The organism is Vibrio sp. E150_018 (assembly GCF_053544035.1).
Genome location: NZ_JBHGNY010000007.1, coordinates 115343 through 168979, shown reverse-complemented (window position 1 = coordinate 168979; position 53637 = coordinate 115343). Strand labels below are relative to the sequence as shown.

Annotated in this window: 37 protein-coding genes, 1 tRNA gene and 1 pseudogene (1 of these 39 running past the window's edge); 22 read left to right on the top strand and 17 right to left on the bottom strand. The window is 39.2% G+C overall.

Annotated features, from left to right (window positions below):
* The coding region (locus tag ACE3G9_RS09440) for a retention module-containing protein (RefSeq protein ID WP_449218994.1) at positions 1–2790 on the bottom strand (2790 nt) is incomplete at its 3' end.
* Between the two features lie 467 nt (positions 2791–3257).
* Here ACE3G9_RS09440 and ACE3G9_RS09435 point away from each other — a divergent pair.
* The 7 genes from ACE3G9_RS09435 to ACE3G9_RS09405 all read left to right on the top strand — a co-directional run bounded on the left by ACE3G9_RS09435 (position 3258) and on the right by ACE3G9_RS09405 (position 13789).
* On the top strand, positions 3258–4655 hold the full coding sequence (locus ACE3G9_RS09435) for an HlyD family type I secretion periplasmic adaptor subunit (RefSeq protein ID WP_089139924.1): 1398 nt from the start codon (positions 3258–3260) through the stop codon (positions 4653–4655).
* Between the two features lie 103 nt (positions 4656–4758).
* Complete coding sequence (locus ACE3G9_RS09430) at positions 4759–6699, top strand: bifunctional diguanylate cyclase/phosphodiesterase (protein WP_417880881.1); 1941 nt, start codon at positions 4759–4761, stop codon at positions 6697–6699.
* Positions 6700–6707: 8 nt separating this feature from the next.
* Entirely contained in the window at positions 6708–9020 is a 2313-nt protein-coding gene (locus ACE3G9_RS09425; RefSeq protein ID WP_089139929.1) for a type I secretion system permease/ATPase, read from the top strand.
* 222 nt (positions 9021–9242) lie between these two features.
* Entirely contained in the window at positions 9243–10556 is a 1314-nt protein-coding gene (locus tag ACE3G9_RS09420) for a TolC family outer membrane protein (RefSeq protein WP_417880882.1), read from the top strand.
* A 9-nt stretch (positions 10557–10565) separates the two neighbouring features.
* Entirely contained in the window at positions 10566–11159 is a 594-nt protein-coding gene (locus ACE3G9_RS09415) for an OmpA family protein (protein WP_417880883.1), read from the top strand.
* Positions 11140–11850, top strand: coding sequence for a transglutaminase-like cysteine peptidase (locus tag ACE3G9_RS09410; protein WP_417880884.1), 711 nt, complete (start codon positions 11140–11142; stop codon positions 11848–11850). Before ACE3G9_RS09415 ends, ACE3G9_RS09410 begins: the two co-directional genes overlap by 20 nt.
* A gap of 4 nt (positions 11851–11854) precedes the next feature.
* On the top strand, positions 11855–13789 hold the full coding sequence (locus tag ACE3G9_RS09405) for a bifunctional diguanylate cyclase/phosphodiesterase (RefSeq protein ID WP_417880885.1): 1935 nt from the start codon (positions 11855–11857) through the stop codon (positions 13787–13789).
* 85 nt (positions 13790–13874) lie between these two features.
* Here the strand turns inward: ACE3G9_RS09405 and ACE3G9_RS09400 are convergent, their stop codons facing one another.
* The gene (locus tag ACE3G9_RS09400) at positions 13875–14540 is read right to left on the bottom strand and encodes a hypothetical protein (protein WP_417880886.1); all 666 of its coding nucleotides are present in this window, start codon (positions 14538–14540) and stop codon (positions 13875–13877) included.
* A gap of 261 nt (positions 14541–14801) precedes the next feature.
* Between ACE3G9_RS09400 and kduD the strand changes: the two genes are divergently transcribed.
* Positions 14802–15563, top strand: coding sequence for a 2-dehydro-3-deoxy-D-gluconate 5-dehydrogenase KduD (kduD, locus tag ACE3G9_RS09395; RefSeq protein WP_449218993.1), 762 nt, complete (start codon positions 14802–14804; stop codon positions 15561–15563).
* 230 nt (positions 15564–15793) lie between these two features.
* On the opposite strand, the gene ACE3G9_RS09390 is transcribed toward kduD, so the two are convergent.
* Positions 15794–16549: an SDR family NAD(P)-dependent oxidoreductase gene (locus ACE3G9_RS09390; protein WP_417880888.1), complete on the bottom strand. Its 756-nt coding sequence runs from the start codon at positions 16547–16549 to the stop codon at positions 15794–15796.
* A gap of 429 nt (positions 16550–16978) precedes the next feature.
* Between ACE3G9_RS09390 and ACE3G9_RS09385 the strand changes: the two genes are divergently transcribed.
* Positions 16979–17860 (top strand): NAD(P)-dependent oxidoreductase, encoded by an 882-nt coding sequence (locus ACE3G9_RS09385; RefSeq protein ID WP_417880889.1) that lies wholly within the window; start codon positions 16979–16981, stop codon positions 17858–17860.
* Between the two features lie 68 nt (positions 17861–17928).
* Here ACE3G9_RS09385 and ACE3G9_RS09380 read toward each other — a convergent pair.
* The 4 genes and pseudogenes from ACE3G9_RS09380 to ACE3G9_RS09365 all read right to left on the bottom strand — a co-directional run bounded on the left by ACE3G9_RS09380 (position 17929) and on the right by ACE3G9_RS09365 (position 23389).
* Positions 17929–18332 (bottom strand): annotated as a pseudogene (locus ACE3G9_RS09380) (DUF1801 domain-containing protein).
* Positions 18333–18639: 307 nt separating this feature from the next.
* Positions 18640–20220 (bottom strand): polysaccharide lyase family 7 protein, encoded by a 1581-nt coding sequence (locus ACE3G9_RS09375; protein ID WP_449218992.1) that lies wholly within the window; start codon positions 20218–20220, stop codon positions 18640–18642.
* 346 nt (positions 20221–20566) lie between these two features.
* Positions 20567–21322, bottom strand: a complete 756-nt coding sequence (locus ACE3G9_RS09370) for an exonuclease domain-containing protein (RefSeq protein ID WP_417880891.1) — start codon at positions 21320–21322, stop codon at positions 20567–20569.
* 288 nt (positions 21323–21610) lie between these two features.
* Positions 21611–23389 carry a sodium:solute symporter family transporter gene (locus ACE3G9_RS09365; RefSeq protein ID WP_417880892.1) on the bottom strand — a complete coding sequence of 593 codons (1779 nt, stop codon included), beginning with the start codon at positions 23387–23389 and terminating at the stop codon, positions 21611–21613.
* 457 nt (positions 23390–23846) lie between these two features.
* On the opposite strand from ACE3G9_RS09365, the gene ACE3G9_RS09360 reads away from it, so the two are divergent.
* On the top strand, positions 23847–24512 hold the full coding sequence (locus tag ACE3G9_RS09360) for a hypothetical protein (protein WP_417880893.1): 666 nt from the start codon (positions 23847–23849) through the stop codon (positions 24510–24512).
* Positions 24513–24839: 327 nt separating this feature from the next.
* Positions 24840–25559 carry an oligogalacturonate-specific porin KdgM family protein gene (locus ACE3G9_RS09355; RefSeq protein WP_417880894.1) on the top strand — a complete coding sequence of 240 codons (720 nt, stop codon included), beginning with the start codon at positions 24840–24842 and terminating at the stop codon, positions 25557–25559.
* 301 nt (positions 25560–25860) lie between these two features.
* Here the strand turns inward: ACE3G9_RS09355 and ACE3G9_RS09350 are convergent, their stop codons facing one another.
* Entirely contained in the window at positions 25861–26886 is a 1026-nt protein-coding gene (locus ACE3G9_RS09350; RefSeq protein ID WP_449218991.1) for a polysaccharide lyase family 7 protein, read from the bottom strand.
* 513 nt (positions 26887–27399) lie between these two features.
* Between ACE3G9_RS09350 and ACE3G9_RS09345 the strand changes: the two genes are divergently transcribed.
* Positions 27400–28524 carry a hypothetical protein gene (locus ACE3G9_RS09345; RefSeq protein WP_449218990.1) on the top strand — a complete coding sequence of 375 codons (1125 nt, stop codon included), beginning with the start codon at positions 27400–27402 and terminating at the stop codon, positions 28522–28524.
* Between the two features lie 136 nt (positions 28525–28660).
* On the opposite strand, the gene ACE3G9_RS09340 is transcribed toward ACE3G9_RS09345, so the two are convergent.
* Both ACE3G9_RS09340 and ACE3G9_RS09335 read right to left on the bottom strand, forming a co-directional pair.
* A complete protein-coding gene (locus ACE3G9_RS09340) occupies positions 28661–30532 on the bottom strand; it encodes a DUF294 nucleotidyltransferase-like domain-containing protein (protein ID WP_449218989.1) in 1872 nt (623 codons plus the stop codon).
* A gap of 151 nt (positions 30533–30683) precedes the next feature.
* Positions 30684–31412 carry a FadR/GntR family transcriptional regulator gene (locus tag ACE3G9_RS09335; RefSeq protein WP_417880896.1) on the bottom strand — a complete coding sequence of 243 codons (729 nt, stop codon included), beginning with the start codon at positions 31410–31412 and terminating at the stop codon, positions 30684–30686.
* 425 nt (positions 31413–31837) lie between these two features.
* Here ACE3G9_RS09335 and ACE3G9_RS09330 point away from each other — a divergent pair, with 425 nt between their 5' ends.
* Positions 31838–32554 (top strand): FadR/GntR family transcriptional regulator, encoded by a 717-nt coding sequence (locus ACE3G9_RS09330; RefSeq protein WP_417880897.1) that lies wholly within the window; start codon positions 31838–31840, stop codon positions 32552–32554.
* Between the two features lie 248 nt (positions 32555–32802).
* Here ACE3G9_RS09330 and ACE3G9_RS09325 read toward each other — a convergent pair whose 3' ends face one another.
* The 3 genes from ACE3G9_RS09325 to ACE3G9_RS09315 form a co-directional block, all read right to left on the bottom strand.
* Complete coding sequence (locus tag ACE3G9_RS09325) at positions 32803–34572, bottom strand: sodium:solute symporter family transporter (protein WP_417880898.1); 1770 nt, start codon at positions 34570–34572, stop codon at positions 32803–32805.
* Between the two features lie 139 nt (positions 34573–34711).
* Entirely contained in the window at positions 34712–36856 is a 2145-nt protein-coding gene (locus ACE3G9_RS09320) for a heparinase II/III domain-containing protein (protein WP_449218988.1), read from the bottom strand.
* 46 nt (positions 36857–36902) lie between these two features.
* Positions 36903–39101 (bottom strand): heparinase II/III domain-containing protein, encoded by a 2199-nt coding sequence (locus ACE3G9_RS09315; protein ID WP_449218987.1) that lies wholly within the window; start codon positions 39099–39101, stop codon positions 36903–36905.
* A gap of 314 nt (positions 39102–39415) precedes the next feature.
* Between ACE3G9_RS09315 and ACE3G9_RS09310 the strand changes: the two genes are divergently transcribed.
* The 5 genes from ACE3G9_RS09310 (at position 39416) to ACE3G9_RS09290 (ending at position 43931) form a co-directional block, all read left to right on the top strand.
* Positions 39416–39763, top strand: coding sequence for a cupin domain-containing protein (locus ACE3G9_RS09310; RefSeq protein ID WP_237293514.1), 348 nt, complete (start codon positions 39416–39418; stop codon positions 39761–39763).
* Between the two features lie 21 nt (positions 39764–39784).
* A complete protein-coding gene (gene kdgK / locus ACE3G9_RS09305) occupies positions 39785–40717 on the top strand; it encodes a 2-dehydro-3-deoxygluconokinase (RefSeq protein ID WP_449218986.1) in 933 nt (310 codons plus the stop codon).
* 60 nt (positions 40718–40777) lie between these two features.
* Positions 40778–41401, top strand: coding sequence for a bifunctional 4-hydroxy-2-oxoglutarate aldolase/2-dehydro-3-deoxy-phosphogluconate aldolase (locus ACE3G9_RS09300; RefSeq protein ID WP_449218985.1), 624 nt, complete (start codon positions 40778–40780; stop codon positions 41399–41401).
* 146 nt (positions 41402–41547) lie between these two features.
* A complete protein-coding gene (gene manD, locus ACE3G9_RS09295) occupies positions 41548–42765 on the top strand; it encodes a D-mannonate dehydratase ManD (RefSeq protein WP_449218984.1) in 1218 nt (405 codons plus the stop codon).
* Between the two features lie 32 nt (positions 42766–42797).
* The gene (locus tag ACE3G9_RS09290; RefSeq protein ID WP_449218983.1) at positions 42798–43931 is read left to right on the top strand and encodes a Gfo/Idh/MocA family protein; all 1134 of its coding nucleotides are present in this window, start codon (positions 42798–42800) and stop codon (positions 43929–43931) included.
* Between the two features lie 107 nt (positions 43932–44038).
* Here the strand turns inward: ACE3G9_RS09290 and ACE3G9_RS09285 are convergent, their stop codons facing one another.
* Positions 44039–45076 (bottom strand): polysaccharide lyase family 7 protein, encoded by a 1038-nt coding sequence (locus ACE3G9_RS09285; RefSeq protein WP_449218982.1) that lies wholly within the window; start codon positions 45074–45076, stop codon positions 44039–44041.
* A 778-nt stretch (positions 45077–45854) separates the two neighbouring features.
* Between ACE3G9_RS09285 and ACE3G9_RS09280 the strand changes: the two genes are divergently transcribed.
* The 4 genes from ACE3G9_RS09280 to ACE3G9_RS09265 all read left to right on the top strand — a co-directional run bounded on the left by ACE3G9_RS09280 (position 45855) and on the right by ACE3G9_RS09265 (position 50082).
* Positions 45855–46817 (top strand): TRAP transporter substrate-binding protein, encoded by a 963-nt coding sequence (locus tag ACE3G9_RS09280; RefSeq protein WP_417879942.1) that lies wholly within the window; start codon positions 45855–45857, stop codon positions 46815–46817.
* A 179-nt stretch (positions 46818–46996) separates the two neighbouring features.
* Entirely contained in the window at positions 46997–47473 is a 477-nt protein-coding gene (locus tag ACE3G9_RS09275; RefSeq protein WP_417879955.1) for a TRAP transporter small permease, read from the top strand.
* Between the two features lie 12 nt (positions 47474–47485).
* Positions 47486–48793, top strand: a complete 1308-nt coding sequence (locus ACE3G9_RS09270; protein ID WP_417879941.1) for a TRAP transporter large permease — start codon at positions 47486–47488, stop codon at positions 48791–48793.
* Between the two features lie 260 nt (positions 48794–49053).
* Positions 49054–50082, top strand: coding sequence for a polysaccharide lyase family 7 protein (locus tag ACE3G9_RS09265; RefSeq protein ID WP_449218996.1), 1029 nt, complete (start codon positions 49054–49056; stop codon positions 50080–50082).
* A 228-nt stretch (positions 50083–50310) separates the two neighbouring features.
* Here the strand turns inward: ACE3G9_RS09265 and ACE3G9_RS09260 are convergent.
* The 3 genes from ACE3G9_RS09260 to ACE3G9_RS09250 form a co-directional block, all read right to left on the bottom strand.
* Positions 50311–50385: transfer RNA gene (locus ACE3G9_RS09260), tRNA-Gly, on the bottom strand.
* Positions 50386–50622: 237 nt separating this feature from the next.
* A complete protein-coding gene (locus tag ACE3G9_RS09255; RefSeq protein WP_417879933.1) occupies positions 50623–53106 on the bottom strand; it encodes a molybdopterin guanine dinucleotide-containing S/N-oxide reductase in 2484 nt (827 codons plus the stop codon).
* Between the two features lie 9 nt (positions 53107–53115).
* On the bottom strand, positions 53116–53637 hold the final stretch of the coding sequence (locus ACE3G9_RS09250) for a NapC/NirT family cytochrome c (RefSeq protein ID WP_417879932.1). The gene runs 576 nt beyond the window's last position; 522 of the gene's 1098 nt are visible here — the last part of the coding sequence; the start codon falls outside the window, past its right edge — the gene reads right to left on this strand; the stop codon is at positions 53116–53118.

Here is a 53637-nt window from a genome sequence, read left to right as displayed (position 1 = left end):
CACATCACCATTTTCAGACATGGTCGGGGTCATGGTGATGTCAAGAACTGGGTTGCCCTCGCCATCCACACCGGTGATGGTGATCACACCATTGTCATCGGTCGTCATGCTGAACTCGACTGGATCGCCACCGTTGATGGTGACTTCTGACATCTCATTTTGTAGAGCGGCTTTACCCGCTTCGCTTAAACGCAGTGAGCCTGCGACCAAGTTATCACTTGGCGATGCGATCGTGATTGAGCCATGGCCTTCTACAGGGTATGTCTGGACAGGGTTGCCATCCGCATCCACAGCTCCAGTATCAACATCACCTTCGATGACATCGACCGTATCACTCACATCCGGAGCATTCGCGCCGTCATTAATCACGATATTGATGGTACCGTTAGCGGTATCACCATCGTTATCCGTACCAGAAACATTCAACGCAATGTTGGTGATGTCACTGTCATCTTGATCAATCGGTTGGTATTGCGTCACCGTGTAATTACCATCCGCATCGATGGTCACGCTCATCACAGGGTTATTATCAACATCCAACAAGGTTAACGTGCTTGGATCCTTTGCCAGTGCCGCAGTATCAATGTGAGTCGCTTCACCATTACTGGTGATGCCAGTGAGAGACGGTTGACTTGGGTCAAAGACAATTTGGTCAACGTAATCACTGCCCTGGTCAAATTCAATGCTGCCATTGGCCGTTTGTTCACCGTCATTTTCAGTGATCTCAGCAATCTCGGTATTGTCACCAAAACTTGGATCTTCACCATCAACAAAATTCACCGTGATATCAACATTTGAAGTATCACCATCGGTGTCATCAATTTCTAGCGGTAAGTCAACCGAAATAGTGTCATCATTATTGGTGATAAGACCGGTTGTATCTCCAGTACCCTCTTTTTCATCAAGCGGTTGATATTGATTGACATCGGTGACAACCGTCACATCACCATTTTCAGACATGGTCGGGGTCATGGTGATGTCAAGAACTGGATTTCCATCACCATCGACTGCAGAAATGGTTACCACACCGTTTTCATCGGTGGTCATGGTAAATTCAATTGGCTGACCATTATGGATCGTAATTTTACCCATTCCAGAAACTAGCTGGGCTTTGCCTTCTTCACTTAAACGTAATGTAGAAGGATTTAAGTTATCATCTATTGCAGTAATGGTAACGCTACTCGTGCCATGTACAGGATATGCGTTACCTGCTGCTGGGTTTTCCAGATCGCCCTCAGCTATTGTGACAACGTCACTAACATCAGCAGCATTCTCACCATCTTCAATATTGATAACAATTGTACCGTTAGCAGTATCACCATCATCATCTGTTGCAGTAATACCTAAATTTAGATTTATTATATCGTCTGCATCCTGGTCAAGTGGACCAGTGGCTTGAACGGTATAAGATCCATCGGTCTGAACCTCAACAGTTAAAACTGGTTCGCCATTAATATCTGTTACAATTACTACATTACCATCAACGGTATATTCTGTAGGTTCACCATTGCTCGTTAACCCTTCTAATGAGGGTTGGTTTGGATCAAACGTAATAGTGGCAATTTCATCACTACCAAGATCCAATGGTACTTGGCCATCTACAATTAAATCACGGTCATCAGTTTCATTGATCGTGGTGCCTGAGTCGGTACCAAATTGTTCATTGGCACCATCATTAACATCAATTTCGATATTAATCGGTTCTTTGATTTCATTACCATTGATATCCATCCCCGATACTGGGAACTCAATATGAATATCATCCCCTTGATTACTCACTATACCTGTGGTGTCACCTGAAATATGATCGATAGGTTGATTAACCGTTGTGGTAATAGAAACGGTTACATCACCGTTGGGTAGGGCAACGAAATCAACATCAAATGAAACGACTGGTTCACCATCTTGCATACCCGTGAAAGTATTGGTTTCCGCATCGTAAGTAAATACAACAGGTTCACCACCTGATGTGATCTCAGAATTTAATTCACCAAGTAAAGAATCTACGCTTTCTTCCGGGATATAAAACGAATTTGGATCAAGAGCATAGGTACCTTTTTCAACTACAACCGAAGCTATACTTTCAGTTGGGTAACCATCACCACTGTCTAAATCACCTTCTGTAACTTCAACGGCAAGGTTTTCACCACCGTCAGCAATAAGAACGCCTCGTTCATCTTCTTCATCACGGTATTCACGTTCAAAACCTTTAGTATCGTATCCCGCGTGAGTTAAAACAGCGTCATAATTGTAGTCAATCGATACAAAAGAGTTATTAGCGGTGTCGCCCGCGCCCTCACCTGCTGCTGGTGCTTCTGCTTCTTGAGTTGGATCTTGTCCTGCCAAAATACTTTGCTGAATAGCGGCAATATCATCAGTTTGATTTGATTGAGAACCTTGTTCATCCGAATTTACAGGGTTCATAATATCTTGACTAGGATCTTGCAGGTTCATTACCGAGCGTTGGATATTCGCAATATCCGATTCAGTAAAATTCGCATTTTGTGCATTTTCAGCGTTAATTTGAACTTGTGGTCCCAATGTAGTCGCCACAGGCCCAGTTGCATTTGGTACAATAGATACGGTCGATTGAGTATTATGGATGTGTACTTGTTGTCCTTGTCCAGAGACAGTTACGTTTGCCTCTGGAGTCACCAATAAAACCTCATCAGACTTCAACTGATAATTTCCTGTAACCAACACAGCTCCCTGACCAGCTTTAATGACAAAAACTGAACCACTTTCAACGTTAACATTGGTGACATTTGAAGAAGGGATATTATTTTCCATAGATAACTCAATCTGTTAGTTGATTGTTTCCTTAAAAAACCAGGATAAGCCAATCTTATATTTATAGGAATTTAATCTTAAAGCAGCAATAAACAAGCTTAAGCAAAAGTAAGAACACCTCTATATTTATATCACAATAGAGGTTAAACAATAGTTCTGCTAGATAGAAATAAAACGATTGTAATTATACCACTAACAATCGTTTCATTCAATTTATTCACTGTTTTAACCAATCCAAACATCATGTAGGTAATGTAGGACATAACAGTCTATAATCATTAATATATTCGCAACTGTGAATATAGGTGACTTAAAGCATTATTTCTATATAATATAAATTAAAAGATGTCATCATTTATCGCAGTGATTATTCTTACAAAGTTGATGATAAAATAGTTCATCACTAACGCATGACTAACACAACACTATCTATTGGGTAATAAGCTTCGCTTGCTCTTGGTAATTCAATGAAAAAAAAACTCACCACCGAACAACTAGACTTCGTCGATGATAAGTCATCAGCATTAATGCTAAGCACCACTTATACGACCAAAATCATGCTCTGGACAATCGTGGCTTTTTTTATTATCGCGATCATTTGGGCATCTCTGACTAAGCTTGATAAAGTAACGACAGGAACGGCTAAAGTTATTCCATCCACTCAGATGCAAGTGATACAAAACCTTGAGGGTGGTATTGTTAAACAAGTGCTTGTTCGTGAAGGCCAACCGGTTAAAAAAGGCCAACGTCTACTTTTAATTGATGACACACAAGCGCGCTCTGACTTTCAAGGCAAAGCTTCTGATATTGCCAATATGCAAGCCGACCAATTTCGTCTAAAAGCACAAATTTCTGCCGTAAAAATTGATACGAAAAAAGCGAAGCAAACCAGTAATTGGGAAGATAGCGTTATTGTAGATGAGTCAATTCTTCCTATGTTCGATGAAGATTTTGCAAAAAAGCACCCAATATTGGTTACTCGTCAGTTAAGTGAATATCAAGGTAACGTGTCTAACCTTGAGAACCAATTGTCAGTTGCAAGACAACAGGTCACACAAAAACAACGTGAACTAGATGAAAACCGCTCACGTTATAGAAGCCTACAAAGTAGTTATAATGTGGCAAGTCACGAATTTAATATAACAGAGCCATTAGCAAAAGATGGCGTGGTCCCCGAAATTGAATTGTTAAAATTACGTCGTCAGTTGATTGATACTCGTCGTGATTTGACTTCAACCAAAATGCAGATCCCGGTTGCTGAATCTGCAGTCCATGAAGCGATATTAAAATACTTAGACATTGCTCTAAAGTATCGTAGTGATAATCAAAACGAATTAAATAAGGTCAGTGCACAATTATCTAGCCAAAGTGAATCTCAAGTTGGATTACAAGATAAAGTAAACCGCACCGTCGTTACCTCACCTGTTACCGGCACTATTCAAAAAATTTATATCAATACTATCGGTGGAGTTATCCAGCCTGGTATGGATTTAATCGAGATTGTACCAACAGAAGATACCTTACTCATTGAAGCGAAAATTGCCCCTCAAGATATCGGTTTCTTACACCCTGGATTACCAGCATTAATTAAATTTACCGCCTACAACTTCTCTACCTACGGTGGCCTTGAAGGTACGGTTGAAACAATCAGTGCAGACACGATTCAAGATGACGAAGGTAATAGCTTCTACCAGGTTAAAATTCGAACCAATGAAAGTGCTTTAACCAATAAAGACGGAGCATCCTTACCAATTATTCCTGGTATGACTGCCTCGGCCGATATTATTACCGGCAAACGCACCGTAATGGGCTACCTATTAAAACCGGTTCTCAAAGCCACCAATTCTGCACTAAGAGAACAATAAGCATCATCAAGTCATTATAACGATTTCTGCAAGTTGGTTTTCAGTCGAAAAAATCAGTTTATCTCTCTTGGTCTATTACCATAATTATTTAATGAGAAATGATATGACATTGTACAAACAGCTATTAACTTGGAGTATGGGGATTTTTATCACTATATCCGTAGTTTTATTTGCCCTTGAATTCCATCACACGCGTAACGACTTAATCGAACAACAAACGGTTCGCTTCGATGACACATTAAATGCTGCCACTTTTGCTCTTTCACCTTATCTACAAGGTGACGATTTAGAAGAAGCTCAAACTATTATCAAGAAAATATTTGATAATCATAACTATCAATCGGCAACTCTGATATCAATTACATCGAGTGAAGCCATTAAGCTCAATTTCAAAGAACCCAAAGATTCTATACCTAGTTGGTTTATGACATTATCGAATATTAAACCTATCCAGAAAACGGTACAAATCAGCTCTAACTGGCAACCATTAGCCAATCTAAAAGTAATCAATCGCCCTACCTTTGTTTATGAAAAGCTGTGGAATAACACTAAATCTATTCTTTTTGCTCTAACATTTTGTGGCGTGATTCTGATTGTAGGATTATCGATAGTATTCCGTCGAATTTTAGTACCGTTACAGATTATCCAAGTTAGCGCTCAAAATCTTGCTAACAATAAATTTGATGAAGTATTGGAAACCTCTAAATACCGAGAATTAAATGATGTCGTTTCAGCATTTAATCAAATAACCAAGCAACTGCGTACACACTTTGAACAACAATCAGAAGAAGCAAACAAACTACGTGTTCGTGCGTACCAAGATCCAGTATCAGGATTGGCTAATCGCAAATACATGATGACTCAACTTAAATCTTGGATTGAAAGCGGGTCAACAGGTGGTATTGCCCTTCTCAAGGTCGATCAACTTGATGACGTGTATGAAAAAGAAGGATATATCCAAGGTGATGAACTGACTCGTAGCTTTGCTGCATCATTAATGGAAATTTCTTCAGATGAGTTCAATATTGCTCGTTTAAACAATTCTGAGTTTATGCTATTAGCTCCAAACATATCAGATGAAGATATGCTTGAGTTGGGTCGCGCTATGCTTAACCGTGTCGCCGAATTACAAAACGATCCACTTGATATTGCCCCACTTCAAGCTGCTGTTGCTTTAATTATGAAGCAAACTGACGACAGTATTTCAGATCTCCTTGCTCGCGCTGATAACGGCTTAGTACAAGCTCGTGCTAATCGCGAAGAACCAATGATCTTGGTTCTTGCAGACAGTGATGAAAGCCAACCAAACTTTGGTAAACAACAATGGAAAGCCATCGTAGATGAAGCCATTGCTAATAAAGAATTTATTTTCAACTACCAGAAAGCTATCGACAGCAATAATCAAATGCTCCACCAAGAAGTATTTGCTGCTATACAAAAAGACGACACTCGCTATTCAGCAGGTAGCTTTTTGAATGCCCTTGAAAGCCTAGATAAAGGCCAAGACTTTGATATGTACATCATCGACGCAGTATTTGAACAAGTCGATATGTACGATCCGAAATATCCAATTGCAGTTAACTTAACTCAAAGCAGTGTTAATGATACTGGCTTTATGCGCTGGTTAAGCCAAAAAATGGAAAGCAATCCTGAATATGCCAACCGCATATTGTTTGAGATTCCTGAAATTTGCTTTATTAAGCAGCCAGATAACACCAAACTACTGTGTAACATCATTACTTCACATAAATACAGTTTTGGTATCGATAACTTTGGTCATAACTTTGGTTCGATTGACTATCTCAATGCCTACCGCCCTGCTTATGTCAAATTGGATTTTGCCTACACTACTCAAATAGATGATAACGAAAAAGCAGATGTTGTTTTCTCCATTGCACGTACTGCCGCCAACTTATCAATCACCACTATTGCTTCTCGTGTAGAAACAATAGAACAGAAAAACAAACTGATCGAACTCGAACTTGGTGGTTTCCAAGGTTTTGTTACTGAGCAAATTAATAATGTTACTGAAGGTCAGGCATAATGAATACCATAAAAGATCCGCTATTAAATTCGCTCGATTATATCAGTCGTTATTACGGCCAAGCCAATTCACCTGACGCGCTCGTTGCAGGCTTACCACTCAAAGATGGTTTACTAACTGTACATTTATTCCCCCGCGCTGCAGCAACCGCGGGCTTAAATGCTAAGCTTGAAGAGTTGCCACTTAATGATTTACCACCACTACTTTTACCGGTAGTTGCATTGCTTAAAAATGGTGACGCATGCGTTATCTTGTCTGTCGATTACGAGAAGAACGAAGCTGAAGTAATCTTGTCGCAAAATGATGACAACACTCAAGAATGGGTTCGTTTAGAAGAACTTAATAAACAATACACAGGCCAACTATTTTTGGTTAAAAAGAGCTTCCGTTACGATGAAAGGTCCCCTGAAGTTCTGAAAAACAACGATGGTCATTGGTTCTGGAGCACGCTGTGGCAATCACGTAAAATTTACCGCGACGTATTCATTGCCTCGATCTTAATTAATATCTTTGCCATAAGTGCCCCATTATTTTCACGCTTAGTATATGACAAAATTGTTCCTAACCTGGCCTATGACTCACTTTGGGTACTAGCTGTTGGTGTTTTTATCATCTTCATTTTTGATTTTATTTTAAAAATGATGCGTAGCTATTTCTTAGATGTGGCGGGAAAGAAATCGGATATTTTGATTTCTTCAAAAATCTTTAGTCATGTAATGGGAACTCGTCTAGAATCTAAGCCCCCTTCCGTTGGTGCTTTTGCAAGACACATGCAAGAATTTGAATCAATCAGAGATTTCTTTACCTCTGCTAGTATTACCACTCTAATTGATTTGCCATTTGCTCTGTTATTTATGCTCGTAATTGCATTCATTGCAGGCCCATTAGCTATAGTTCCTTTAATTGGTGTGATCATTCTGATCAGTTACAGTTTTATTGTACAAAAGCCATTAAGACGCACTATTGAAGAAGGTTCTCGCTTAGCTTCACAAAAAAACTCAAATCTTATTGAGAGCTTATCTGGTCTTGAAACATTAAAAATGTTTGGTGCTGAAAGTCAGTATCAATATCGTTGGGAAGAAGCCGTTGCCCACATGGCAAACTGGAGCTTAAAGTCTCGTCGTCTTACAGATTCACTGCAAAATACAGCGGGGTTTGTTCAACAATTTTTGAACGTAGCAATGATCGTTGTCGGTGTTTACTTAATAGGAAATGGCGACCTAACCATGGGTGGTTTAATTGCAGCTACCATGCTAAGTGGACGTGCAGTTAGCCCGATGATACAAGTAGCGATGCTATCAACTCGCTATAACCAAGCCAAATCTGCGATGGGTATTATCGACAACTTAATGCAAATGCCAACTGAGCAAGAACCGGGCAAGCGTTATATCCACCGTCCGATTATCAAAGGTAAGATCCAATTTGATAATGTGAACTTCACCTACCCGAATGCAACCTCGCCTTCGTTAAGAAATATTAACCTGACAATTAATCCAGGTGAGCGCATTGGTATTATCGGTCGTATTGGTTCAGGTAAAACGACGTTAGAGCGTATCTTGATGGGATTATACCAACCAACCTCAGGTACCGTTTTAATTGATGATACAGATATTAAGCAGTTACATCAGATCGATATACGCCGTAATTTAGGTTGTGTACCGCAAGATATTACTCTGTTTTACGGTAGCATTCGTGACAACATTGCACTTGGACGCCCTCTTGCCAGTGATAAAGATATCATTCTTGCCGCTGAACGCGCTGGCGTAACAAGCTTTACACAAAAGGACAGCGCTGGTTTAGAAAAACAAATTGGCGAAGGTGGTGCCGCTTTATCTGGTGGTCAACGTCAAGCGATTGCCATTGCACGTGCACTATTAGGTAAACCACCAGTAATGATCATGGATGAACCAACCAGTAGTATGGATAACCGTACGGAGATGTTCATCAAGCGCCAATTGCGTAACTTTAATAAAGGTGAAACTCTAATCTTAATTACGCATAAAACTGGCATGTTAGACTTAGTCGATCGTTTAATAGTCATGGAACAAGGCCAAATCATTGCCGACGGCCCTAGAGATAAAGTATTACAAGCACTTCGCTCTGGAAAGTCACAGAAATCAGCACCGACTGTTGCTAAAAAATCACCAACACTAGAGGCCAAAACAAGTGATGCTGCACCTTCTGCTTCCGAGCCAAAACCAAGCGAAGATCAGGCGCAAGCAGCAACTAGTACTGTTTCTAGACCAACATCAGCTACGGCGACCAAACAAACAACGACAACCAATAAGAAGAAATCTACCATTCAAACAAGGCCGATTTAACAAACATACAACTAATTTATTCGCATGATTTTGTCTAGACTGATATGATTTAAACAAAATCATGCGTTTAAATTTGTATATTCAACACCGTTTATCAGTTAAAGGGTATATTATTTTTTCTAAATACCCTGTAATATCGTGTAAATCTAAATTTTTGTCCGTTTTCGGCTTTATATACCCTTTCCTTAACGCTTAACTATCTAGCATGTTAAGAGGATGATGATGATAAAAACTCCAAAGATAAATAAATTAGCCATTTTCCTTGGTTGCCAATTAATCGCTCTGCCAACATACGCGCAATCTCTTGAACAAGCGATTGCCAATGCATTAGCAACAAACCCAAATATTCAATCAACCTACAATGAATTTATCAGCCAAAAAGAAACCAGCCGAGCCTCAACTGGTAAATATTTACCATCGGTCGATCTTGAAGCTGGTGTCGGCTATGAAGATTATGACAACAGTGCAGGCTCTCAAGGCGAATACAACCCTCGCTACGCTCAAATCAGTATTCGTCAGTTAATCTGGGATGGCTCAAGCACTTATAACGATATAAAAAGAACAAAAGCAGAAGCTGAATCTCAACGCTATCAATTACTCGCTGATGCCCAAGATATGGCATTATCCACTACTGAAGCTTATATTGATGTCATTCAAGCCCAAGAGGTGGTTACCCTATCTCAAGCAAACCATGATGTTCACATGCGTATCTATCGTGATATCAAAAAACGTACAGATTCAGGTTTAAGCTCAACGGCAGATCTCGTTCAGGTTGAGGGACGTGTTGCACAAGCCAATACCAACTTACTTTCAGCTCAAAGTAACCTTAACGACAAAATTACAGCATTTGTAAGAATAGTTGGCTCTTACCCTCAAGATTTAAGAAAACCTAAAGTTGATGATACTTACATCGCTAAGTCGCTAAATGATGCGCTTGAGAAAGCCAAAGCCAATAACCCAACTATGTATTTGGCTTACCATGATGTGCAAGCCGCTCAATATCAATACGAACAAACCAAAGGCACTATGTTACCGACATTTACTGTCGAAGGCTCACAGAAATATGGTGATGAAATTGACGCATCTGATGGGGATACTGATGAGCTTAAAGTAATGCTTAAAATGAACTACAACCTGTACAACGGTGGTAGTGACGCAGCAGACAGTCGTTCAGCTGCCAGCCAAATCAGCAAAGCGAAAAATATTCGAGATAACGCCTACCGCTTATTAGAAGAAAGCACCCGTTTATCATGGAGTGCCAAAGAACTGGCGGAATCACAAGAAAAGTTTCTTCAACAACACGTAGATTCTGCGGCAAAAACCATCATCGCTTATGAGAAGCAATACAAAATCGGTAAACGAACCTTATTGGACCTATTAAACACCGAAAATGAGTTATTTGAATCTCGTAAAGCTTATTTAAGCGCACACTATTCTGGTATTATTGCTGATTATCGCCTATTGAATTCAACAGGTCTGCTTCTGAATGAGTTACGTGTTGCCATCCCTGATGAATGGGCTCGTTCGTCTAAATAAGGAAATATTATGAAAGCATTAACTCTTTCTTTATTGGTTTTACTATTGGGTGCATGTTCAAACCTAGAATCCGATCCACCGCCAATCGCCTTTCATTCAAAAGATTTGAGCGATTCGGATAATGACGGTGTGATTAACGCACGTGATTTATGTGTTAATACTCGTAAAAACGCTATGATTGATAACAATGGATGTCCTACTGTTGTACATTCAGAAGAAGAAAATAAACTACATATTTTATTTGCTAATGATTCAACCGTGATTCCCGCAGCTTATGATAATCAGATTAAGAATATAAGTAACTTCTTAGATAAATATCCAAAAACTCATATTGTTCTTAATGGTTATGCTAGCCCAGTAGGCCCAGCAGAACACAATAAATACCTATCTATACAGCGTGCAGCGAATGTCTATAAAGCCTTGGTTGCAGCAGGTGTCAGCCCTAAACGCATACAAACTATAGGTTACGGTGACAGTGATCCAATTCAAGCAACATCAAGAGAAGAAACTATGACATTAAGTCGTCGTGTTACTGCTTCAGTGGTAGGGATGGATAGCAGCGTAGTAGAAAGCTGGACTATCTATGATCAACGTAAAGATTAAGAAACCTTTTCTCTCTTTTTCGCTTACCGCCTGTCTTTTCTTAATTTTGTTAATCATGTCAGTGAGAGCTTCGGCTCTCACTGCTATTGAACAACAAATCATCACCTTCAGTCATGAACACTTTGGACAACGTGCTGGCTTACGAATAAAAGCATGGCTAGAGCTCACTCATCACTTACAGAGTCACTCCCCCTCTCTACAATTATCTGAAGTGAATAACTTTTTTAATCAATTAGTGTTTATTGATGATATAAAATTATGGGGTGAAGATGATTATTGGGCAACACCAATACAGTTTCTTAATGCTGGCGGTGGAGACTGTGAAGATTTTAGTATTGCCAAATATTATACCCTGCGAGAACTAGGGGTAGATGACGAAAAATTACGATTAATCTATGTAAAATCACTGACATTAAATCAATTTCATATGGTCTTGGCCTATTATGAAACGCCAAGTTCAATGCCTTTAATTTTAGATAATATTGATAGCGAGATAAAACCGGCCAGTCAAAGAAGCGATCTCGTTCCTGTCTATAGTTTTAACGCCACTAACTTATGGATCACAAAGGGAGGCGCTGCCGGAAGCCAATCAATACCGGCTGGTAATATTTCCAATTTAAGTATGTGGCAAAAATTGCGTAAGCGAAGTCAACATGACACTCATCACCCTATTATAAACTTGGATCAATGATGCTATGAGTCTATATAATAAATTCCAAATTTGGTTATCGATAATCTTCTTGATATTAACGACATCAGTTTTTGGCCTACTACTCCACTCTAGCCATACTTACCTGAAAATTCAGCAAAAAATTGAGATGACAAACATGATCAGCGCATTGAATATTGCGCTAACACCATTCATTCATCAAAAAGATAAAGTGGGTTTAGAATCTGTCATAAATGCCTCTTTTGATAGCGGCTTCTACGGCTCTATTACTCTCAAAATAAATAACAACAATACTCAAATTCAACGCAAGGCTCTTAATCAACAATCTGACTCACCAGAATGGTTTCAAAAAATCGCGCCTTTTGAAGAACTAACCGAATCTCGCGTATTAATGGATGGCTGGATGCAAGCAGCCACCTTAACCGTCACCAATAATACGGCAACAAGTTATGACCAACTGTGGTCGCTGACTCTACGCTTACTCACTGCATTTATTATTAATTCAATATTTGCTGCAATCTCGATGATCATCATACTTCGAGTCATGTTCAAGCCATTAAAAAACATACAAAAGCGTGCGAATGAAATTAGTTTAAATAAGTTTGGTGACCCTATTCCTCAAGTCAATACTCGTGAACTCTCTGATGTAATACAAGCAATTAATTACATGAGCAAACAGATTGAATCTCATTACTTACAGTCTGCAGATGAAGTAAGGCGCTTACGTATGCGCGCTTACCAGGATCCTGTTTCTGAGCTAAGTAATCGTGAATATTTCATCACTCAGCTTGAACCATGGTTAACTTCTAACACCCATGATCATTGTGGTCTATGGTTAATGAAAGTTGATATAATTGAAGATGCGTATGAAAATAAAGAATTTGATAAAGCCGATAGCATGGTTAAAGAACTTGCTCAAAAATTAAGTTCTTTAGTTGATGGAAGAAGTACTTTTTCTCGTTTTAGTCGCTCTGAGTTTATTTTGCTGGTTCCTCATTGCCATTATGATTATTTAAACCAAGTTTCAGAGACAGCACTCAATCTCGTGAATGAATGGCAAGCTCACAAGTTAATTGAAGATAACTCAGCATATATTGGGATGATGATCTTACATGAGCAAACAGATATGAGAACGGTTTTCACTCAACTTGATAATGCCCTAACTCAAGCGCGTCAACAAAGCGGCATAAAAGCATTTTTATTTAATAAGAATGCAATTTTGCCAGAATTCACTAAGGGTAAAATTGAATGGCAGAACTTTGTTAAACAAAGTATTGAAAATCAACAAGTCAAAATTCGACTTCAACCGGCGATTAATAAAGAACAACAAATTCTACACTATGAGGCCTTTGCTTATATTGAAGTGGATAATATTATCTACACAGCCAATCATTTTATTACTACGCTAGAAGGTACTGATATAGCCTACCAATTCGATAATCATGTATTAACGCTTGTAAGTAATCAATTGGCTTCTAACCCAAGCAAGTCACCGATTGCAGTTAATATAAGTAAAGATAGCCTTCATAATAGTCAATTTGTTGTCTTCTTAACTCAAATGTTAAAAGCCAACCCCCAACTCAGTGAGATGCTAATATTTGAGCTTCATGAAGTATGCTTCACTAAACATCTTGAAGAAACTAAAGTCATTACTCAATTACTGCTCCAACATTCGTTTAGGTTTGGTATTGATAACTTTGGTCATAGTTTCAACTCTATCGATTACCTACATCAAGTTCAACCAACTTATGTCAAATTGGATTTTGCATATACTAACCAGTTGGAAGATCCAGCTAAATATGATGTTCTAGCTTCCATGACTCGTATCGCCAGTAACTTAGGGATTGGTATGATTGCAACTCATGTAGAGGATTTAAAGCAAATTGAACAATTAGTTGAGCTTGATATTAACTATTTCCAAGGGTTCATAACCGATAAGCTAGAATTAAGCGGACCATAAATAAACAGAAAACCCCCTGACAGAAAATATCAGGGGGTTTCTAGTGCTAGATTATATTGATTAGGGCTTTAGATATTAAGCTCGACTAATCATCAGCCTTTAACACAACATCATCAATAAAGACCTCTGTTTGAAGGGCTATATCACCATTCATGTCGATATTTTCAATACTGTTAAGATGGGTTATTGCATAAACTTCCAACGTTGTGTTACTGCCTGAATTAAAGGCTAATTCCACTTTACGGAAACCATTTGTATCATCGCCATCAGAACCAATATCATCATTGGTAAATGTCTTTGTTCTTATGATGTTGCCAGCTAGAGAACCCACACCCATATCTTTCACACCCAACTCAAGCAAGTTTGGTGACTCATTGCCTTTTTCATCACGATAATAAACCGTCAAAAGGTAATCAGTATCTGGTTCAATATTTGGAATAATTTGGCTTACACCAGGTCCCGCTTGTAGTATTGAGCTTTCATTGATTGAAGGGTAAAACAAACGAAGAGAACCCGGATCACCAGAAGCAGTAATATTCGTTGCCTCAACCGCACCTAAACCTAACTCTGGTGTAGCATGTACCAACCAAGCACCGCTGCTGTTGTTATTTAAAGCAAAACGAGTAAATGCACCATCAGCAACTTTTCCCATAGCGGGTACCGGCGTAGTATTTACAGGTGCTTTATCCGAGTTAGAAGAGCATCCAGCAAGCGCCCCTGCAATAGCTAAAGCTAAGTAAATTTTTCTCATATTATATTCCCTTTCACACGCGATGAAATTGTTAACAAACCAGTCATTTAAGCCAAATTATAGTTAACTAAAATTCATTAGTCATAATTCTTACCATTTTAACGAAATTTATAAGAAATATCTCCTATTATTAGAGATTTGTTATCATTTAAATAAATCATAAACAAGTCAGTTTTTATTCGTTATATTTACAGTAAAGCTCAATAGCACCACTACACTGTATTAAATAACTACCCACAATAAGCACCAAAGGAAATAGCTATGATTCTTAATGCATTTAATTTAGAAGGTAAAGTAGCCATTGTGACTGGCTGCAACACAGGTCTTGGTCAAAGTATGGCATTAGGCCTAGCACAAGCAGGTTGTAACGTAGTGGGTGTTAATCGAACTGCACCAGAAGAAACCATAGAGCTAATGAAAGCAAAAGGTCGTCACTTTCTTGATGTACGAGCAAACTTATTATCTCTCGATGACATTCCTACTATCATCGAGAAGGCATTGGCTAAATTCGGTAAAATTGACATTTTAGTTAACAACGCGGGAATCATTCGCCGTGAAGATGCTATCGAGTTCTCAGAACAAAACTGGGATGACGTGATGAACATCAACTCTAAAACGGTCTTCTTTATCTCTCAAGCGGTGGCTAAGCAATTTATCACTCAAGGTAATGGTGGCAAGATCATCAACATCGCTTCTATGCTATCTTTCCAAGGTGGAATTCGGGTGCCTTCTTATACTGCTTCCAAAAGTGCACTTATGGGAGTTACGCGTGCAATGGCAAATGAATGGGCAAAATACAACATCAATGTAAACGCGATTGCCCCAGGTTACATGGCCACTAACAATACTGCTGCGCTACGTGACGATGAAGAGCGCAATACTGCGATTCTTGAACGTATTCCCGCGAACCGTTGGGGCAAGCCAGAAGATGTAGTTGGCCCTTGTATATTCTTAGCATCTGATGCTGCAAATTACATCAATGGCCATACGGTTGCTGTTGATGGCGGCTGGTTAGCACGTTAATAGCATTCACGGTATCACGTGGTGAAGGTTACCCAGTTGAGCGTAAGTAACCACAAGTTCGGAAGGCCTCTTTCTAAAATCTCTTGAGGATTCACCCTCAACACATCGTTATTTACAATGCTTTAATTTTCTGTTGTGTTTAGGCATAAATACCCCCCATAATTGTATATCTATTGGGGGGTATTTCATTATTTTGGCAGTGTTTTGTTTATCTGGTTTCTAAAATCGGATTAAATACCTAACGCTTGTCCGCCACCGATTTGAATCGTTTCAGCAGTGATGAATGATGCATCTTCGCTTACTAAGAATGCAATCACTGATGCCACTTCTTCTGGTTGACCTAATCGACCAAGCATAATGCTGTCTTTCCAAGAAGCGAAAACTTCTGGCTTAGTTGCTTTAATTTGAGCGTGGAATGGTGTATCGATTGTACCTGGAGAAACTGCATTTACACGGATGCCAGCAGGAGCAAGCTCTTTAGCCAATGCTCGAGTTAAGGTATGCACTGCTCCTTTAGATACACCATAAATACCAGCACCAGGGCCACCGGCATTCCAACCTGCATTTGAAGCGAAGTTAATGATTGAACCGCCTTCCGCTTTCTTCAGATATGGGATCGCAGCACGAGAAACAAAGAATGCACTATCAAGGTTAAGCGCCATAACAAAACGGTAGAAGTCCGTTGTCATGTCTTCCATTGGGCTACGACCACCTAGGCCTCCCGCATTGTTAACGACAACATCAAGCTTACCGTATTTTTCACCAATTGCAGTGATGTTTTCAGTAACCGCTTTATCATCAGTTACATCAAAACCATAATATTCAGCTTCAATGCCTAGTTCTTTTAATTCTGCTACTCGCTCAGCGCCTTTGTCATCTTCGATACCGTTAAGGACAACCGTGTAGCCATCAGTACCAAGACGTTTTGCAACTTGAAAACCAATACCGCCAGTTGCGCCAGAAATAAAAGCAATTTTTTTAGACATAGTCATTCTCTCTTTAGTCATCCATTTATAAATTTTGCTTGGTGAACAAGATTCATCACCAAAACATCTAATCTTATTGTATGACAAATACTGAGGTTTTCAATTTTATTTATCATGGAAAGCTCAAAAATGAGATCTCAGCCAAGTATCCGGTTGACTAAAAAGACACATCTCCTGCTTTAAAATGTTATTTAAGCATCATTATATTGAAATCTAACACTGGTAAGCTTTGGTCACAGTGCATAATTTTTCCTCATGGTAAAAAAGAGATGCTGATCGAATCCACTCTATTATTAGTGTCAATTTCGTGATCTATGTTGCTTAAGTCACAGAAAGCGACTTTATCTTTCTTCATTTGATTGCTAAACCAAATCCATACCTATAGAATTATTTCACTTAGCTATATAATAATACAATTGGAGAGATATGATGACTAAACCTGTTATTGGTTTTATCGGCCTAGGCCTTATGGGCGGCAACATGGTAGAAAACCTACAAACTCGTGGCTACCAAGTAAATGTAATGGATCTTAATAAAGACGCTGTTGCATCTGTTTTAGCTCGTGGTAACGCAGCAGAAGCATCATCTGGTAAAGAACTTGCTGAAAAAAGTGACATCGTAATGCTTTGCCTAACAACGTCTGAAGTTGTAGAGAAAGTAGTATACGGTGAAGCAGGTATCCTAGCGGGTATGTCTGAAGGCAAAACACTAATCGACTTCGGTACTTCTATCCCCGCGTCTACTAAGAAGATTGGTGCTGATCTTGCGGCCAAAGGCGCAGGTATGATCGATGCTCCTCTTGGTCGTACTCCAGCTCACGCTAAAGATGGTCTACTAAACATCATGGCAGCTGGCGACATGGAAACGTTCAACAAAGTTAAACCCGTTCTTGATGACCAAGGCGAAAACGTATTCCACCTAGGCGCTCTAGGTTCTGGTCACGTAACTAAGCTTGTGAACAACTTCATGGGTATGACGACGGTTGCAACCATGTCTCAAGCATTCGCAGTTGCAAAACGAGCAGGCGTTGACGGCCAGCAATTATTCGACATCATGTCTGCTGGTCCTTCTAACTCTCCGTTCATGCAATTTTGTAAGTTCTACGCAGTAGACGGTGAAGAAAAACTAGGTTTCTCTGTTGCAAACGCAAACAAAGACCTTGGTTACTTCCTTGCACTATGTGAAGAGTTAGGTACAGAGTCTCTAATCGCTCAAGGTACTTCTACAAGTCTACAAGCAGCAGTTGATGCTGGGCTTGGTCAAAACGATGTACCCGTTATCTTTGATTATTTCATGGGTTTGAAAAAGTAATCAATTCATAACGCAATAACTTGATAACACATTTAAGCTGCAATATAAGCGATTATATTGCAGCTTTTTTATGCACCAAGCAAAGGTCGATGCTTACGTTGTTGATAAGTCAATGCCAGCGCTAAGCAATGTTGAATAGCGGCTTCAGGCAATGGTTTTGATAACGACAACACGATGGCTCGGTTCCCCTGAAACTCTAATTCTTCACCATACAACTCTCGGAAGGTATCTATTAACTTAGTTTGGCAATGAAAGAAAAGATAATAATGATTGGGTGATTTCAGTTTCCAGTCCATTCTTATCGGTGTTCCCATCTTGCTACAATAGCTTGGTTCGCCCCATTTCAGCGACTCCTCCACTTCGCCTAACTCTAGATCATAAGCCACTTTAAAGATCAGGCTTCCAACGCTTCTAATCGAATTCGAGCACTTTCAGGATATTCATCAAAACGTTCTTTGTTTAATTTGTTCATTTGATCTCCCTATATAACCTAGTTGCTCAAGATGCAGGTTCCCTTGAGTTTAAATCACTATTTTCATTCACACTTTTTATTAAGCCTTATTATCGCGAATAGTATATACCCAAAGTAATTGGAGTTGCAGTGAGGCGACAAGTGAATGAAGCCCCATGAGTTTAGCTTGTCTAAATGATTGGGGTGAATGATCGCCGTCAACAAAGCTGCAGCTTCAAGTACGAAGGATATAGACGTAAAAAAGGCACTGAACATAATTGAACAGTGCCATTGAATTTTAAGAGGTATTAATCAGCTAGTAACAAAATTACTTACCTGTGTATTTACCATGTGATTTTTCTAGTTTATAGAATGTCGCTTGAACATAATCATTTAAGTCACCCGTGATATTTTGGTTATATACGCCAGCTTTAAAGTACATATACTTGCCACCCACATCATAACCGCTTTCACTCATATCAACGACTTGTTGCACGTCTTCTTTACCATCACGCTTAACTGTAACTGTTAGAGTATTACCTTTAACTTCAATGCGATAAGTAAATTTCTCACCTAAAGCAATACCATCATCGCCGATTTCGCCCGTCATACCACCAACAAGGTCATAAAACGCATCTGTGCCTTTTAGAGTATTTTCGTGAGCAAAATAAACTGTACCTGTATTTTGGTTTGGCAGTTTACGGTAGTACAAGCGGATTGGTTCATCATCTTGATCATGGATCTGACCAATAATGAAACGACCTACTTGGCCTGCTTCACCTGAAGTGGTCGTGTGGTCAATTTTTAATGTTGCTTCAAGAACACCATCAACACCGCCAGCTGCTTTTTGATCTTCAACTGGTGCAGAACTAAATACCCAGTTGTTTTTATTTACACCTTTACTTGAAATCGATTCGTCACCTTTACGTAGCATTTCACGCATTTCAGTACGAGCGTACTTAGTGTTTTTCGAAGTACGAACACCTTTAATGAATGATTTAAATACTAAACCACCGTCAGCAGCTGTATAGAATACATCTGGGTGTTCATAACCATTTGCCAAGTTCCATTCAGAAACATCATCAGGACGGCCGTTACCATCGTGGTCAAATGGTTGAGATAAGTACCATTCGGTTAGATCAAAGTTTTCGCTTGGCTTATTACCCGCTTTTGGCGTTGCTGGCAAACCCGTTACCGGAGATAGTGCTCTTCTTGTGTCACATTTAACACTAGTATCACATGGGTAAATCGCTGGTGCACCGAAATTACCTTTACGTAAGTCTTTACGCGCTTCTTTCTGTGCCGCTGCTTTTGCCGCCATTTGAGCGATCATTGCTTGTTCAGCTTTTACCACATCATCAGTAATTACTTCTGAAGTTGGGCAAGAGTTTATTGAACAATTAAGTGCTGCAAATTCAGTCACACTGTTCCAGTCATTACTGCTGTTTCCATGGCCAACATATTTCACATAGCGTGCCTTTACTGGTTCAAAATCAAAACGCTCTAAACCAATTACACGACCTGAGCTCTCTTGATCTTTCAGAACGGGTGTCCAAGTTTTACCATCAACACTCACAAGAACATCAAATTTACTTACTCGTTTATTACCCTTACTGAAAGCCACACGCACGGCATCAAATTCATGAATAGAGCCATAATCAAACATCGCCCATTCACCATCCCCATTTGCAGACCAACGAGTTGTAATATCTTGGTCAAATAGACGGTCTGGACTATTACCATCATGGCTGCTTGCATCAATAGCGGTTGGAGTCAAAATAGCAACACGAGGTCCCTCTTGTTTTGCTGCCATTTCCGCGGTTTTTTGAGCATCGGAACCATTCGATGAACAGCCCATCGCTAATACCACAGATGAAGCCAGCAAGCTTTTTATAAACAAATTTTTCATTTCTACGTCCTTATAAAATGAGATAAAAATCAAAGATTTATTAGTTAATAATTTTATTTATTATATTAATCAAATAAACAAATTAATTATTTCATATTCTTATAATACAAATAAGATCGTAAATATAAAAACGAGAGCAAGATCAGATATTGCAATAGATTTAAACTCAAAATGTTGGATTAGATCTTAAAATTGAAAATCAAAGAAAATAGATGACTTTTTAGAGAAGAAAAAGGATGTGACAAAGCACAAATTCAGCCAATAAACCGACTATTAAGATTATGATAAAGAAAATGATTTCCTCACTATTTATTCGTGATATTGATGTATAACAGTGGTCATAAGATTAACCAAAGACATTTTTGGATACTGGTGCAGTTTGCTTATTGAAAATATCTTCAATTTTAATTTCGTACTCTTGATTACCAAAAATATTCACCATTTGAGCCAAAAAAAGCTCGGCACAAGATATCGAATCAATTAAAGCATTATGAGCAGGATATGCTGGTAGGTTGTGTTTTAATCGAACATCGGTTAACTGATAACTACAAGTTTCAGGGTGCTGAATGTAAGTTAAACATTTCTCGATTTTTAAAGTATCTACCCACACGATAGGTAATTGGTCAATACCAAATTTTTGTTGTACATAGTGATCAATAAATTGCTTTTCTACCACTGCGCCATGCACCAACACTACTTTACCACGCATCATTTCGAACAGCTTGTCCATGGTTTGGTCAAGTTCATGTCCATTTTCAAGCATTTCAGGCACGATATGATTAATAATAGCACTTTCTGAATTAATCCCCTCCGAACCGGTAAGGTAAACATGCTTTGCCATTTCCACATCAATTTTCGACTTAACCATTGGAACTGTGCCAATACTAAGAATCGAACACTTCAGTGGGTTAAGCCCTGTGGTTTCAAAATCTAAAGCTAAAAAGTGTAAAGAATCTACAGGTGTACCCAATTTGGGAACAGGATAAGAAAGTAATTGTCGTAAGCCATCTGGCCATTGGTCATTAATAGAAATACGTTTGCGGGCATCTTCAATTTTAGTCAGAGGATGACCAAATAACTGCGACTTAATATGCTCAAACATCTATTTACCTTATCGAATTATAATACCAATCGTACTATTTATCTGCTCATCCTTGCTTGTTAAAAAGCTCGATAACTTGGTTAAAAATTTTGATTGTAGAATCACTACTTATCGAAAATTCCTGCCTTGTTCTCAAGCCTTTTTCCTACGCAATTTCTGATCATCTAATTAGTGTAATTGGTATAAAAGTATTCATCTTCATTAAACGAACAAAAACCAGCGAGTCAATTCGCTGGCTTTTAATTGTTATATACTCATATAACTTTCTTTATCACTTAGAGCAGCAACTTATGATTTAGATTTTGCTTCAATTTGAGCATCTTCTACTTTGTTATCTACTGCTTTCACAAGTAATAGACCAACTGCTAATACAATCGCACCACACAAAACAAATACGAAGCGTCCCCATAGTGGATTTGGAATAACAAACATTGCCATTACACCGATACCTGCAACACTAATTAGTGTGCCAAGCATGCGACGTTGTTTGTTATCTAAATTTTGTTGTTCTGTACTTTCGTTTACTAGCGGTGTAGCAAGGTTAGTAAAGAATAAGTCAACATCTTTTTCACGGTGTGGAGCAAGCTTCTTATAGAACAGTGTTGATAACATGAAGAAACCACCAGTGAAGACAATGTGAGCAACTAGACCAATCGCAACTTTCAAGTCAGACCATTCACGCTTAGTCAGTTCTTCTAAGCCAAACCATGCTGAAACGTGCTCTGCAGTGATAACGAAACCTACGTAGTAAGACACAAAGCCACCGACAACTAGCGTACCCCAACCAGCCCAATCTGGAGTCTTACGGATGAAGAAACCAAGGAATGCAGGAATAGTCATTGGGAAGCCAATTAACGCACCAACGTACATCATTGTATCAAACAAGCTCAGACCTTTCAGTGAGTTGATGAACAAGGCAACCATGATAATCGCTAGGCCGAAGAAAGTAGACGTTAGTTTAGAAACAAATACCAATTCTTTTTCAGTTGCATTTTGGCGGAGTACCGCTTGGTAGAAGTTCTTAACAAAGATACCGGAGTTACGGTTTAAGCCTGAGTCCATAGAAGACATAGTTGCAGCAAACATGGCAGCAATCAGTAGGCCAACCATACCGATAGGCATGTATTCTTGCACGAAGTATAGGTAAGCAAAGTCAGCTGCTTTACTACCCGCTTCTGGATAATGTGCTGATAAATCCACACCCTGACCTGCAATGAACCAGCTCGGCATGAACCAAATGATTGGGCCAATGGTCATCAAGATACAAGCTAGAAGTGCTGCTTTACGTGCGTTTTTAGAATCTTTTGCCGCTAGGTAACGATAAGAATTAAGCATGTTGTTGGTAATGCTGAACTGCTTCACGAAGATGAAGAATGCCCAGATACCGAAGATACTTACATAATTAAGATCACCACCAGTCATAAATGATTCTGTTGGGAAATTGTTTACTATGTTAGTTATACCGCCACCTTGAATCATTGCTACAACCGCAGCAGTAACCGTTACTGCCATGATAATAACCATTTGCATGAAGTCAGATGCGATAACCGCCCATGAACCACCCGTTACTGACATGATAAGTACTACCAGACCCGTTAGGATGATTGTAGTATTCATATCAAAACCAAAGATACCAGAAGCAATAATCGCTAGACCATTCAACCAAATACCTGCCGAGATAACACTGTTAGGCATGCTTGACCAAGTAAACACTTGCTCATTGCCACGACCAAAACGCATACGAATGGCCTCAATTACGGTAATAACACGTAATTGACGGAATTTCGGAGCGAAATATACGTAGTTCATTAAATAGCCAAATGCGTTAGCAATAAAGATAATTGCGACTGCAAAACCATCGTTATAAGCTTTACCTGCGGCCCCTGTAAAAGTCCATGCACTAAATTGTGTCATAAATGCAGTAGCACCAACCATCCACCAGAGCATGTTACCACCCCCACGGAAGTAGTCACTGGTGTTACTAGTAAATGTGCGGAACATCCATCCAATTGCGATTAAGAAGAGGAAGTAGATTCCGACAATGGCAGTATTTAAATCAAGTTCCATCGTGATATCCTTTTTTGTAATTTTGATTTCGAAAACAATATAACGAACAAAAAACTCATTTGTAGTACAATATTGCCATTGCGTGACCTTCATCGACTTTCAACCCTACGATTTTGTATGACAAGTGATCTAAGTCAATAAAACCATTACCTACAAACAGACAGATATCTCACCAGCATAATTAAAAATACCTTCAATATAAAAGTTAGTCCTTACCCGCATTACTTATAACCTTATGAAAGCTTAGTCATTAAACAAAAAATTTGTGAAACAAGAAAAATATCAACTCATAAAATTAACGATTAAATTTTATGCAAATACTTTAAAATGATCGAGAGCACACTTTTTAAAATTGGATAACCAAGGACATTATTGAATAATAAAAATTTCTACGTCCTCACATTAAGTCATACAATAATAAGTTACATTATTACCAACTTAATGGCGGAGTATTAATATGAAAAGGATAGTATTAAGTTTAGTAGTTAGCTCATTATTAATGGGTTGTACAATCACTTCTGGTGACGCGACACCAAGTACAACAACCGCCGCTCAAACAGGCGACCTCATTCAAGATGGCCAACTAACAGACTTTAGAGCGAATAGTGGTAGTAGTGATATTTGGATAAAACACGCAGACAAAAATGCAGGCCTTGGTGATGTCGGTAGCTCAAAAGATACCGCCTTTGATGATGAAGGCTCAGCTCGTATACGGTTTATGAGTGCAAATGATGATTTCTCTGCTAAGCCTGGTTTAACCCAAGATATTTCAGGGTTGCAACCTAATACAGATTACACTTTATCTTTCTACTACTACGATAAAAAAGGCAACAACTCTCTTAGCGAATTAGATGTTGGCTTAAAAGATATCTCCGGAAAAGTCATTGCATCCAAAACCCTTCACGCTCGTGATGTCTCACAAAACCCATCGGGCGCAGTTAAAAGTGGATTTAAGTTAACGACTCTAGATTTCAATTCCGGTAGTAATACAAATGCACAAGTCTTCTTATATATGTCAATCACGGATCCAAGCCAAATTGATAAAAATGGTGATATTGGTAAACAAACAGAAGTTCGTGTAGATGAATTCAAAATCACAAAAAATAATCATTTCATAAAATGACTATCGAACAATTTTCTCTAAAAGCTTATAAAATAAAGGTGCTAGAACTAGAAGTTGAATTGTAGAGCCTTATTTTCATCAAAAGAAAACCATTAATTAATTTATTTAGATCACACTTTTCGATCTAATCACCTTAAAAATATGAACGATATAAAATAAGTCGATCTATTTCACATACACCAGCCCATAACTTATTTATATTTTATTTGTATTATTTAATTCTAATAATACAAGCAAGAAAATGAGAATGTGGTTCATTTTACGATCACTTTGCTGACTCATTTCACAGTTACCCATTAGAAACCATAACTACACAGGACGTTGGATATGTTCAAATTAAATAAAGTTTTACTTGCTACTACTGCCGCTCTACTTGCTACAACAGCAGTGAATGTAAATGCTGCTTCTGTTGATATTCGTCATGAGTACAAGCATGAGACTGAATCAAACAATAACCGTATTAAAATCGGCGGCAGCACTTCAACAGACTTAGGTAAACATTACTACAGCGTTGAAATGAAGTTTGCAGGTAGAGATGGGACCTATGGCTTTGATGATTTAGAGCGCGGTGATTCAGAAGTTGTTTACGAATTCAAACACTATGTAACAGACAAATTCTATGTACAACCTGGTATGCCAATTACCATGGGTGATGAGCGTGTAACCTATAAACCACAACTACGTATTGGTTATGAGTTTGATTCAGGGATTACCACTAAACTGCGTTACCGTCATGAGTTCCGCGATTATACTTCATCTAAGGAAAATGGTGAGACATGGCAAAAAAGTAAAGTAACTGCAAACCTAGATTATACGTGGAACAACATGATCCAGCTTGGCTTTGAAGCGAACTATGAGAAAGCACATGAAGGTGATAACTGGATTTTATACAATAACAAAACTTGGAACTACGATTACAACCTAAAAATCGGTTACAAAAACGAAAGCAACTGGCGCCCTTATGTTGAGTTCGGTAACGTAAGTGAAGGCAGTAAAGAAGGTGGTCGTCAATTACGTAGTCGTGTAGGTCTTACTTATAGCTTCTAATCATTTAAGAAGTTATACAATAATTAAAGTCAGGCATATAGTCTGACTTTTTATTATCTAATGCATAGTAAGTTTATCGTTTAATTCATGGCATTAGAGAAACAACCACACCAAAGAAAGCCTTTCCCTTTACGTTAGCTTCTCTTTATAAATTAATGGTCAACTAGTAATAGAATGAACCGTTCAGAGTTGAATTCAGGGAAAGATTGGGAAGGTTGTTGTGGGTAACTAAATTACTTCAAAGTGGGGATAAATTAAGCGTAAGAATAAAATAACGTACGCTTAATTGGAGGTATTATTCTTAATTATGTTGAGTAGATAGAGAATAGAAAGTCGCTTGAACGTAGTCACTATCATCGCCGGTATTATTTTGATTATAAACACCCGCTTTGAAATACATATACTGACCAGCATCAGCATAACCACTGCCGTGCATATCAATTGTTTTGCTCACATAAGTATTATCTAAGCGCACAATAGAGACGGTTAATTTATCTCCGACCACTTTAATTTGATAGCTGAACTTTTCATTTAATGCGATACCATTCGATGGATTACTCGCAGAATCACTTTTACTACCAATAATCTCATGCCAATATTCACTGCCATTGCGAGTTTCATGGGCAAAATAGATTGAGCCTTTAGAGTTATTAGGTAATTTACGGTAATACAAACGAACCGGCTCATCATCGTTGGCATGAATTTGACCGATAATCACTCGCCCAATTTGGTAACCTTTACCACCTGTCGTGACATGGTTGACGGCTAACGTGGCATTTAAAACCCCATCTATCCCACCCGCTTTAGCTTGTTCTGAAACTGGTGCAGAAGAAAATACCCAGTTATTTTTATTCACACCTTGTGTTTTAATACTGGTATCACCTTGGCGAAGCATTCCACGTAATTCTGTTCGGGTATAACTAGTATTAGTTGACGTTTTAGGACCATTTACTCCGACTCTAAATACCATGCCGCCATCACTCTCAGATGTATAAAAATAATTTTCTAGCTCATAGCCATTATTTAACTTTTCTTCAGAAATACTGTCAGATTTACCATTATCATCTAGATCAATTGGTGCACCTAAATACCATCTAGTTAAATCAAAGTTACTAGATGGCTGCAACATAGGATCTAAATCAAAGCGACTAGATGGTGATATTAATGAATCAAAATCTGGTTTTTCTGCATCAGTGCTAACTTCATCAGTCGCATTATTATCTAAAGCGCTATCATCTGAATCTGACGAAGACGATCCCCCACCACACCCTGCTAAAATAGCGGATATTGACAGTACTAACGTTGTTTTTTTCATCCATGGCTTCATTGGTATTTCCTTAATGAAAGATCACACTAAACATGCCGCTACAGCCATTAGTGATTATCCTAATTAACATTCAATAATAATCTTCCAAAGCCATCATTAATCATACAAAAAGATCGCAATAGTGTGATATTAATAACATAAATCTCAACATTAACCTCACTTAAAGCCTCACCAATAAATATTTGATCCAGATCACCAAAAAATAAAAATAAAACTTTAAATACAGCAACTTAACAAAAAACAACCATTCTCACATTTATATTATTTCATCTTATAAATTAATTTATCTTCAATGTAGATCACGAATCCAACATCAATTTTAACAAACAATTGTATTATTAAATTATAACATTCAAAATAATAAACACATTAATCAATAAGTGATGAACTCAAGGATAGAGAAAACATTTTTGACACAAGCATGACTTAACGCATTACGTAAACGATTCCGAAAAAACTATTTCAAAGAACCGGAATAACAAAAAGGTTCGACTAACTATTAGGATGATAATTATGAAATTAAAACCAATTGTACCTCTGATGTCATTGATATTTGCAGCCACGCTTACAGGCTGTAACTTTGATGGTTCAAGTGATGATTCAAATAATAGTTCCACAGATAGCGGTAGTGGCGAAACAGTGCCAACACAATCGACATCACCACTTGCTGATAGTTTTTGGAATATTTCAGGTAACAATACGACTACATTAAGTGGTGTAACAACTTATTCAACAGATCTGCCAAATGTCTACGTGTTCAATGGTGAAACACAATATTATTACGATGATGATACCTCATTCGGTACTTATGTCGTTACCGAAACACCAATTACTGAAGATATTGAAAGTCAAACACTATCATTTACTTACTATGATGCATCAGGTGCGACACCAATTGATGGCACTTATAGTGTAACTAGCGGTGCATTAACTATCGAAACGGGTGCCTTTGGGACACTAACTGGTACTGATGAATCTGCTAATACCGCTGTTACAGATGCAGTAACTACAGCAAATGAAGATGCTGGAATTGTTATCGGATCAGGTGAAACTTTTGATGAATATACAACTGGTACAAATATCAGTGAAGCGAACTCTGTTTGGGTCGAATACAATACTATTCTTACGGATGGTTTACCATCCACTGCAACGGTAAGTTCTGACTTCGCTAATAGTGGAAGTAATTCTTTACTAATTCAAGATTTAGACTCTTCGAATAAACCTTTTGTAACACGAGAATTTTCAGCTGGATCTTCAACTTCTGGTAGCATCTCATTTGATGTATATATCCCAAGTTCGAATGAAAAAACCACTTATATAAATGTAGGTACAGGTAAAAATAATTCAGATCGTTATTTTGAGTTGAGACTTTCAGGTAGTGGTAAAGTTGAAGTCGAATCAGGTGATTCTGATAAAGAAATTGGTGCAATTACTAATGATGAGTGGAATTCATTATCCCTCGCTTGGGATGGTGATAATATAACCATCACAATTAATAATGAGAAAGTTACTATGACACAATCTGAAACGGGATTAACTGCAACCAATACACCATCTCAACTTACCTTATACACTGGTGATACATCTGGTGATGCAAACAAAGCTTACTTTGATAACATCAGTTCTGATTTATTCTAATAATATAAATTATTTACACCAAAAAGGACGCTCCTCAGCGTCCTTTTTAATGCCTCATATTAATTCTCAATTTAATAACTTCACTACCGATAGTTAGAAAGCATTCTTTTCTGCAACTGAGGTTCACTATTCTTATTTAATACCCTACCGATCCAAAGCGCAATTTTGCGGCATCTTGCAAGTCAGCAATAATTCTAAAAGCATCTTTTAAGTGCTGGCGTTCAAAGCTACCAAAGTTATTCGGGTCAATGTAACTATCTGGTGTCACGCCATTTTTTAGTTGTTGTAATTGATGATTATATCGAAATTGAGCAATAAAGTGGTATGAGCCGATAATGTTCTTATAAGCATCTTCACTTAAAATTCCTGCTTCTTTGGCGGCAGAAAAACGACGCTCAGTATTAGATGAATCACACTCAACTGCTAACCCATAAATACGCGCCAAATCGATAATTAAATTAATTGCATACTTTTTAATATTCAATACTTTAGTTTGTTCACCATTTTTTTCTAACACAAAACTATTAAAAATCCCTAGAGGTGGATTGGTATTAACGGCATCACGAACCAATGCCGGCAAGAAGCTATTGTTTTGTTTAATATTCTTATGCATTTCATCGCGGAGCGTTTTAGTTAATTCGCCATTACCATAAATAGAACGAATTTCTAAAAACACACTGATATTGAGTAAACATTCATATTCAGGATTATTTACCCACTTTTTGTAATATTCTTTCCATACTGATAATGGTTGGCACCACTTCGGCGTGGCTGCCATATATTTACCAGTACATAGTGGATAACCACAGCGATCTAAGCCATTTGATACATAAGCACCTAAATGTCTAAAGTAGATTTTATCACTGTCGGTCGCATCATCAGACAAAATTAACGCTGTATCTTGATCAGAAGTAATATTCAATTCATTACGGGCATGTGAGCCAGCGCTAATCCAGTTAAAATCACAAGGCGGTTCGCCCAGTTTATCTAACGCAATCTGAATTAAGCGACGGGTATAAGCATCCATAATCATCGACATCACTTTACCGATGATCTCAGACGATACCTTCCCTTCAACCAAAGCTTCAAATATGGCTTGACGTTCTGAAGTTAATTGGGACAACTCAGATACACTATTGGTGTACTTAATTTTTTCAATCAAGAAGATAGCTTGCATTCGGTGATTTTGTACCAAATGGGTCGTGGTCAATAAACCTACCGCCTGACCATCTTTCACTACTGGAATATTACGTATATTGTATTCCATCATCATAGAAGCGGCTTCAAGGATAAGCGCATCAGGGCTTATCACATAAGGGTCTGGTGTCATCACGGTTTTAATTGGATCTTGCAATGGTGCTTCTAATGCGATCACACGCTTAGTCATATCACGGTCGGTGATCAAACCAACAATGCTGGCATTTTCATACACAACCGCACACGAACAACGCTTTACGATTCGCATTTCATGGGCCACATCTTTTATCGACATGTTGGCGTTAACTACAGCAATCACGCCGCTTGCCACATCCCTTACACGTTTAATAAACAAGCCTTTATCTTTGTTCGACCACACTACATCATGAGCTGTAGTCAAACGAACATCAGCTTGAGAAGCAAAGTATTCTGCGTATTCAGGCTTGCGTTCAAATAAACGCAATAGTGCTGAATGAGGAATTAAATAAAGTAATGAGTTTTCTATTGCGGCTGCGGTATAGCGATTATCTTCACTGGTAGTCTCGCCAAGGAAGGTAAAACCAAAGATATCGTCTCGCCCTAAACGGGAGCGTAATTGACCATCGAGTTTTCTTTGTTCCATTGCGCCAGTTCGCACAATATAGAGGTATTTTTCCGATAGAGCGCCACATGGATCAATGACTTCACCACAACTGATATAAGTAATTTGAACAATGCTCGCAAGCTCTTGAATATCCTCTTTCAATAAATTATTAAAAGGTTCTATAGTCGATATATATTGCTCTATATTGGCAAGAAGTGAGTCATTCATAGATACTCTCTATTTAATATTATTATAATATTTAATTGCTATTAGATTATATACTCAAGTAACTTAGATATAAACCTATAAAAAAAAGCAGTGGAATCAACTTCCACTGCTTAAATGATATAACTTTGAGTATCAATAAAACACGAATTACTTAGTTTAACTCTGGTAAACGATGCTTAGATTCTTGCAAGTGGTTTGCAGAAGATGCTCTGGCTTTATCTGCATTACCCGCCATAATGGCTTCGTAAATATCACGGTGTTCTTGCAAACATAACCCACCTTTTTGTGATGAGTGTACAATGAAGTTTTTGTACATCGTCATCAAAATATTACCAAATGGTAAGTAGAAATCATTACCAGTTGAATTAAAAATCAAGTTATGGAAATGCATATCGACTGCTGTCCATTCAGCTTGATCAAAAAACTCTTCTTCTGCTTTAGCTGCAACATCGCACATTCTTTGGAAGGTTTCTGATAACTCAATGCGTTGTTCCACAGTGGCATTTTGCGCAGCAAGTGCACAAGCTTCTGGCTCAATCGCACGACGCAAACCTAAGAATTGATGAAAGAAAGTATCATTATCGATAAGACCATCCATCCACTCAATTAATTGAGGATCAAGAAAATTCCAATTCGCACGTGCAACGACACGAGTGCCAATCTTCGGGCGAGACTCTAATAAACATTTTGAAGTAAGTAGCTTTACCGCTTCACGAAGTGCGGTGCGGCTTACGCCAAACTGCTCACACAAAGCCATTTCACCAGGAATAATTGAGCCTTGCGGTAATTTACCAGATAAAATGCCGCGTGCGATTTCACGTGCAACTTGCACATGCAAGCTACGCTTGGAGCCTGAAATTGAATTAAATTCATTTGTCATCATCATTCTTCTTATATAGATTCTTGTCTTATTTATGGACATTGTATCACTATAACGCCCTTGCTCCAGTATTTAAAAACAAGGTTTAGGTGATATGCGTCACTTATTTATAGATAGCCCCCCTATTTTCAAAATATTGTCCTTCCGTCAGTTTAGATCGAGTTCACATTATTCGTCAATAATAAGCCAATCTACACCTCATAATTTGACGAAAATTGGTAATATTGTATTATTAATATTCTTGAGTTACTAAATACTCGCTTTCATTTAGTTATACGTTCTTAGCGTTGTTCTCAAGATGCCTACTTTATTTGTCTATTACTTTTAAAGTGGTGATAGTTTTTATCACTCGAGTAATTTGACACGTTGGAATTCGCTTTATAGCCAGTGCTTTACTGGCTTTTTTCCATTTTGAGAGAGACCTAATGACCGAAGAAAGTTTCAGTTTCACCCCTATGACCTATCGGCTTAATGTCTATATCGCTCAACAAATTGCTAGCCAAATAATCTGTGGCCAACTACCTGTCGGGTCAAAGCTGCCTAATGAATTAGATTTATGCCAACGATTTGGTGTCAGTCGCACCGCTTTAAGAGAATCCATCAAGTTATTAGCGTCTAAAGGTTTAATTAGCTCTAAACCTAAAGTAGGTACTTTTATCCAACCACGTAAGTACTGGCAATTTTTAGACCGTCAATTACTGGAATGGCTCAAAGACAGTGAAGATCCTCAGCATTTTTTAAAACAATTCTTAGGGTTACGTAAGTCGATTGAACCAGCAGCTTGTGCATTTAGTGCTGAGTTTGCTACTACAGAACAACGCCAGCGCTTAACTACTCACTTCAATGCAATGGAAAAAGCGAGTAAAAATCAAGATGCCGATGCTTGGACGTTGGCAGATCTGAATTTTCATTCTTTGATTTTCCAATCAACTTCAAACGACTTCTTTACTCCTTTTGGTAATGTGTTAACGACGGTTTATCAATGTTTCTTTAACCATACTTCGGTGCGAGGACATTTTTGTATTAAAGAGCATCGTGCAGTTTATCAAGCGATTATAGATAAAGACCCAGCAGCCGCCAGAATGGCTTCTAATATCTTATTGAAAAACAACCATGAGTTGCTGTCGCTAAACCCTGCGTAGACGACTCTTTACTGTTGTAACCATCCATTTGAAGCCCCCATTAAAAAAGCTCATTTCACACTGACATGAAATGAGCTTTTAGTTTTTATATCCTCTAGTTTTTCTGAACGTTAAAGCTATACCCAAAGTCATTGGAATTGCAGTGAGGCGACAAGTTAATAAGGTCCTATGAGCTTAATTTACCTAAATGATTGAGGTAAATGAACACCACCAACAAAGCTGCAGCTTCAAGTTCAAATGGTATAAGCTTATTGTCCATTAGATATAATGATTTCTTCGGTCACTTGTCTTATCGCCAAACGGCTTTTATACAAGTGATTACCTGCCCACAAGATCAAGCCCCCTATCACGATGAAAGTCAGCATATCGTAACCAGTTTCAAATATGGCACCAACTAAGATAATTAACGCACCTAACACTTGCGATAAACGCCCTAAGTAAGCGCCTTGCTTGCCATCAACTAAGGCTTCTTCTTGCGCACTAATTGGTGTGGCAAGGTTATGATAAAAGATTTCTAACTCTTGCTTACGCACACCTTGAGGTTCTTTATAGAACACTGAAGATAAAGCAAAGAAACCACCGGATATCACTATTTGTGCCACCAGCATCGCCACTACCGTTAAATCCACACTTTCACGATGAGTAAAGGCATCAGCACCAAATAACGGTAATAGCCAATTCACATCAAATACAAACTGCATAAAGCAAGACACTAACAGCCCAACAATCAAGGTTGCCCACGCTGACCAATCTGGCGTTTTAACAAACACTAACGCCAACAAGGATGGGATCACCAAAGGCATTTGCAATAACGCGCCAAATAGCATCATCAAATCAAAGAAACTGTATTCTTTTATCGACGCAAACAATAAAGCTGCACCAATCGAAATTCCCCCATTAAATAAGGTCGAGATCTTACTCATACGCATTTGCTGAGTTTCAGTCGCTTCTGGGTTAATCACCGACTGATACACATTACGCACGAAAATCCCCGCATTCCGGTTCAGTGCTGTTGTCATTGGCGCAATTGTTGCGGCAATCATCGCGGCGAGCACTAAGCCAAGTACCCCTTGCGGCATGTAGTTTTGAATAAAGAATAAATAAGCGGCATTATTCGCACTTGTGCCTAGATTTGGATAAAAGGTTTGCAGATCGACATGCATAGTTGCCGTTACCCAAGGTGGGATAAACCACATGATTGGGCCAATAACAAACATTAAACCTGCTACCCACGCTGCTTTTCTGGCTTCTTTTTCATTCACGGTAACGAGAAAACGATAACAAGACATCGCATTATTGGTGCTCATAGTTTGCTTGGCCATGATAAACACCACCCACACCACAAAGATCTGCCAGTAGTTGATATCGGTTCCCATGAAAGATGGAATTTCTGATTTTTCAATTAACTCAACCGGACCACCAATATAAATTAATGCGTAAGCACCTACGGTTAAGGTAATCGCCATTAACAAAACCAATTGAATAACATTGGTTGCAGAAACCGTCCAAGAGCCTCCACTTACGGCAATAAAAGTCACTAATATACCTACGCCAATAATGGTGATATATAAATCAATGTGAAAAACCGCCGCAACAAAGATTGCCAAGCCATTAAGCCAAATAGCAGCTGAAATAGTGGTTAAAGGAAATTGCAACCAAGTAAAAACTTGTTCCGAGGTTTTACCAAAACGCTTACGTATCACTTCCATTGCGGTATCAACACGTAGTTTGCGATAGCGAGAAGCAAAGTACATGGCGGCCACAAAAAAGCCTAAAGCATTACCCCAAAATAAAAACAAAACGGCTAAGCCATCTTCATACGCTTTGGCTGCCGCACCAGTGAATGTCCAAGCAGAGAATTGCGTCATAAAAGCGGTCGCGCCTGCCATCCACCACATCATGGCACCGCCACCGCGAATAAAGCCTGAAGAGGTTTTAGCAAAGCGTTTAAATATAAAAGCCGCAACGATAATAAAAACAAAATAGCCAGCAATGATGGAAATATCTAAGCTATCCATTGTCGAAAAATACCTCACAGTAAACAGAAAAAACCGGAATACCCTATACCCAGAGAACAAGGCATATAAACATTCCGGCTTAAGTAGGTTGGTTAGAGATCAGCAGCCCTTAAGAACAACTTATACTTTGTCATATAACTTATAGCTGAGCCGTTGCTCCCGTCCATTGGTATTGCACGCCGTTGAATTCGACTTTGTGCTCACCTTCAGGATTCGGTTTATTAGAAATCGCAAATACGTACTTCTTACCTGTGGTTAAACTGATTTCCACGATAGTGCCTGTCGCGTTATGACCAATGACTTGCACCGCTTCAACTAATCCACGAGCCCCTACAGAGGCTTCAATTGACTCATTAAAGTAACCGTGGGTTTCAAGTACTGAAGCAAACACATGATCTTTGGCTTTTTGACGCAAAATCAAAGTCGGCTCTGAACGTAAGTTGAAATCAGGATCATTGGCACCCGTGCGAGCAAAGATCACTTGGCTGCCTGCTGGTGCGCTAGAGACTAGGCTGTAGTAGCTAGAATCATGTAACCAACTAACTAATGAGCTGCCTTCTACCTTACCTGAAGCCACATTCCACAAATGCTGGTAACCATCTGAACCACCTAATGGGCGCAACTTGCTTTCCGTTTGGTAATCAAAATCGGTACGAATAATTTGGCCTTTATGGTGATAAGGCAGATCATATTCATGCTCTGCATCCGCAATAATACGGTACACATCAATCACAAGTGGTTTTTCAAATTCTTCTAGCTCAGGCAGTAATATGCTACGTTGCATATCCACACCGTCGTAGTACTCAGAAATGGTGCCGCTCATAGCTTGGAATTTTTCATCTTCGGTTACGAAAAAGTGCTTCTGACCGAATTTAGATTCCGCTAAAGCCGTATTGAAGTTATTTTGTGTTTTTTGGTCAACGACAACTGTGTTATGGGCTACCGTTTGCTTACAGTAAGATTTATTTTCTGGGATATAACGACCGCCAAATTTAGGCTCCACGTTTACCCAACGACCAAAACCATAATCATGTAGAACTTCGTGACCACGGTTAAATACACTTAGGTGTAAACCATCGTAGTGACCATGATCTAACGCGGAATGATATTGGTGATCCGAACCATGTTGACCAAACCAGATCAGTGCCATGGTGTCATCATCTTTTGCATCACGGTGACGAAGAATACTCACACCACCTTTCTCACCTTGTGGGCCATCAGTCATAAACAAGCTGCCCCAGCTGAAAGGTTTAATTTCATCAGCAGCTTCAACGGCTTGAGATAAAGTTAGACCAGCTTTGTGTACCCACACATTTTGTTGGTGGTTGGCCATACCGAGCAATACTTCTGTTTGCTCATAACGGTGATAACACACAGACGTTGCCATGATCACACCTTCATCGTTAATGCTGATGGTTTTCGAGGAATCGTTAAGCGCTGGTAACGTTCCCTCTGGGAAAGCGGTTTTAAATACGGCGTATGACGTGGTTTTGATCACTGAATCGTTGAATTCATAAATACCCAACTCTGGTTGACGACGCTCAATCGCTTCGGCAAACAAGTAAATTGGACGCAATGAGAAACGGTGGTAGTACGGACCTTCCATGTAGTAGCCATCTGGCGAGAACAATTGATCAAGCTGAGCTAAGAAACCACCGCTTACTTTGTCCATTTTTAGACCGTATAACGCTTTATCTACAGACTCTTGGTCATTGATCGCGTAACCACAGATACCCACTGCCGCAACCGCCCATAGACCGTGGTTGTGTACGATGTCGAAGTCATGGCCGTAAGTCACGACAAACATGTGGATCATGTGTTTGAACAAGTCGTCTTCAATCTGACGTTTTTGCGACTCTTCAAGTGTGTGGTAAACACAGCTATAGGCACATGATGAGTACAGCATCCACATGTTTTCATTCAATGTTTGGTGGAATAGTTTGCCCGGAGGATTACTGTCACGGCTAACATTGCTTTCTAGTTTTGGATATACCGTTGCGTACGCGGTGAGTAGTTCAACAATATAGTCACGGTATTTTTTCTCACCGGTGATCAGGAATAAACGACCCGCAAGATCCATGTGAATGTAGTTTTGCTTATGGCGGTTATGCTCGTAACCACCACCTTCACCGTGCCCTGGAACTTCAATACCCACATCTGCCATATACGCATCGGTTTGAGCAATATCGCGAGCCAGTGCATTACCTAGCAGAGTATCTTTACCTAACTCTTTTGCTAGTTCAGCCGCTTCTTCAAAATTCATTAATAGTGGTTGGTAATTCATTCTTCTTTCCTACTTCTTAAATCTAGATAGATGACTTGGCTTGTACTTATTTCGCTTGTACTTCTAATGAATAGAAACCATTCCATTGATAAGTTTTGTCATCGACTGAAACTTGGTGCGCTGTGGTATCTGTCGCAGCCAATTGATTGCTGACCATAAAAGTCACCACCGATTGTTGCGTTTGAATTTCAACCACAGAGCCAACTTGGTTGTGGGCAATCACACGTACGTCTTGAACTTGACCACGCGCATTCACCGATTGTTCAAACTCTTCGTTAAAGTAACCATGCGTTTCTAAAACGGATGCAAATAAGCTTGATTGACCTTTGGTACGTAAGATAAAGGCAGGCTCACTACGCAAGTTAAAACTTGGATCATTAGCACCTGTGCGCGTGAAGATCACTTCGCCATCATTGTTGGAGCTAGTGCCTAACCAAGAGTAGTAAGTATTATTTTGTAACCAGCTCACTAAAGCGCTGCCTTTCACTTCACCACTTGCCACATTCCACAAGTGTTGGTAACCGAAGTTATCACCTAGTGTGTCTAATTCTTGGTTGGCTTGATATTCAAAGTTAGTGCGAACAATTTGACCGTCATATTGGTGTGAATAGTCAAATTGATGTGCCTTGTCGTCTTCCGATGTTAAACGGTATAGATCGAGTAACAACGGCGCTTCTAACTCATCGAGTTTTAGCATGAATACACTACGTTGCATGTCAAAACCTTGGTAATGATCATTAGCAAACGCACTCATGCCATTTACTTTTGCGTCTTCTACTTTAAAGAAGTGCGGCAAGCCATGAACCATATCGGCTTCATCAATTGAGAAGTTATTCTGGCATTGCTCATCAATCGTTACGGCATTGTGTGCAATCGTTTGACGGGCATACGATTTATTCTCGTCAAGGTAACGGCCACCAAACTTAGGCTCAACATTCACCCAACGACAGAAACCATATTCACGTAATACTTCTTGACCACGGTTGAAGTAACTAATACCTAAAGTATCAAAGTGGCCGTGATCCATACCATGTTGGCCATAGTTCATGACTAGTTGGAACACATCTTTGGTTTGATCTTGCATGCGGATAAAACCTTGCGCGCCATTGTGACCTTCTGGGCCTTCGTTTAATTCCACACTTGGGAAGAATGGCAAACCAATATCGTTCGGGCGTTCATTTTGTGCTTTTTCAAAGGCGCGAGATAACTCTAGACCACAAGCATGCATCCATACTTGATTTTGAATTTTCGCCATACCAAGCAAGTTATCATCTAGGCCGTAGTGCTTGCTGTATAAGCTCACTGCAACTTGTACGCCCATATCGGTAATACCCATAGTATGAGATGAGTCATTCAATGCTGGGAATTCACCATTTGGATAAGCGGTGGCAAGTAGCGTTTGAACCGTATTGCCAATCACTTTGTCTTTAAAGTTATAAATGTCTAACTCAGGTATGTGACGGTGCAGAACTTCTGCAAATACACATAAAGGACGGATCGCAAAACGGTGGTAGTAAGGACCTTCCATGTAGTAACCAGAAGGCGCAAACAATTTAGAGATTTGTGCTAGGAAACCACACTCGCCCATTTCTTTTTTGTCAGCGTTATTTTTTTTGCTAGCGTTAAAGCTATCTAAGCCAAATACGGCCATTTCTAGGTATTCACGTTTATCAATCGCTAAGCCACAAATCCCGACTGCAGCAACCGCCCACATTCCGTGGTTATGAATACGGTCAAAATCATGGCCATATTTCACAGTAAACATTTCAAGCATAGGCTGGAATAAATTGCTTTCAACGTGATTGCGCTCTGTCAGCGACATGAAGCCTTTCACGCAAGAATACGCCAGGCTCGAATACATGAGCCACATGTGTTCGTTTAAGATCTGATGGAATAAACGACCGGTTGGGTTAGTATTTTTTTGAACATGAAAATCAAATTGCAGGTACTTGTCGGCATAGATCGTCAAAAGCTCAGCCACAAAGCGAGCGTATTTTTCTTCTTTGGTGACGAGATAAAGACGACCTGCAAGGTTCATAAAGTGATAGTTTTGCTTATGACGATTGTGTTCATAACCCCCCGCTTCACCATGTCCAGGTACGTCGTAACCTAAAGCGATAAAGGCATCGACATCTTTTTTAATGGTCGCAATAGTCTTACCCATCAAGCTGTTACGGCCCACTTCTTTCTGCAACGCTTTCACTTCTGCAGTGTTAAGCAGTACAGCTGATACTTCATTTTTCATCTTAAACCTCAAGCGACGATACAAAACCTAATTAAACCAATCACGAAAAAGTAATACAATAAGGCTTGAATTTCATCTTTGTTTTACTAAACGAAGATATGTGTCACATTTATAAACAACGATAACACTGTGATCTACCTAGCCTCAAACCTTGATTATTCATGCGTAATTCTCATTGTTAATAGTATAATTATAAAAATTTATTTGACTTAGGTCACGAACATCTAGACCTATTGTATTACAAATTGTTTTTTGCGTTATGATGGTTTCATCAATTGAAATCGAAATGAATAGAAAGACATTGGAGAGAACACATGAGCATATTCTCAAGCAACTTTTTTAAATTTGACGAAAACGAATGGGAAGTTTTAGGCGGCGGTATTAAGCGTAAGATTGTTGGCTATACTGATGACCTTATGGCCGTTTACGTTCACTTCGAAAAAGGTGCCGTTGGTGAACCTCATAGCCATGATATCCATGACCAAATTGGTTATGTCGCTGAAGGCAGCTTCGAAGCAGAAATCGACGGTGTAAAACAAGTGCTAAAAAAAGGCGATGCATACCTTGCTCGTAAACACTTTATGCACGGCGCAGTTGCTCTTGAAGAAGGCAGCGTATTACTGGATGTATTCTCTCCAGTACGTGAAGATTTCTTAAAATAACAGCTTGGATTAGGTGAACAAATGACAACATTCAATATTGCAGTCATTGGCGAATGTATGATTGAACTGCAAAAATCAGGCGAATTCCTAACGCAAAAATTTGGTGGTGATACGCTTAATACTGCGTTGTATCTTGCTCGCCTAACCAAACATACTGCTATTAAAACAAGCTACATTACCGCACTTGGTCGTGAAGGCTTTAGCCAAAACATGATTGATAGCTGGTCAAAAGAAGCGATTGATACTCAACACATCCTTCGTTTTGAAAACAAGCAACCCGGTATGTATTACATCGAAACCGATGACACTGGTGAGCGTAGCTTCTACTACTGGCGTAATGATGCCGCTGCGAAATATATGTTTGATCAAGCGGAAAGCGCTCAACTGATCGAAACATTATCAACCTTCGATGCGGTTTATTTAAGTGGTATCACATTAGCTATTTTGACTGTTCAAGGTCGTGAACAGTTGTTCACACTACTTGGTAAATTGAAAGCCAATGGTAGCAAAGTGATTTTTGATAATAACTTCCGTCCAAAATTGTGGGCATCAGTTGAAGAAGCACAACAAGCGTATCTGAAAACACTATCGTTCTGTGATATTGCTTTGTTGACATTCGATGATGAACAAGACCTATTTGGTGACGACAATATCGAACAATGCATTGCTCGTACTCAAGGTCAAGGCGTTAAAGAGATTGCGATTAAACGTGGCAGCAAAGATTGCGTTGTTGTGGAAGAAGATAATATTCAATACGTTGCAACTAAACCAGTTGATAATGTAATCGACACGACTGCTGCAGGTGACTCATTCAGTGCGGGTTATTTAGCAAGGCGTTTAAATGGTTACAATGCGAAAGACTCTGCACTATCAGGTCACAAAGTCGCTGGTACTGTTATCCAACATCAAGGCGCGATTATTCCAAGTGATGCCATGCCTGACATCGGCCTATAAAGATTAGCTCCTAAAAACAGGTCAATTAACGACCAGTTTGTAAAATTTAAGGATTTGAAAATGTCTAACTTAGATCAACAACTTGCTGACTTAAAAGTCATTCCAGTAATTGCACTGAATAAAGTTGAACACGCGCTTCCACTTGCGAAAGCGCTAATGGAAAACGGCATGCCTTGTGCAGAAATCACTTTCCGTACAGAAGCTGCTGTCGGTTCAATCAAAGCAATGCGTGAAGCTTACCCAGAGATGCTGATTGGCGCGGGTACCATTTTGACACCTGAGCAAGTTGATCAAGCTATTGAAGCTGGTGTTGATTTTATCGTAAGCCCAGGTTTAAACCCAACGACGGTAAAATACTGTCAACAAAAAAACATGCCAATTGTTCCGGGTGTGAACAACCCAAGCCTAGTTGAGCAAGCAATGGAACTAGGTCTTAAAACCGTTAAGTTCTTCCCAGCTGAGCCATCTGGTGGCGTTGGTATGTTGAAAGCATTAACCGCTGTTTATCCAGTGAAATTTATGCCAACTGGCGGCGTAAGTTTATCAAACATTGATGACTACCTATCTATCTCAGCGGTACTTGCTTGTGGCGGAACCTGGATGGTTCCAACTTCTCTTATTGATAACGAGCAATGGGACGAGTTAGGTGCATTAGTTAAAGATGCAGTAGCAAAAGTAAACTAATTTATCATTCTCACCCCGAATGATGCTTTTGCCCCAGCTCCCCCAGCTGGGGCTTTTTTATTTATATTTCATCCATTTAAATAGAGAGACTTTCTACCAAGTGGTATGAATACCTACAATTATCGTCATAATTCACGAGGTAAGTAATGAAAATTCAAGATATTAAAGTATTCGTTTGCAGTCCGGGAAGAAACTTCGTCACCGTTAAGGTCATCACTGAAGATGGTACTTACGGTTTAGGTGATGCGACGGTCAATGGGCGCGAGTTAGCCGTGGCCACCTACTTAGAAGAACACGTTGTTCCTTGCTTAATTGGTCGTGATGCACACAGTATTGAAGATATTTGGCAATACCTATATCAAGGCGTGTATTGGCGTCGTGGGCCAATCACTATGGCTGCCATTGCCGCCATTGATATGGCTTTATGGGATATTAAAGGTAAAGTCGCTGACCTACCGGTTTATCAACTACTTGGTGGTAAATGCCGTAATGGTGTCAGTTTGTATGCCCATGCCAATGGCGAAAATATTGACGATACATTAGATAAAGTCCAAGAATGTATCGACCAAGGCTTTAAAGCCGTCAGACTGCAATCGGCTATTCCTGGGTTATCTGAAACTTACGGAGTATTAGGCGATAAAAAAGATTACTTCGAGCTACAAGGCAATCGCCCACTACCGCCAGAGCAAGAGTGGTCAACGGCAAAGTATTTCAAACTTGTCCCGGAATTATTCCAAAAAGCTCGCGAACGTTTTGGCGACCAAGTTCACTTCTTACATGATGTCCATAGCCGTCTCACCCCTATCGAGTCCGCTAAATTAGGCAAGATGTTAGAAGAATATAACCTGTTATTCTTAGAAGATGCATCGATTGCCGAAAACCAAGAAAACTACAAACTTATTCGTCACCACACCACCACGCCTTTAGCATTAGGTGAAACTTATAACACGATATGGGATTGTAAAGATCTGCTGCAAAACCAGCTGATTGACTATATTCGCGTCGCAGCAACTCATGCCGGTGGGATTACCGGAGTGAAAAAGATCTCTGACTTTGCCGCCGTTTACAATGTTCGTACTGCTCCTCATGGCGCACCGGATCTTTCTCCAATTTGTTTCGCCGCGCACATGCACTTAAATATTTCAACCCATAACTTTGGCATTCAAGAGTTCGTTGGGTTTGGTAATGAAGAATCTAAAACCATCTTTAAACATGGTATGACTTTAGAAAATGGCATGCTTGTTATTAATGATGCTCCGGGACTTGGTGTCGAGTTTGATGAAACCAAAGCCGCAGAGTTTCCTTATAAGCGTTCATATCTGCCAGTAAGTCGTTTAGAAGACGGTACTTTGTGGCACTGGTAATCCAGTATTTAAATAGAATTTAGGAGAATTCCATGACAAACAAACTGAAAGTATTGGTATTCGGCACCGGATTTGCCGGACAAGGCCACGCACAAGCATTCCGTGATGCTGGCGCTGAAGTAGTAGGCATTGTTGGCCGCACCCCAAACATCGTTGAAGAAGTCGCGAAAAAAATTAACGTTCCTTATTTTGGTACCGATTGGCAACAAGCATTAGAAGCTTGCCAGCCGGATATTGTATCGATTGCAACGCCAGGTGGCGCTCATGTGGAGCCAATCAAGCAAGCTATCCAATTTGGCTGCCATGTCTTTTGCGATAAGCCATTAACCGAAGGTGGTGATTCAGCGCAGGAGTTGTATCGACTGGCCGAAGAAAAACAAGTGAAAACGGCTTTTGCGGCAAGCTTCCGTTATATGCCACACATTATGCAAGCGAAAGAATTAGTGGCTCAAGGCTGTATTGGTGAGCCTCGTGAAGTTGAGTGTATTTCACACTTTAATCTCGATCCTTACATTCCTTTTGGTTGGTCACATACCATTGAAAATGGCGGTGGTCGTTTAAATAATAACTTCACTCACTTAGTGTCGATTGTCACATCGGTGGTAGGTGAAAATATTTTAGCGGTACAAGGCGAAGTTCGTAATGATATGCCGAAAGCGCCAGTGGTTTCAGGGGTACATAACTTTACTGAGCGTCGTAATTTCATTCCAAAAGACATCAATGATCCAAGCCTAGAATGGAAAGACTGTAATGTTGAATGGTCTTATACGGTATTAATGAGGATTGAAAACCGACTCCCTGCCGCTCAGCCGGTTTCAGTTTTATTCAAACATGGTGGCTTAACTCCACGCTTTAATGAAGACCATATCGTTTTCCACGGCAGTAAAGGGTCGATTTACATCAAAGGTCACTATGGCAATGGCCCACTGTATCTATGGGGTGAAAAAAAAGAATGGGTAGAAGTTGAATTGCCACAACATATTGCAGATGAACTACCGCAAATCGAAGATGATACCCAAAGAAGTTGGACGCACTTAGCGAAACAATTAGTGCAGGATTTACAAGGCGAAAATATAGAACCGTATCAAGGTTTTAAAGAAGGCGCGGAATACCAACAAATCATCGACCACATTCGTAAAAATGATCGTTGGTTAAATTTGAACTAACAGCAATTTTCTCAGATAAGTCATAAACAAAAAAAGCCCCACGATAATGTGGGGCAAAATACTTCAACCTATAAGAGCAAATCAGTGAAGCATAGGATTAAAAACATTTATTGATCAAGCGTTAATTTATAAAAGCTAACTTGCGTGTAATCCCCCGCTTCCATACCATCATTAGTACATTGAGATGAACCAGTATTACATTGGTTGTATGCACCTGCTTTAAAGTACATCCAATCTTGTGCGTAGCTAGTATCTTTCGCTTCACCTGGGTACGGCTTGCTTAAATCAATATCAAAAGTTTTCACAATTTCAGTCGGCTCACCAATATTCTTTTTGAATATCAGGTGCATAATATTACCTTCAACATTGATATCATAAGAAAAGACTTCCCCTAGCGCGATACCATCTTCTGGTGATGGATCAGATTGCTTTAAGCGGTTGTGTCCAAATACATCGTGTTTGATATCTTTACGGTCAGCTTTGTTTTTTGGGTTCGTTTCATAGTTCCAAGAAAGTGAGCCTAGAGTATGGTTAGGTAATTTGCGGTAAATAATCTTCAATGGTTCGTTGTTTGAACCATGGATTTGACCAATAACGACCGCATGTGCGCCAGATTTTGAATCATTACCACTGGTGCTCACCCAATCCACTTTCAATACAGCTGATAAGTGACCACCAATAGCACCATACTCTTTGGCATTATCATTCGCTGCAACAGCAAAATTATTGTTTGGAGCTTTATATTCTGTTCCTAACATTGCACGTAATTCAGTGCGAGCATTCTTACTATTTGGAGTCGTTACTGCATGGTTTGGAACCCTAAATACCATCGCGCCAGATGCTGGATCGGTAAAGAACCAATCTGGATGTGAGAATGGAGGAACATGGTTGTTTAACTGTTCTTTTGATAATTCCATCGTCTTACCTTGACGCTCTGGTTTATTATCTGGATACGGTAAGTTGATTTTCCATTTAGATAAGTCAAAATTTTCAGTAGGCGCTTTATTGGCATCAAGCAGCTTGATCAATTCTGCTTGGGTTGCAGTCTGATCGGCTATGGTGGTCGAGGTGGTGTTTGATTGTTCTGCTGTCGAGCAACCCACTAATAAACCTACAACAATCAATCCTAAATACACTTTTTTCATTATAGATACATTCCTTAATTCAGATAATAACTGCGTCTCTAATGCAAAAAATAATAGCGTAATATTGTATTACTTAATGTGATATGAGTAGATTTCTCATGTATCCATTCAACTACAAGTAACTAAAGAGGCAGGCTGTTAATACCAAATCGATGACTTAATTGGTCACCTCTACCTCATGAAACCTTTATATAATTAAAGTTCTTCACCTAACCAAAGCCAAGAATCAAATTAGCTTCATTGCGGAATCATAAGTGACCTAGCACAACTCCCATTAAGTTGTATCATCAACCGCTTTAAACGCTGGATAATGACTACGATAATGACCAAAACCTGAGGCTTAAACGATATTAAAGCCTTGCCATGACAAATAAACACTTAATTAAAAACACTTTATAAATCAACAGATATTTAAATAAAAGTGCCTTTTTAACAAAGCAAGAATGAAAGCCATTTATTAATGTACAATCATTTTGGCCTACTCAAATAAAATAAAAAACCAACCATAAACTTTTTCATATAAAAATCACAATTTAATACTAAAAAGTAAAGTTATCATTATTTTCTTTAAATATAAAAATCTTGTGACAAAAATCACTTAAACACCATTTTAAGCTCAATAATAAACAAACCATTATTATGATTTTTTATTAATACCACCCAGATCACAAATGTGACTAAATGTAAGATGTCGGTCAAATTATGAACCCTTTATTATTGTATTACAAAACTACATAACTACACTAAACATCAAACAACAACATAATAAGGACGTTACATGAAAAAGCTAATTTTACCTCTTGCTATCGCCGCTCTCTTTACTAACTTTTCTATCTCAGCAAAGACCTTAACACTTGGCCATGCAATGTCATTAGACAATGCAGCTCATAAAGGCATGGTTATCTTTGCTGACAAAGTAAAAGAAAAATCGAATGGGGATCTTACGGTCAAAATCTTCCCAAATGCGCAACTTGGTTCAGAGCGTGATCAAGCAGAACAAGTTGTAACGGGTGCAATTGATATGGCAAAAATTAATGGTTCATTGGCGGAATCATTCGAACCTACATTTAAAGTGATTTCTATCCCATTTTTATTTAGAAGCCCTGAACACATGCGTTCATTTATGCGTAGTGATGCTGCTGAAGAATTACTTAACTCTAGCAAAGGTAAAGGATTTATAGGGCTAACTTTTTATGACTCAGGTTCAAGAAGCTTCTATGCTAAAAAGCCCATTAAAACTCCAGAAGACCTTGCTGGTTTAAAAATTCGTGTTCCAGAATCTCCTACCATGATGAAAATGATCAGCTTGCTTGGTGCTAAAGCTACGCCACTTCCATTTACAGAAGTATATACTGGCTTACAACAAGGTGTTATCGATGCAGCGGAAAACAATGTTTCTAGCTTAGTTGAAATGCGCCACAGTGAAGTTGCTAAGTTCTACTCAATGGACCAACACACCATGAGCCCAGACTTGATCATTATTTCTGAAAATACTTGGGCAAATCTAAGCGATAAAGAACGTAAAATCATGAAAGAAGCAGCGGCTGAATCTTTAGAAGAAGAAATTAAAATATGGGATCAAACTGAAAATGCCAACATTGAAAAAGCGAAAAAAATGGGCGTAACGTTTGTTGAAGTAGATAAAGCCAAATTCCAAGAAAAGGTAAAACCTATGTTGGATGAGGCGAAAAAAGATCCAAAACTTAGCTACTTCATCGATAAAATCCAAGCGATTAAATAATTCAACATCGTACTTTTATCATGTTTGCTCTATTGAGACTTTGACAACACTATAGCCGAAGTCATTGGAACTGCGGTAAGGCGATAAGTGAAAAAACACCGTCAACTTATCTGCAGTTTCAACTCCCTAACCTAGGAGCAGACAGCTTTTGATAGTATTAAGGAACGCCTATGTTTGTTCTGCTTAAAAATATAAGATATTACCTAGATAAATCCATATTAATTTTTTGCGGTTTTGCATTACTAGCTTTAGTTATTACGGTGACTTGGCAAGTATTTAGTCGGTATATTTTAAATGATCCAAGTTCATTTACTGATGAATTATCACGTTATTTAATGATTTGGTTAGGTCTATTGGGTGCCAGTTATTTATTTGGAAAAAGAGGCCACTTAGCGATTACGTTATTAGCGGATAATATTTCTCCCCAAATGAACACTGCGCTTCAACTCTTTATCAATTTTCTTACTTTATCTTTTGTTTCTCTTGCCATGTTAAAAGGTGGCTGGGCATTAATTGGCCGTACTATGCAGCAATTCTCCCCTGCTTTACAAATTCCAATGGCCTACGTGTATTTTATTTTACCCTTGTCCGGCGTTCTAATTGTTTTCTATTTAATACTCAACATTTTAGAACCTTTTATTAAAGAATCTCACTAAGGTCCCGTGAATATGGATATTTCTGTTGGCTTTTGGCTGTTATGCCTATTTTTAACCATGATTGCACTCAGTGTGCCGATTGCGATTGCAATTGCGATGTCTTCACTGGTGATCATGTACACCATTCTTCCTTTTGATGTCGCTTCAATGACGGCTGGGCAAAAGATTGTCACTGGAGTTGATAGCTTTAGTTTACTGGCTATTCCATTCTTTATTCTGGCAGGCAACATAATGAACCGAGGCGGTATTGCAGGTCGGTTGATTAACTTTGCTAAATTGTTAGTTGGCCGTCTTCCAGGGTCACTTGCTCACGTTAATATTTTATCCAATATGATGTTTGGCGCGGTATCTGGCTCGGCGGTTGCGGCAGCAGCAGCGGTAGGTAAAACCCTTGCACCTGAAATGAAAAAAGAGGGTTACGACAATGCGTACTCAACAGCGGTTAACGTTGCCTCTTGCCCTGCTGGCCTACTTATTCCACCAAGTAATTCATTGATTGTCTTTTCCGTAGTCAGTGGTGGTACTTCGGTTGCCGCTCTGTTTATTGCTGGTTACGTACCTGGTATATTAATGGGTTTAAGCTGTATGGTTGTGGCTTATATTATTGCTAAGCGCAAAGGTTATGATAAACACGCTATCGAGCGTCATACCTTAAGACAAGTGACCTCTATTGTATGGCAAGCTGTGCCGAGTTTAGGTTTAATCTTAGTGGTTATCGGCGGCATTATTGGTGGAGTATTTACCGCAACCGAAGGTGCTTGTATCGCGGTACTCTACTCTTTTGTTTTGTCATTGTGTTATCGAACGATCAGTTGGCAAGATATTAAACAAATCAGCATTGAAACCACAGAAATCACGGGCATCATGTTGTTTATTATCGGTGCTTCTACCATCATGTCTTGGGCAATGGCATTCACTGGCCTGCCGGGAATGATCAGTGATTGGATGTTGTCTATTTCTGATAATCCGATCATTATTTTCCTATTAATGAATCTTATTTTATTAATTGTTGGCATGTTCATGGATTTAACCCCTGCGCTGCTCATTTTCACCCCCATCTTTATGCCAATCGCGGCACAGCTGGGAATGGATCCGATTCATTTTGCCATGATGATTATCTTTAACTTATGTATTGGTATTGCCACCCCACCGGTTGGTACCGCTTTATTCGTCGGTTGTAGTGTCAGTGGTGTCAAAATTGAAAAAGTGATTCGAGCTATTCTTCCATTCTGTAGCGTGCTAATTATCACCTTATTGCTGATTACCTTTATTCCAGCATTAAGCTTATTCTTACCGAAATTCTTTGGCTTAATTCATTAATAATTAGAGTGTTATAGAGGTGCCCATTATTAAAATTATTCTCCCTAGTTAAATGTAATCTAGGGAGAATAAAAAGTTTTAAAAAGTGATTTTGCGCTATTTTCCCTTCCGTAATATGTGACAAAACTCACCATCCCACCTTTTGTATTATTATAAGATTTTACAATCTAACTATTAATTAGATATCTGTACCTAAATATAAAAAACAATTAAAACATAACGTTAAATAAGGATAGAAAATGTTAAAAAAATTCCTCTGCATGTCGGTTATCTTAGGTTGTTCAGCAAATTCAATGGCGCAAGCCACTCCTGTACCTGCTGACAAGTTTGACATGATGAACTGGAAAATTACCGTTCCAGAAGACAGGGATAAAAACGGTAAAATTGATGAAATTGAAGGGGTGGCAATGTTTAGCTATTCAAACCCTGACTATTTCTTTTTAGATGATGATGGCAATATGGTTTTTCAAGTACAAAATAAAGCTATTACTACATCAGGATCATCAAATGCACGTTCTGAATTACGCCAAATGTTAAGAGGAACAGACTTAAATATTGGTGTAAAAGATCCACTAAATAACTGGACTATTGCAGCAAACCCTAATGCCGATAAATTTGGCTCTATCGGTGGCAAACTTGAAGCAACATTAAAAGTAAACCATGTAGCGACTCATGCTAATCAACCTAATAAATACCCTGCTTATTCTGTTGTAGTCGGTCAAATTCACGCAAACAAAGATCCAAAAATGATCGAAGCGAAAACTGGCTTTGGTTACGGTAATGAGCCATTAAAAATCTTCTACAAAAAATGGCCAGGACATGAAAATGGTTCTGTATTCTTTAATTACGAGCGTAACTTAGAGAAAAACGATCCAAACCGTACTGATATTGCTTACCCAGTTTGGGGCAATACTTGGGAAAACAAAGAAGATCCTAAAGATGCTGGTTTAGCACTGGGTGAAGAATTTAGTTATATTGTTGATGTTGAAGGTAACATTATGCATTTAACATTCACTTCGAAAAACCACAAGACAGTTGAATATAAAATCGATCTATCTAAAAACTTGAAGCCTGACGGCACAGTAGATGAGAAAGACAACCCACGTGGCTACACGGAAGATTCTTTCTACTTTAAAGCTGGCGCATACGGTCAATGCAGCGTAAAAGATGATGACGGTTTCTGGTCTCCTGGTTGTGCAGGTACAGGTGACTTCGCCACTGATGTCAAAAATGGTGACTACAACAGCGTGACTTTTTCTAAACTTGAGCTAACATCGTTTAAAAAGTAAAACCATTTAAGATATAAATCAAAAGCCAATAACGGTGTCGGTATTGGCTTCTTTGTTTATTGGGAAGTATCAACTTAGTAACGCCAAAAGAGTAAATCCCTATTGGCTACTGAAATATTTACGAGCAGAAATTCCAAACACCAGAAACACAAAACCTCTCAAAAAAAGAGTGTTATTAATCAGATATATATTGGAATTATGTAACTTTTGAAAGGTTACTATAAGATTTGGAGCGTGCGGCGGGAATCGAACCCGCATCATCAGCTTGGAAGGCTGAGGTAATAGCCATTATACGACGCACGCTTACTGGGTAAGCTGTCTTTGGAAGACGGAGTTACTATGCCACAATCGAGAGAAAAAAAAAGCCCTTTTATGCACATTTTTGTTTAAGTGCGCACAATATAATCAAACGGTTATAAATATATCTCTTTTATCGTGGGTTATCTGTCCTCTACAACTAAGAACACAAAAAAATCCGAGCTATTTGGCTCGGATTTTCACTATTAAGGACTAAATATTCGTAATAATTGAACTTAATGCTTAAGCATCTACACCTTTTGGTGGTAAGAAAGCTTGTGTTTCAAGCGCATCACCTACCCACTTCTCAACTTTTACTAGTGCTGAGTTTGCTGCACAGCCATTAGAAAGACGAGAAGTCGGAATATCCAATGTCAGTACATTTGGACCACCATTACGACAAATACCTAGCTTAGGGTCAAAGTCGGGCCATGCGCCTTCATGGATACATACCGAACCTTGCTTAATGCCGTCAGTCACATCAGCACCCGCTAGAACTTGGCCTCGTTGGTTAAACACACGAACAATATCGCCTGTTTTAATGCCGCGTTTTTCTGCATCGGCTTTGTTGATTAAGATCGGCTCTTTACCGGCAATCGCATACTCTTTACGGATGTCAGCATAGTTGAACTGACTGTGTAAACGGTACGCTGAGTGCGCAGTCATTAATTGTAGCTCACCTTCTTTAGCAGAACCTGTATATTCAGTAGGCTCTAACCATGTTGGATGTGCTGGGCAGTCTGGCAAGTTATAGCTTGCAAGTGTTTTAGAGTAGATTTCAATCTTACCACTTGGCGTACCTAGCGGGTTCATAGTTGGATCTTTTCTAAACTCAGCGTAACGAACAAACTGAGCATTTTTCTCGTTCCACTTCATTTCAATGTACTGATTTTCTTTCCAGAAATGTGTGAAGTTAGGCATAGGCACACGAGAGTTACGACCGCCTTTTTGCGCAATTTTGTAGAAGTGATTTAGCCACTCCATTTCATCACGTCCTTCAGTGTAAACGTCACGACCTCCTTTAAATAAATATTCAGAAAGTTCAGAAAACACTTCAAAATCACTTTTAGATTCAAACTGAGAAGGTATAGCTTGTTTCATTGGTGATAAGAATTGACTACTGTAATCACCCACCATTACCACATCATTTCGCTCGAAGCTGGTATTGATTGGTAATACGATATCAGCGTGTTTCGCGGCTGCTGTCCAATAAATTTCAGAAACGACAGAAAGCTCAAGTTTTTGCCATGCACGTATTAAACGGTTGGTATCTTGATGCTGAGTAAAGTTACCGCCACCAGACCACCACACCATTTTGATATCTGGATAAGTTAGGGTATGTCCATTGTGCTGGTACTGCATTCCTGGGTTTTCTAATGCCTCAGTAATACGAGCAACAGGAAGCGCATTTACTACCGAACCACCATTTTTTAACCAAGAGCTTGTCGAGTGACCACCATTTGTTGATGATTCATTAATCGTAGAGGAAATAGAGGGTAAAATACCCGCATCACGCGCTGGATTACCACCATTTGAGTAATGGTAAGAGAAACCAAAGCCACCACCAGGTAGACCAATTTGACCAAGCATTGCTGCAAGGGTCACGATCATCCAGTGACGTTGCTCACCAAATTGTTGACGCTGTATACCCCAACCGGCCATTAACATGGTACGGTTTTTAGAGAAGATATCCGCTAGCAGTTCGATTTGTTTCGCCGGTACGCTTGTAATTTTTTCTGCCCATGCAGAATCTTTTACTACGCCGTCTGTTTTACCCAACAAGTAATCATTGAATTTATCAAAACCGTGAGTGTATTTTTCAATAAACTCAACATCATGTTTATCATTTTTCACCAACGTATGAGCCACACCCATCGCTAATGCCACATCGGTCATTGGATGTGGAGCAATCCACTGTGCATTATCTCCAAAAAACTCAATGGTTTCTGAGCGAATTGGATCAATAGCAATTACGGTCTTTCCAGATTTTTTTAGCTGGTGGAAGAACTCTAACCCTTGACCATCATTGGCTGTCCAAGCTACCTGTAAAGTATTTAGAGGGTTCATGCCCCAAAGTACAACGACATCAGAATGCTCTAATACCACTGGATAGGTGGTTTGTTGTTCATATACTTCAATCGAACCAACTACGTATGGCATGATCACCTGAGCAGCACCCGTAGAGTAGTCACCTAGTGATCCAACATAGCCACCCGCTAATCCCATATAACGCTGCAATAATGTACGTGCATCATGCAAAGCACCACTTGAGTGCCAGCCATAAGAACCTGCAAAAATACCTTCCGGACCGTAAGTCTTACGAATACGGCCGTGTTGTTCATTGATAAGCTTATAAGCTTCTTCCCATGACACGCGAACATATTCGTCTTGTCCACGAACACCTTCAGGATTTTCTGGGTTAGCTAAATAGCCTTTACGTACCATTGGGTACTTAACGCGAGCCTTAGTATGAACTTGAGATGGGCCAGTTTGTTGAAGATGGTTAACCACTGTTTGAGGCAGAGCATTAGTCGTGTTCACCAATTTTCCATCTTGTACTTCTGCTAACAAAATCCCCATGCGTCCAGCAGTGAGAACTTTACCATCGGTACGTCCAATTTTCGGTTCTGTCGCAAAAGCTGGCATAGGTTGAATTGATGCAATCGCCAATGCACCAGCTGTTGCACCTGAGCCTTTTAAAAACCTACGGCGTGAAATTCCAGACATACTCACTCCTTATTCTTGTTCTTTAACAACGTCTTTTGCGTTGTTTTGTAAAAATTTAGTTAGGATTTCTAGGTTAAGATCCGAGATATCCGTACGACTTCCCATGCTTTTCGCAACCGGGCCCCATGCATTCACAGTAAAGTGATTTGGTGGGATTTTCGCATGACAAGTAGAGCAATATGTACTATCTAGTTTTTCGCCGTATTCCCATAAAGGTTTATTTGAATCAATAACCGGTGCATTAATTTCACCCGTTAAGCTAGCAGTACGCCATTCGTTTCCATATTCATCAGTCGAAGACTCACCAAGTTCTAACGCTTTTTGACCTTCTTCTGTTAAAGACGCCAAAATTGAACGCTGTCCATTACCAAGGTAAATCACCGATTCCGCACCTTTCATTTGGTAACCAAATACGGTAACCGTACGCTTATCACCTTCTGTTTTGCTCACTTTTAATTCAACGGTAGGGTTAATCGTGGCTAATTCACCCATCTGAATAAAATCAAGTGGATAAACGGTTTCTGCATTACT

What these genes read in the sequence shown, in the direction of transcription:
- ACE3G9_RS09435 (WP_089139924.1), top strand. Translation starts at nt 3,258, where the DNA reads ATGAAAAAAAAACTCACCACCGAACAACTAGACTTCGTCGATGATAAG.
- ACE3G9_RS09430 (WP_417880881.1), top strand. Translation starts at nt 4,759, where the DNA reads ATGACATTGTACAAACAGCTATTAACTTGGAGTATGGGGATTTTTATC.
- ACE3G9_RS09420 (WP_417880882.1), top strand. Translation starts at nt 9,243, where the DNA reads ATGATAAAAACTCCAAAGATAAATAAATTAGCCATTTTCCTTGGTTGC.
- ACE3G9_RS09415 (WP_417880883.1), top strand. Translation starts at nt 10,566, where the DNA reads ATGAAAGCATTAACTCTTTCTTTATTGGTTTTACTATTGGGTGCATGT.
- ACE3G9_RS09410 (WP_417880884.1), top strand. Translation starts at nt 11,140, where the DNA reads ATGATCAACGTAAAGATTAAGAAACCTTTTCTCTCTTTTTCGCTTACC.
- ACE3G9_RS09405 (WP_417880885.1), top strand. Translation starts at nt 11,855, where the DNA reads ATGAGTCTATATAATAAATTCCAAATTTGGTTATCGATAATCTTCTTG.
- ACE3G9_RS09400 (WP_417880886.1), bottom strand. Translation starts at nt 14,540, where the DNA reads ATGAGAAAAATTTACTTAGCTTTAGCTATTGCAGGGGCGCTTGCTGGA.
- kduD (WP_449218993.1), top strand. Translation starts at nt 14,802, where the DNA reads ATGATTCTTAATGCATTTAATTTAGAAGGTAAAGTAGCCATTGTGACT.
- ACE3G9_RS09390 (WP_417880888.1), bottom strand. Translation starts at nt 16,549, where the DNA reads ATGTCTAAAAAAATTGCTTTTATTTCTGGCGCAACTGGCGGTATTGGT.
- ACE3G9_RS09385 (WP_417880889.1), top strand. Translation starts at nt 16,979, where the DNA reads ATGACTAAACCTGTTATTGGTTTTATCGGCCTAGGCCTTATGGGCGGC.
- ACE3G9_RS09375 (WP_449218992.1), bottom strand. Translation starts at nt 20,220, where the DNA reads ATGAAAAATTTGTTTATAAAAAGCTTGCTGGCTTCATCTGTGGTATTA.
- ACE3G9_RS09370 (WP_417880891.1), bottom strand. Translation starts at nt 21,322, where the DNA reads ATGTTTGAGCATATTAAGTCGCAGTTATTTGGTCATCCTCTGACTAAA.
- ACE3G9_RS09365 (WP_417880892.1), bottom strand. Translation starts at nt 23,389, where the DNA reads ATGGAACTTGATTTAAATACTGCCATTGTCGGAATCTACTTCCTCTTC.
- ACE3G9_RS09360 (WP_417880893.1), top strand. Translation starts at nt 23,847, where the DNA reads ATGAAAAGGATAGTATTAAGTTTAGTAGTTAGCTCATTATTAATGGGT.
- ACE3G9_RS09355 (WP_417880894.1), top strand. Translation starts at nt 24,840, where the DNA reads ATGTTCAAATTAAATAAAGTTTTACTTGCTACTACTGCCGCTCTACTT.
- ACE3G9_RS09350 (WP_449218991.1), bottom strand. Translation starts at nt 26,886, where the DNA reads ATGAAGCCATGGATGAAAAAAACAACGTTAGTACTGTCAATATCCGCT.
- ACE3G9_RS09345 (WP_449218990.1), top strand. Translation starts at nt 27,400, where the DNA reads ATGAAATTAAAACCAATTGTACCTCTGATGTCATTGATATTTGCAGCC.
- ACE3G9_RS09340 (WP_449218989.1), bottom strand. Translation starts at nt 30,532, where the DNA reads ATGAATGACTCACTTCTTGCCAATATAGAGCAATATATATCGACTATA.
- ACE3G9_RS09335 (WP_417880896.1), bottom strand. Translation starts at nt 31,412, where the DNA reads ATGACAAATGAATTTAATTCAATTTCAGGCTCCAAGCGTAGCTTGCAT.
- ACE3G9_RS09330 (WP_417880897.1), top strand. Translation starts at nt 31,838, where the DNA reads ATGACCGAAGAAAGTTTCAGTTTCACCCCTATGACCTATCGGCTTAAT.
- ACE3G9_RS09325 (WP_417880898.1), bottom strand. Translation starts at nt 34,572, where the DNA reads ATGGATAGCTTAGATATTTCCATCATTGCTGGCTATTTTGTTTTTATT.
- ACE3G9_RS09320 (WP_449218988.1), bottom strand. Translation starts at nt 36,856, where the DNA reads ATGAATTACCAACCACTATTAATGAATTTTGAAGAAGCGGCTGAACTA.
- ACE3G9_RS09315 (WP_449218987.1), bottom strand. Translation starts at nt 39,101, where the DNA reads ATGAAAAATGAAGTATCAGCTGTACTGCTTAACACTGCAGAAGTGAAA.
- ACE3G9_RS09310 (WP_237293514.1), top strand. Translation starts at nt 39,416, where the DNA reads ATGAGCATATTCTCAAGCAACTTTTTTAAATTTGACGAAAACGAATGG.
- kdgK (WP_449218986.1), top strand. Translation starts at nt 39,785, where the DNA reads ATGACAACATTCAATATTGCAGTCATTGGCGAATGTATGATTGAACTG.
- ACE3G9_RS09300 (WP_449218985.1), top strand. Translation starts at nt 40,778, where the DNA reads ATGTCTAACTTAGATCAACAACTTGCTGACTTAAAAGTCATTCCAGTA.
- manD (WP_449218984.1), top strand. Translation starts at nt 41,548, where the DNA reads ATGAAAATTCAAGATATTAAAGTATTCGTTTGCAGTCCGGGAAGAAAC.
- ACE3G9_RS09290 (WP_449218983.1), top strand. Translation starts at nt 42,798, where the DNA reads ATGACAAACAAACTGAAAGTATTGGTATTCGGCACCGGATTTGCCGGA.
- ACE3G9_RS09285 (WP_449218982.1), bottom strand. Translation starts at nt 45,076, where the DNA reads ATGAAAAAAGTGTATTTAGGATTGATTGTTGTAGGTTTATTAGTGGGT.
- ACE3G9_RS09280 (WP_417879942.1), top strand. Translation starts at nt 45,855, where the DNA reads ATGAAAAAGCTAATTTTACCTCTTGCTATCGCCGCTCTCTTTACTAAC.
- ACE3G9_RS09270 (WP_417879941.1), top strand. Translation starts at nt 47,486, where the DNA reads ATGGATATTTCTGTTGGCTTTTGGCTGTTATGCCTATTTTTAACCATG.
- ACE3G9_RS09265 (WP_449218996.1), top strand. Translation starts at nt 49,054, where the DNA reads ATGTCGGTTATCTTAGGTTGTTCAGCAAATTCAATGGCGCAAGCCACT.
- ACE3G9_RS09255 (WP_417879933.1), bottom strand. Translation starts at nt 53,106, where the DNA reads ATGTCTGGAATTTCACGCCGTAGGTTTTTAAAAGGCTCAGGTGCAACA.